Source organism: Streptomyces sp. NPDC127097 (assembly GCF_042724075.1).
Lineage (GTDB): Bacteria > Actinomycetota > Actinomycetes > Streptomycetales > Streptomycetaceae > Streptomyces.
Window position 1 is genome coordinate 115,344 of sequence record NZ_JBHXFI010000008.1, and the last position, 49,853, is coordinate 165,196.

Genomic DNA, 49,853 nt, shown 5'->3' on the forward strand with positions numbered 1-49,853 from the left:
AGGGCGCCGGTCACGCCGCCACGGGATACGCGCAGGCCACCGGCAAGGTCGGCGTCTGCATGGCGACCTCGGGCCCGGGTGCCACCAACCTCGTCACCCCGATCGCCGACGCCCACATGGACTCCGTCCCGCTGGTCGCGATCACCGGTCAGGTCGCGTCCAAGGCGATCGGCACGGACGCCTTCCAGGAGGCGGACATCTGCGGCATCACGATGCCGATCACCAAGCACAACTTCCTGGTCACCGACCCCACCGAGATCCCCCGGACGATCGCCGAGGCGTTCCACATCGCCGCCACCGGCCGCCCCGGCCCGGTCCTGGTCGACATCGCCAAGGACGCGCTCCAGGCGCAGACCACCTTCGCCTGGCCGCCGCACACCGAGCTCCCCGGCTACCGCCCGGTGACCAAGCCGCACGCCAAGCAGATCCGCGAGGCCGCCCGGCTGATCGTCGAGTCCAAGCGCCCGGTGCTCTACGTCGGCGGCGGCGTGATGAAGGCCGGCGCCACCGCCGAGCTCAAGGTGCTCGCCGAGCTGACCGGCGCCCCCGTCACCACCACGCTGATGGCGCTGGGCTCCTTCCCCGACAGCCACCCGCAGCATGTCGGCATGCCCGGGATGCACGGCGCGGTCACCGCGGTCACCGCGCTCCAGAAGTCGGACCTGCTGATCACCCTCGGCGCCCGTTTCGACGACCGGGTCACCGGCAAGCTGGACTCCTTCGCGCCGTACGCCAAGGTCGTGCACGCGGACATCGATCCGGCGGAGATCGGCAAGAACCGTGCCGCGGACGTCCCGATCGTCGGTGACGCCCGCGAGGTCATCGCCGACCTGATCGTCGCCGTCCAGGCCGAGCACGACGCCGGCCACCGGGGCGACTACACCGCCTGGTGGAAGGACCTCAACCGCTGGCGCGACACCTACCCGCTCGGCTACGACCTGCCGGAGGACGGCACCCTCTCCCCGCAGCAGGTCATCGAGCGGATCGGCAAGCTCGCCCCCGCCGACACCATCTACGCCGCGGGCGTCGGCCAGCACCAGATGTGGGCCGCCCACTTCATCGGCTACGAGCAGCCCTCCACCTGGCTGAACTCCGGTGGCGCCGGGACGATGGGCTACGCCGTCCCCGCCGCGATGGGCGCCAAGGCCGGGCAGCCGGACCGTACCGTCTGGGCGATCGACGGCGACGGCTGCTTCCAGATGACCAACCAGGAACTGGTCACCTGCGCGCTGAACAACATCCCGATCAAGGTCGCGATCATCAACAACGGCGCGCTGGGCATGGTCCGCCAGTGGCAGACCCTGTTCTACAACCAGCGCTACTCCAACACCGTGCTGCACAGCGGCCCCGAGTCCAACGGCCTGGTGACCGCGGGCAAGGCCAGCGGCGGCACCCGCGTCCCGGACTTCGTGAAGCTGTCCGAGGCCATGGGCTGTGTCGCGATGCGCTGTGAGGACCCGGCGGAGCTGGACGCGGTGATCGCCAAGGCCAACGCCATCAACGACCGCCCGGTCGTGATCGACTTCATCGTCCACGAGGACGCCCAGGTGTGGCCGATGGTCGCCGCCGGCACCTCCAACGACGAGGTCATGGCCGCCCGGGGCGTGCGTCCCGACTTCGGCGACAACGAAGACGACTGAGCCCAGGACGTCACGGACGCACGGAAGAAGAGAGAAGACCATGTCCAAGCACACGCTCTCCGTCCTGGTGGAGAACACCCCCGGCATCCTCGCCCGGATCGCCGCCCTGTTCTCCCGCCGCGGCTTCAACATCGACTCGCTCGCGGTCGGGGTCACCGAGCACCCCGACATCTCCCGCATTACCATCGTGGTCAGCGTCGAGTCGCTGCCGCTGGAGCAGGTCACCAAGCAGCTCAACAAGCTCGTCAACGTCCTGAAGATCGTCGAGCTGGAGCCCGGCTCCGCCATCCAGCGCGAGCTGGTCCTGGTCAAGGTCCGCGCCGACAACGAGACCCGCTCGCAGATCGTCGAGATCGTCCAGCTCTTCCGTGCCAAGACCGTGGACGTCTCGCCCGAGGCCGTGACGATCGAGGCCACCGGATCCAGTGAAAAGCTGGAGGCGATGCTCAAGATGCTGGAGCCGTACGGCATCAAGGAACTGGTGCAGTCCGGAACCATCGCCATAGGCCGTGGCGCCCGGTCCATCACCGACCGCTCGCTGCGCGCACTGGACCGTACGGCCTGATCGCCGTGGTCCGACCGGACCGCATGGCGAGACCCACCGCCCTTCCCCACCCCGCCCGACGTACTGTGTGGGCACCCGCTAGATCCAAGGAGATACCCGAAGTGGCCGAGCTGTTCTACGACGACGATGCCGACCTGTCCATCATCCAGAACCGCAAGGTCGCGGTCATCGGCTACGGAAGCCAGGGCCACGCCCACGCGCTGTCGCTGCGTGACTCGGGTGTCGATGTGCGGGTCGGTCTGCACGAGGGCTCCAAGTCCAAGGCCAAGGCCGAGGAGCAGGGTCTGCGCGTGGTGACTCCGGCCGAGGCGGCCGCCGAGGCCGACGTCATCATGATCCTGGTGCCGGACCCCATCCAGGCCAAGGTCTACGAGGAGTCCATCAAGGACCACCTGAAGGACGGCGACGCGCTGTTCTTCGGCCACGGTCTGAACATCCGCTACGGCTTCATCAAGCCGCCGTCCAACGTGGACGTCGCGCTCGTGGCCCCCAAGGGCCCGGGCCACCTGGTCCGCCGCCAGTACGAGGAAGGCCGCGGCGTGCCCTGCATCGCGGGCGTCGAGCAGGACGCCTCGGGCAAGGCGTTCGAGCTGGCGCTCTCCTACGCCAAGGGCATCGGCGGCACCCGCGCCGGCGTCATCAAGACCACCTTCACCGAGGAGACCGAGACCGACCTGTTCGGTGAGCAGGCCGTGCTCTGCGGTGGCGCCTCGGCGCTGGTCAAGGCCGGCTTCGAGACCCTGGTCGAGGCGGGCTACCAGCCCGAGATCGCGTACTTCGAGTGCCTCCACGAGCTGAAGCTGATCGTGGACCTCATGTACGAGGGCGGCCTGGAGAAGATGCGCTGGTCGGTCTCCGAGACCGCCGAGTGGGGCGACTACATCACCGGCCCGCGGATCATCAACGAGAACACCAAGGCCGAGATGAAGAAGGTGCTCGCCGAGATCCAGGACGGCACCTTCGCCAACAACTGGATGGCCGAGTACAACGCCGGTCTGCCGAAGTACAACGAGTACAAGAAGGCCGACGAGGACCACCTGCTGGAGACCACGGGCAAGAAGCTCCGCAAGCTCATGAGCTGGGTGGACGACGAGGCGTAAGCCCGGTGACAGGGGGTCGCGGCGATGCCGCGGCCCCCTCGTCCATGGCGCCCCGCGGCGCCTTGTCCGCCGCGTAGAAGCCCGCACGGGTGATCCTTCCGCAACGGCACAGGACGCGCCCCCCACCGCCACTACACTGCCAAGCACAAGCGCGTCAGGCTCACAGCGTCGTGCGTCTTCCACGCGGCATCCCCCCTTCACCGCCTTCGGCCGTCGGGACGGCCGTCCGCGAAGGACAAGTGAGGACTGAAGACCACGTGAGCTCGAAACCTGTCGTACTGATCGCCGAAGAGCTGTCGCCCGCCACCGTCGACGCCCTCGGCCCGGACTTCGACATCCGGCACTGCAACGGCGCGGACCGCGCCGAGCTGCTCCCCGCCATCGCCGACGTCGACGCCGTCCTCGTGCGCAGCGCGACGAAGATCGACGCCGAGGCCATCGCCGCCGCCAGGAAGCTGCGGGTCGTCGCCCGCGCGGGCGTGGGCCTGGACAACGTCGACGTCTCCGCCGCCACCAAGGCCGGCGTGATGGTCGTCAACGCCCCGACCTCCAACATCGTCACCGCCGCCGAGCTGGCCTGTGGTCTGCTGGTCGCCACGGCCCGCAACATCCCCCAGGCGAACACCGCCCTGAAGAACGGCGAGTGGAAGCGCAGCAAGTACACCGGCGTCGAGCTCAGCGAGAAGACCCTCGGTGTGGTCGGCCTCGGCCGGATCGGCGTGCTGGTCGCCCAGCGGATGTCGGCGTTCGGCATGAAGGTCGTCGCCTACGACCCCTACGTCCAGCCGGCCCGTGCCGCGCAGATGGGCGTCAAGCTGCTGACCCTCGACGAGCTGCTCCAGGTCTCCGACTTCATCACGGTGCACCTCCCCAAGACGCCGGAGACCGTCGGTCTCATCGGGGACGAGGCGCTGCACAAGGTCAAGCCGTCGGTCCGGATCGTCAACGCCGCGCGGGGCGGCATCGTCGACGAGGCGGCGCTGGCGACCGCGCTGAAGGAGGGCCGGGTGGCCGGCGCGGGCCTGGACGTCTACGCCGTCGAGCCCTGCACGGACTCCCCGCTCTTCGAGTTCGACCAGGTCGTCGCCACCCCGCACCTCGGTGCGTCGACGGGTGAGGCGCAGGAGAAGGCCGGTATCGCGGTCGCCAAGTCGGTGCGGCTGGCGCTGGCCGGCGAGCTGGTGCCGGACGCGGTCAACGTCCAGGGCGGTGTGATCGCCGAGGACGTCAAGCCCGGACTGCCGCTGGCCGAGCGGCTCGGCCGGATCTTCACCGCGCTGGCCGGCGAGGTCGCCATGCGCCTCGATGTCGAGGTGTACGGCGAGATCACCCAGCATGACGTCAAGGTGCTCGAACTCTCCGCGCTCAAGGGCGTGTTCGAGGACGTCGTCGACGAGACGGTGTCCTACGTCAACGCCCCGCTGTTCGCGCAGGAGCGCGGTGTGGAGGTGCGGCTGACGACCAGCAGCGAGTCGCCCGAGCACCGCAATGTGGTGACCGTGCGCGGCACCCTCGCGGGCGGCGACGAGGTGTCGATCTCCGGCACGCTGGCCGGCCACAAGAACATCCAGAAGATCGTCGCGGTCGGTGAGCACTCCATCGACCTGTCGCTCGCCGATCACATGGCGTTCCTGCGCTACAGCGACCGCCCCGGTGTCGTCGGCACCGTCGGCCGGATCCTGGGCGAGGCGGGCATCAACATCGGCAATATGCAGGTCTCGCGGGCGGATGTCGGTGGTGAGGCGCTGGTCGCGCTGACGGTCGACGACACCATTCCGCCGAACGTGCTCAGCGAGATCGCCGACGAGATCGGCGCGACCTCGGTGCGCGCGGTGAACCTCGGCGACTGACCGCCAGGTCTTCGCAGGTCAACGGGCCCGGGCCCCGCATTTCGCGGGGGCCGGGCCCGTTCGCGTGCCCGCATCGTACGGGCGCCGGCGTGGTCCGCGAGCGGGCGTCCGGCGCGGTCGCACCGCTCCGTCATTCACCCGAATGGCCGATCCGGGGGTGCCTGCGCGGGAGCCCTCGGCACCGTCGTGGGGCCGCCGGAGCCGTCGGCCGCCGGTCCGCCCGATTCGCAGCGGAGATGTTCGCGTCGCGCAATGGGAACTGCGCGTGCCCCCGCCGGTGCGTGCGGAAGGAGGGAGACGCCATGAATGCACCCCTGGGTGATGCCCCGCAGAGTCTGACCGGGTTGCATGTGGTCGATGCGGACGGCGCGAAGGTGGGAAAGGTCCAGCAGGTCTACCGGGACGATGCCACCAACGAGCCCGAGTGGATCACGGTGCGTACCGGGCTGTTCGGCATGAAGGAGACCTTCATCCCGCTCGCCGGGGCCCGGCGGACCGGCGACGAACTGCATGTTCCGCACGCCAAGGAGACCATCAAGCACGCGCCGCGGATCGACGCCGACGGCCATCTCGACCCCTCCGAAGAGGCCGAGCTGTACCGCCATTACGGGATGGCCCGGCCGGGCGCCGTTGATCCGGGCACCGCCGATCCTGGCACCGCCGATCCTGGCGCCGTCGGTCCGGGCACCGGAATCCCGGGCGGTCCCACGGCGCGGACCGGCCCCCGGGCGGCGGGGGAGGCCGCACCTGCCACCCCCATGCCCGGCGAGCGCGACAAGCCGGCCGTCGGGCCGATGGCGGGCGCGGGGGCCGGTGCCGGTACGCGGGCGGCCGACACCGGGGACACCGCGCGCGGCAAGGAGCAGGAGCAGCGGGAGATCGGCACCGAGGAGGGTGAGCGCGGCCGGCGCGAGGGGCCGGACCGGCCGCGGTGAGGGAGCGCCCCCAGGGCGCAGCCAGAGCGCACCCGGCGGGCGTATACGTACGTTTAAAACGGGTGTCTGGTACGAGCGTATGTGTGGCGATAGGCTGCCCCCATGGGACACCGTGAAGATCTTCTGGAGGGCGCCAAGCGCTGTCTCCTGGAGAAGGGATATGCGCGCACCACCGCCCGCGACATCGTGGCCGCGTCCGGCGCCAACCTCGCCTCCATCGGATACCACTACGGCTCCAAGGACGCCCTGATGCGCCAGGCGATCATCGCGTCCAGCGAGGAGTGGGGGGCCGGGGTCGCCCAGGTGCCGGCCGGTGACCAGGCGGTGCCGGCCGACGCCGAGCCGCTGGAGCGGTTCGCCGCGGTGTGGGACCTGTTCCTGCAACGGATCGCCACGGAGCGGGAGTTCATCGCCGCGCAGGTCGAGGTGCTGGGGCTGCTGCCGCGTGACGCGGCCCTGCGTGAGGCGATCGGCGAGGTGCTCCCAGAGGGCGGCGAGGGGCTCGTCGCGATCTTCGAAGGGGTGCCGGACACCGAGGTCGACCCGGAGGCGGCCCGCGTCGTCGGCTCCTTCTACCAGGCCCTGCTCACCGGCCTGATGGTCCAGTCGCTGCTCACGCCCGACCGCATGCCCACCGGCCAAGACCTGGCGGCCGCGCTGCGCCGGGTCACCGCGGGAGAGGTGCTCGGGAAGGGGAAGTGACCGCCGCCCGGCGCCCGTCCGGTGGAGATTTGCGGCGGCCTGTGCGGCGTGCTGTCCTGAAGTGAAGAGGTTGCGCAGTCGACGCCTGCGGGCGTGGTGAACCGTGCTTGAACGGCCGTCAGCAAAAGGCCGGCCGGTCAACCGGGTCGGCGCCCGTGGGTGCTGAACGGCGGATCCACCATCCACGGCACGCCAGTCCCTGCTCGCTGGATGCCGGTGACGAAGGACCTGCGCATGACCCAGAATCCCCACGATTCCGCGGAGACGCGAAGGACGGAGCGGTCGAAGAAGGCGGAGCGCTGGAAGAAGGCGGAGCCGCCGCCGGCCGGACCGCGCCCCGCACCGCGCTGGGCACAACGGGGACCGGCCTCCGCACGCGCCTACGCCCCCGCCTCGGCGCCCACCGTGTGCCCGGTCTGCCGGGGCCCGGTGGAGGGCGAGCTCACCTGCCAGTTCTGCGGGCAGGTCCTGGTGCTGCCGTCCGGCATCCGACTCTCCACCGTGGGGCTCCGCTTCGGCGGATACCTGCTGGAGAACCTGCTGATCGTCTGCACGCTGTACATCGGCTGGCTCATCTGGGCCTTTCTCGTCTTCCCGCGGGGGCAGACCCCGGCCAAGCAATTGCTGCACATGCGGGTCATCTACATTCCGGAGGCCCGCGCGGCCCGGTGGTGGCGGATGTTCTTCCGTGAATTCATCGCCAAGGGGATCATCGGCCTGCTCGCGGCCGTCACCCTGCTGATCCCTTACTTCTGGCTGCTGTGGGACCGCAACCGCCAGGAGCTGTGGGACAAGATGGCCACCACGCTGGTCGTCACCGACCGTGAGGACCGGCTCCGGCCGCCTCCTCAGCCGCCTGCCTCGCTCCCCGAGGGACGGAGCTGACGGTCCCGGACGGCGTGTTCTTCACAGCCGCGCCGCCTTGAGCGCCATGTGCAGCAGCAGCCGGTGCTCGCCGTCGCCCAGATCGAGGCCGGTCAGCTTCTCCACCCGGCCCAGGCGGTAGTAGAGCGTCTGCCGGTGGATGCCCAGGACCTGGGCGGTGCGGCTCGCCTGGCCGGCGCAGTCGAGGAACACCTCGGCGGTGCGCGCGAGTTCGGCGTGCGCGGGGGCCAGCAGCGGGCCGATGGCCGGGTCGGGCGCGGTGGCCGGGAGGGCGGTCAGCATGCGGTACGGGCCGATGGCGTCCCATTGGGTGATCGGGCCCAGCCGGGGCTCGGCGTGCGCCGCGCGGGCCGCGTCCAGCGCCTCCCGCCAGGTGGCCGGGAGATCGGTCAACTCCCGGGTGCCGGCGCCGATTCCGGCGGCGCCCGGCCGGGGTGGCGGAGGGTGCCCGGACCCGCCGCGCGGCGCCTTCCCCTCGGCCGGAGCGGCGCCCGCGCGCGGCGAGCGCAGCAGATGCTCGGCCACCGTATGGGCCGGGCCCGGCGCCCCGGACGCGCGCAGCCGTACCAGCGCGGCCAGGGCCGGCACCGGCACCGCGGGCTGCGGCCGGGCGGCGGACCCGGTGCGGCCGCCGCGACCCGCGCCGGGGCGTGCGGCGGGCTCCGTCTCGTCCGTCCCGGCGGCCGGGCCGTCCGCCGGGCCGCCGCCCGCCGGCAGCGCACAGGCCGCGAGCAGGCCGGGCAGGCTCGGCAGCGGTGCCGCGTCGGTGTCCGAGGTGTCCCAGGGCAGCACCGCGACCAGGGTGAGCGGCGCGCCCGGCGTGAAGCGCAGGCTGTCCCGCAGCGCATCGCGCAGCCCGGCCGCCGCGGCCGGCTGCCCGTCGGGCGCCGCGACCAGCAACTCCCGCAGCAGATCGCCGAGTTCGGCCCCGGCGCGGGCCTCGTCGGCCAGCAGTGCGCCGATCCGGGCGGCGGTCTCCATCGCCTGCGCGATCCGCGGGTCGGGCGGTGCGCCCCGGGTGCCCAGTTCGAGATCGGTCAGATGGCCGTCGTCCAGCAGCCAGACATAGCCGTGCACGATGCCCCGGTGGCGTACGGGCAGACAGATACGGCCCCGGAAGACCCCCGCGGCCGGGTCCGGCGGGATGCGCAGCGCGGTCTTGGCGCGGGCGATCCCGAACGCCTCGAACCAGGCCCGGACCGCCGCCGAGGAGCGGCGCTGAAGGATCGAGCGGGTACGGACCGGGTCCATCACCTCGTCGTCGTCGCCCTCGTGCGCGCCGAACGCAATCAGTCCGAAATCCCGGTCCTCCAGCGTCGCCGGTGCGCCGAGCGCCGCCGAGATCTCGTCCACGAGCTGCTGGTAGTCGCCCCGCATCGGCCGCCCGGCTCCTCTCCTGTCGTCTCACCACCGGTACCACCGGTGACTCGGACACCTCTCACACCACTGTCACCACTGACACGGTCTCCTCACCCTCATTCTCATACATCTGTCTGAGATCCCGGCCACGAAGGCGTGACAGCTGTCGATGGCCGGGAAGTGGCGCGATCCTTAAGTTTCAGGTGGCTCAATATTGCCGACGCGTTCGCCCGCCCGGTGTCCGCCCGGTACTTGTCACCCTGAATCGTGGAGGTGCCCATGCTGGGTCCCGTGCTTCTGGCCGCAGCGCGCAGTGACAGCATCCGCCGGATCGTGGCGGCCGCTCCGGTCACCCGGCCCGTGGTGGAGCGTTTCGTCGCCGGCGAGCGCCTGGCCGAGTCCATGGCGGCCGTGCGCACGCTGGCCGCGCGAGGTCTGGAGGTCACCCTCGACCACCTGGGCGAGGACATCACCGACCCGGCCGAGGCGCTGCGCAATCGCGATGCCTACCTCCAGCTGGCCGCGGCCCTCAAGGAGCACGGGCTCGGCGTCAAGGCCGAGATGTCGGTCAAGCTGTCCGCTTTCGGGCAGGCGCTGGCCGGCGGCCATGAGCTGGCCCTGAAGAACGTCACCCCGGTGGTCGAGGCCGCCGCCGAGGCCGGGACGACCGTGACCCTCGACATGGAGGATCACACCACGGTCGACTCCACCCTCGCGATCCTCGCCGACCTGCGGGAGCGGTTTCCCCAGACGGGCGCGGTGCTCCAGTCCTACCTCTTCCGTACGGAGGACGACTGCCACGCGCTCGCCGGGGAAGGCTCCCGGGTGCGGCTGGTCAAGGGCGCGTACAAGGAGCCCGCGGCCGTCGCCTTCCAGGACAAGCGGGAGGTCGACAAGGCGTATGTGCGGTGCCTGAAGATCCTGATGGCGGGGGAGGGCTACCCCATGATCGGGTCGCACGACCCGCGGATGGTGGCCATCGCCCAGGAGCTGGCACACCGCAACGGCCGCAAGCCGGCCGACTACGAATTCCAGATGCTGTACGGCATCCGCGAGGCCGAGCAGCAGCGGCTGGTCGCCGAAGGACACCGTATGCGGGTGTACATCCCCTATGGCACCGACTGGTACGGCTACTTCATGCGCCGGCTGGCCGAGCGTCCCGCGAACCTCGGGTTCTTCCTGAGGTCGCTGGCCACCCGCGGCTGACGGCCGTGGCAGGCGGCGGCCCGCCGTCGCCGGCGACCCGCGGCTGACCGGCCCCGCGAAAGGCCGGTGCGGGTGGATGCTGGAAGCCGGGGGACGTCCCCGGACGGCGCCGCCCGCAGCCGCCCACCCGAAGCGGCCGCGGCCGCACCACCGACGTACGAAAACCGACGAGCGAAATCGAAGGAGACACGGCCGCTATGGACGCTGTGACCCAGGTCCCCGTGCCGGTTAACGAGCCGGTCCACACCTACGCCCCCGGCAGCCCGGAGCGTTCCCGCCTGGAAGCCAAGCTCAAGGAGCTGGCCGACAACCCGATCGAGCTGCCGATGACCATCGGCGGCGAGCGCCGGATGGGCGGCGGCGCGCGCTTCGACGTCGTGCAGCCGCACAACCACGCCTCCCGGCTCGGTACGTACGCCAACGCCACCGTCAAGGACGCCCAGGACGCGGTCGACGCCGCGCTGGCCGCCGCCCCGGCCTGGCGTGCGCTGTCCTTCGACGACCGCGCCGCGATCATCCTCAAGGCCGCCGACCTGCTCTCCGGCCCCTGGCGCGAGACGATGGCCGCCGCCACCATGCTCGGCCAGTCCAAGACCGCCCAGCAGGCCGAGATCGACACCCCGTGTGAGCTCATCGACTTCTGGCGCTTCAATGTGCACTTCGCGCGCCAGATCCTCGCCGAGCAGCCCCCGGCGAACTCCCCGGGCGTCTGGAACCGCTCGGACCACCGCCCCCTCGAAGGCTTCGTCTACGCGATCACGCCGTTCAACTTCACCGCGATCGCCGGCAACCTCCCGACCGCGCCCGCGCTCATGGGCAACGTCGTGGTCTGGAAGCCGTCCCCGACGCAGACCTACGCCGCCGTGCTGCTGATGCAGCTGCTGGAGGAGGCCGGGCTGCCCAAGGGCGTCATCAACCTCGTCACCGGTGACGGCAAGGACCTCTCCGAGGTGGCGCTGACCCACCCCGAGCTGGCCGGTATCCACTTCACCGGTTCGACCAAGACCTTCCAGCACCTGTGGAAGACGGTCGGCAACAACATCGAGAACTACAAGACCTACCCGCGGCTGGTCGGCGAGACCGGCGGCAAGGACTTCATCGTCGCCCACCCCTCGGCCGACCGCGCCGTGCTGAAGACCGCCATGACCCGTGGCGCCTTCGAGTTCCAGGGCCAGAAGTGCTCCGCGGCCTCCCGCGCCTACGTCCCGGCCTCGCTGTGGAACAGCGGCCTCAAGGAGGAGTTCGCGGCCGAGGTCGACGCCCTGTCCATGGGCGACGTCAGCGACCTGTCGAACTTCATGGGCGCCGTCATCGACGAGCGCTCCTTCGCCAAGAACAAGGCGGCGATCGACCGCGCCAAGGCCGACCCGACCATCGAGGTCGTGGCCGGCGGCACCTATGACGACAGCGAGGGCTACTTCGTCCGCCCGACGGTCCTGGTCTCCACCGACCCGGAGAACGAGATCTTCAAGGACGAGTACTTCGGCCCGATCCTCGGTGTCTACGTCTACGACGACGCCGACTACGACGCGATGCTCACCCAGATGGAGTCCGCCTCGGCGTACGGCCTGACCGGTTGCGTCATCGCCCAGGACCGTGCCGAGGCCGCCCGCACCTGCGAGGTGCTGCGCTTCGCGGCCGGCAACTTCTACATCAACGACAAGCCGACCGGCGCCGTCGTCGGCCAGCAGCCCTTCGGCGGCGGCCGCGCCTCCGGCACCAACGACAAGGCCGGCGCCAAGCAGAACCTGATGCGCTGGACCTCCACCCGCTCCATCAAGGAGACCCTGGTCCCGCCGACGGACTACCGCTACCCGCACATGGGCTGACGTCCGTCCGGCCGCACGCCGACGGCCCGGCTCCCCTCTCCCCGGGGGCGCCGGGCCGTTCGGCGTTCTTCAGGCGTTGCGCGGCGGGCCGGTGATCGCCTCACCGATGACGAAGCCCTTGGCGGGGCCTTCGGGGATGGTTACTTCGGTGCCATAGCTCACGCGGTTCTCGCAGCTGTAGGTCGCTTCGTCCGGGCGAGGGTCGGTGAGCAAGGTGACGACGCCGTGATCGTCGTATGCGTCGATGAGTACGTACACGGGAATGCCTGCGCGGGCATAAGCACGGCGCTTTCGGAACCGGTCACGCTGCGTGCCGTCGTGACCGGGTGAGACGACCTCGACGATAAGCCCGACACAGCGGGCGTCGAGTCCGAGACCGTCCTCGGTGACGAACTCGTCGTCGTCCTCGGGGGAGACAAACGCGTCAGGGATCCACACCTTGCGGCCGTGGATGACGTTCATGTCGTTATTGACGGCGTACGGCCTCGACTCGCTGGCGAGGTACAAGATCAGCGCTTGGCGCAGCTGGTTGCTGACCTTGCCGTGGCTGAAACGTCCGGTGGGCGACACCTCGATGAACCCCTCAACGATCTCGGCGCGAAGGCCCTCTGGGAGTTCCATGGCTTTCCATGCCTGCCACAGGAGCTCGTCCAGGTCCGATCCGGACGTCATCTCGGGCGCCTCGTGTGCGAGAGCGGTCATGGTGCAGCACCTCCTCCTCAAGTGTGGGCGGGCTTGGCCTCGTGGCACAAGCGACACCGCCACGCTAGGGAGCACCCGCGCCGCCATGACCAGCAAATATCCGGGGATCACTCGTTCGAGCACACGAGCGCCGTCTCAGATAGTAGGAAGCCCAAGTAATTGTGCAGACATCACGGCCGAGCTGTCCTAGCGTTGTAGAAGCCGAACGTAACGCTCCATCGAGCGAGTGCGGATGCGGCCCGGTACGTGAGCGCAGGTGACCCCTGCCGTGCCGAGGCCCCCGCGTTTTCCGGCCGCTTCTGGATCGACGCATCCCATTTCTTCTCGGGGCTCTGGCATAGGAGACGTGAATCATGGCTGAGACCGCCGTCCGCAGGACCCGTCACTCCGCCCGTACGACCAGCGACGCCGACCGCAGGAATGCCGCGGCCGCCCTCCAGCGTGCCCTCGACCGCCGTGACAACGGCGGCTCCACCGGGCACTGAGCCGATGCGTGCGCGAACCGGGTCGGTCCTGTCGCGGCCGGCGTCGATGCCCTGCCGCTGCTGCTGGCGGATCCGGCTGTCCGTGGCCCGGTGGCTCTTTCTTTCCTGACGGTGCGGGGCCTCTCCTGAGCGTGCCGAGCCTGTAGGGGCCCGGGATTCCGGGCGCCCCTACAGGTGATCGCTGCCTACTGCGCGGCCGGACGCGTCACCTCGAAGTGGTCGATGCGCTCGCCGGACTCGGCGAGGGCGGTGACCTTCATCCGCGGGTGGCTGCCCGGTGTGACCTCGACGGCGATGAAGGAGTAGCCGGTGTAGCGGACCCGGGACCACTCCACGGTCTCCTTGGTCTTCTGCCGGCCCTTGGACCAGTGGTAGGTGTCCACGTGGTCGAGGTCCTTGACGTGCCCCTCGTAGCTGTCCGGCACCGGGAAGTCGTAGAGGGCCCGGCCCGCGCCGCCCGCGGTCACGTACACGATGCCCTCGCGGGTGGTGTCCACGCTCGCGCCGATCGGCATCTTCTTGGCGACCCGCCCGCTCTTGAGGGCGTCGGTCCGCTCGTAGACGTGGTTGTGGCCGTTGACGACCAGGTCCACCTGGTGCTTGTCGAACAGCGGCAGCCAGGCGTCGCGCACCGCACCGTCGGAGGCGTGCGAGTTGGTGGTGGAGAAGGCGCAGTGGTGGAAGAAGACCACGATGAAGTCGATGCCGTCGGCGGCGCGCAGCTCGGCCAGCCGGCGGTCGAGCCAGCGGGTCTGCCGGCCGTCGGTGTAGCCCTGGTTGGCGGGGATCTCGTAGGAGATGTCGTTGGCGTCCAGGGCGACGACGGCGGTGTTGCCGTAGGTGAACGAGTAGACACCGGGGGCGTTCTCGGCGTCCGGGCCGTTGCCGGGCAGCGACCAGCGGGCGTTCTGGCCGCCGTAGCCGTTGGGGGAGTACCAGGCTTCCATGTCGTGGTTGCCGGTGGTCACCATCCACGGCACGGACTTGGCCACCGACTCGGTCTGTGCGAGGAACTGGTCCCAGACCCGGGCGTCGTAGGCGTCGTGCTCGGAGCCGTCGCCGTCGGTGTCCGCGTAGCAGATGTCGCCCGCGTGCAGGTGGAAGGACGGGTTCTGACCCAGGATCAACTGGTCGTTGGCGAGGGCGTGGTAGCTCACGCCCTGGTCGCCGAAGGCGGTGAAGACGAACGCCTCGGGACGGGCCGGCGCGGTACGGAAGGTACCGACGGTGGAGAAGTGGCGCGGGTCGGCCGGGTCGAAGCCCTCGTGGCCGACGCCGTAGTAGTACGTCGTCCCCGGGCGCAGCCCGTCCAGCGCGGCGTGCAGGTAGTACTGCTGCACGGCCGGCAGCTTCGCGGACAGCGACGGGGTGTGCAGCGGACGGACCTCCGCCTCGATCTTGCGCCCCAGGTCCCACGGCTTCAGGCCCACCCGCAGATACGGCCGCTTGACCGCGAGCGGAACCTGCCAGCTCACCCGCATCTGGTGCCTGGGGTCGGCGCCGAAGGCCAGATGGCGGCCGAACGGGGCGACCAGCGAACCGTCCACGGCGGCCGTCGCGGGCGAGGACAGCAGGGTGGGCGAGACGCCCTGGGCCGAACCGGCCAGCAGCCCGGAGCCCGCGACCACGCCCGCGGTGGCGGCCGAGGTGCGCAGCAGACCTCTGCGGCTCAGTTTGGTACGGAGGTAGTCATGCTGCTCCGGCATGCTCATCCGGGCCGCCAGCCGCTCCGGGATGCCGACGCGAGGGGTGTGCGAGGGCTGGGGGACGGTCCCCCGGGGATTTCCAGTCATGCCCCGAATTTCCCAGCGTGACCCGACCGTTGAGGGGACGGCGGGTGAACGCCGGCTGTCCGCCTCCCCATGTGTCCGTATGGCGGACGTTACGTGTCAATCCATGGGACGGAGAGTAGGGTCCAGGCATGTCTCGCAGCATTCGCCTCGCAGTGATCCCCGGTGACGGCATCGGCCAGGAAGTCGTGGCCCAGGGCCTGAAGGTCCTGACCGCGGTCCTCCCGCAGGACGTCAAGCTGGAAACCCAGGAGTACGACCTCGGTGCCCGGCGCTGGCACGCGACCGGTGAGACCCTCCCCGACGCGGAGCTGGAGTCGCTCAAGCAGCACGACGCGATCCTGCTCGGCGCGATCGGCGACCCGTCCGTACCCTCCGGTGTGCTGGAGCGCGGTCTGCTGCTGAAGCTCCGCTTCGCCTTCGACCACTTCGTCAACCTGCGCCCGTCGAAGCTCTTCCCGAACACCTCCACCCCGCTCGCCGGCCGCCCCGACATCGACTTCGTGGTGGTGCGCGAGGGGACCGAGGGCCCGTACACCGGCAACGGCGGCTCGCTGCGCACCGGCACCCCCGCCGAGGTCGCCACCGAGGTCAGCGTCAACACCGCCTACGGCGTGGAGCGGGTGGTCCGTGACGCGTACGAGCGGGCCAACGCCCGCCCCCGCAAGAAGCTCACGCTGGTGCACAAGAACAATGTGCTGGTGTACGCGGGCCACATGTGGAAGAACATCTTCGACAAGGTCGGCCAGGAGTACCCCGAGGTCACCACCGACTACCTGCACGTCGACGCCGCGACGATCTTCTTCGTGACCCAGCCCGAGCGGTTCGACGTGATCGTCACCGACAACCTCTTCGGTGACATCCTCACCGACCTCGCCGCGGCCGTCACCGGCGGCATCGGCCTGGCCGCCTCCGGGAACATCAACCCGACCGGCGACTTCCCCTCGATGTTCGAGCCGGTGCACGGCTCCGCGCCGGACATCGCGGGCACCGGCAAGGCCGACCCGACGGCGACGATCCTCTCCGTCGCCCTGCTGCTGCGCCACCTCGGCTACGAGCAGCAGGCCGCCCGCATCGAGGAGGCGGTGGCCGCCGACCTGGAGGCCCGGGAGGGCTCCGCGCGGAGCACGGACGAGATCGGTGACGCGCTGGTCGCACGAGTAGCGGGCTGAGGCCCACCGCGCAGACACGCACCACGCACAGCGCCGGGCCGCCTCCAGGGGGCCCGGCGCTGTGCGCGTGGGCCCCGGCACGGCCGCCGCCCCGGTTCCGGCCGCACGGACCCACGGGCGATAATCGGACGTGGCATCCTTGCCCGCGAGGAAACTCGGACGTCCCAGTAACGACCGGTACGTTCAAGTGCCCTCGTAGGCGCGGCAGCCACCGCACCGGTGCCGCAAGGTGGGGGACCGAACCCCTTACCCCCGGCCGGAGGGCTGGGCCGGTGATGCTCCCCAGCACACGCTGGGAGGTACCCCCCGGTATCGCACACGCAGTGAAGGACATGCATCCATGACGACGCCCACGATCGAGCTCAAGCCCTCCTCGCACCCGCTGTCCGACGCGGAGCGGGAGCAGATCCTGGCCGCCCCCGGCTTCGGCCGCCACTTCACCGATCACATGGTGACGATCAAGTGGACGGAGGGCCGCGGCTGGCACGACGGACAGCTCGTGCCGTACGGGCCGCTCTCCCTCGACCCGGCGACCAATGTCCTGCACTACGCCCAGGAGATCTTCGAGGGCCTCAAGGCGTACCGCCGGCCCGACGGCTCCGTCGCCACCTTCCGTCCGGACGCCAACGCCCGGCGCTTCCAGGCGTCCGCGCGCCGGCTGGCGATGCCCGAGCTGCCCGTCGAGACCTTCATCGAAGCCTGTGACCTGCTCGTTCAGCAGGACAAGGACTGGGTGCCCGCGCACGGCGGCGAGGAGTCGCTCTACCTGCGCCCGTTCATGATCGCGACCGAGGTCGGCCTGGGTGTGAAGCCCGCCAACGAGTACCTCTTCGTCGTCATCGCCTCGCCCGCCGGTGCGTACTTCGCCGGCGGCGTCAAGCCGGTCTCCATCTGGCTGTCCGAGAACCGGGTGCGGGCCGTCCCCGGCGGTATGGGCGACGCCAAGACCGGCGGCAACTACGCCGCGTCGCTGCTCGCCCAGGCCGAGGCCGCCGCGCAGGGCTGTGACCAGGTCGCCTACCTCGACGCCGTGGAGCACAAGTGGGTCGAGGAGCTCGGCGGGATGAACCTGTACTTCGTCTACGGCGACAAGATCGTCACCCCCACTCTGACCGGCTCGCTGCTCGCCGGCGTCACCCGTGACTCCCTGCTCTCCGTCGCCCGCGTCCTGGGCTACGCGTCGGAGGAGGCCCGGGTCTCCATCGACCAGTGGAAGGCCGACACCGCGAACGGCACCCTCACCGAGGTCTTCGCCTGCGGTACGGCGGCCGTGATCACCCCGGTCGGCACGGTCAAGAGCGCCAGCGGCGAGTGGACCCAGTCCGACGGTGAGCCCGGCAAGGTCACGCTGAAGCTGCGCGAGGCGCTCCTCGACATCCAGCGCGGGGTCGCCGAGGACAAGCACGGCTGGATGCACGAGCTGGGCTGAGCCCGCCACCGCGTCCCCCGGACCTGATCGAGGCCGCCCCCGCGAGTGCGTCGGGGGCGGCCTCGGCCGGGTCCGGGCCGGCTCAGCCGACCTCCGCGGGGGCCTCCGCCGCCGGGGCCGGGGGAGTGGCCGGCCGGGCCCGCAGCGCCGCGACCGGGCGCGGGTCCCGCACGGTGAGGGCCAGGTACACGATCCCGCCCACGGCCGCCGCGAGCAGGAAGCTGAGGTCGATGCCGCCGGTCAGCGGCAGCAGCGGCCCCTGGTAGAGCGGGGTGTCCACGCCCATCAGGCCGACCACGGAGCCCAGCGCCCAGGCCAGCGTCGCCCGGACGTGCCAGCCCGCCCGGTACCAGTACACGCCGCCGCGGGTGCCGCGGTTGTAGACCTGGAGCGACTCCGGGTCGTAGGCGCCGCGGCAGCGGACGAAGCCGATCACGGTGATCACCGCCCAGGGCGTCCCGACGGCGGTCATCAGCAGCACGAACGAGGTCATCGCGTCCTGCGCCGCCCACAGGAAGTGGCCGGCGTAGACCAGCGTGGTCGCGAGCGCGGCGACGACATAGGTGGCCTGGGTACGGGTCGCCCGCGGCAGGATCGCGTCCAGATCGAGGCCCATGCTGTAGAGCATCAGACCGGAGTTGCCGACCGAGCCGGCCGAGGCGTTGAGCAGCAGCAGCGCCAGGTACCAGAAGGGCGCGCCGGCCACCAGCGGGCCCGCGTAGTCCGCCCCCGCACCGACCGCGAGCGCGGTGAACGTACCGAAGAGCTGCGGCACCAGGAGGCCGACCACCAGGCCCAGACAGGTGGCGCCGAAGACCTTGCGGCCGCTGTGCCGGCGCGGGGAGATGTAGCGGCTGTAGTCGCCCAGCAGCGTGATGAAGGCGATCGGGCCGCTCAGGCCCGCGGAGACGGCGGCCAGCAGCCAGGTCTGCCAGAAGCCGCCGAGCAGGTAGGAGCTGCCGGGCGGTGCGGCGGTGGTGAAGGTGTCCGCGTAGGCGACGATGCCGAGGGCCAGGAGGACGGTCAGTCCGATGGCGAGAACCTTGCTCAGCCGGAGCAGCACCCGGTAGCCGTAGACCGCGCCGACGGCGGTGGCGCCCGCCAGCAGGGCGTAGACCAGGGCGTACGTGGTGCCGCTGGACGGCAGCCCGGTCAGCCGGTGCAGCGCGCCCACCACCGCGTCGCCGCCGACCCACAGGGTCAGGGCGGTGTAGCCCAGCGACAGCAGCAGGCCGATGACCGAGCCGATCAGCCGGCCGCGCACACCGAAGTGGGCACCGCTGCTGGTGGACAGGTTGGTGGCGCTGCGCAGCGAGACCAGGGCGAGCGGGGCGGTCAGCAGGGTGCCGACGAGGGTGCCCGCCACCAGGGAGGTCACCGAGGGCCAGAAGCCGAGCCCGAAGGAGACCGGCAGCCAGCCGAAGATCACCACGCCCAGGGCGAGGTTCGACCCGAGCAGGATCGAGATCAGGTCGCGAGGGCCGCTGGTGCGTTCCTCGTCCGGGATGGTGTCGACTCCGCGTTGTTCGATCGGCATGAGGGCTCCCCTGAGAGGCCGGACAACAGTGTGCGAGCAGCGCTCCGGGCAGTGCTCCGGGCCGGCGGCGGTGCGCGTGCGGCGCGCTGCCCGCGCTGCGAGATCATTTAGAGCGGCGTTCCATTGCGCCGAATATTTAGAGCAGCGCTCAATGTGACGCATGGCTGTGTCCTCGGTCAATGCTTTCCCATTGACGATTTTCGTGGTTAGAGTGTTGCTCAAATCAAGCGGGAGGTGTGGACGGGATGCGGTTGACCCCGACGGAACGCGACCGGCTGCTGCTGTTCGGCGCGGCCGAGCTGGCGCGGACGCGCCGGGCCCGTGGGCTGAAGCTGAATGTGCCCGAGGCGACCGCGTTGATCGCGGACACAGTCTGCGAGGCGGCGCGGGACGGGCGCCGCCTCGCTCAAGCCATCGAGGCGGCACGCGGTGTGCTCGGCCCGGACGATGTGCTGCCGGGCGTGGCCGACGTGGTCACCGAGGTGCATGTGGAGGCCGTCTTCGACGACGGCTCCCGGCTCGCGGTGGTCAGCGACCCGATCGGCGCCCGCCCGCCGGCCGGCGCGAGCGACCAGGCCCCCGCGCCCGGCGCGGTGCTGCCCGGCCCGGCCGGCCCGGCGCCCGTGCCCGCGGTGGTGCTGACCGTGCGCAACACCGCGACGGTGCCCATCAGCGTCACCTCGCACTTCCACTTCTTCGAGGCCAACCCCCGGCTGAACTTCGACCGGGCCGCCGCGTACGGCATGCGGCTGTGCGTCCCGGCCGGCTCATCGGTGCGGTTCGACCCCGGCGGTGCCGAGGAGGTCGGTCTGGTCCCCATCGGCGGCGACCGGATCGCGATCGGCTTCGCCGGTCTCGTCGACGGCCCGCTGGACGCGCCGGGCGCCAAGACGGAAGCGCTGCGGCGGGCCGCCGCCTGCGGCTACCTGGGAGCGGAGGAACAGGCATGACCGGCAGCATCGATCCCCACGAGTACGCGTCGGTGCACGGCCCGCGGGCCGGCGACCGGGTCGTCCTCGGTGACTCGGGCCTGGTCGTCCGGGTCGAGTCCGACGCCCAGAAGCCCGGCGACGAGTTCCTGGCCGGCTTCGGCAAGACCGCCCGCGACGGGCTGCACCTCAAGGCCGCCGCGGTCCGCGAGACCTGCGACGTGGTGATCAGCAACGTCCTGGTCATCGACGCGGTCCAGGGCATCCGCAAGGTGTCCATCGGCATCCGCGAGGGCCGGATCCACGCGATAGGGCGGGCCGGCAACCCCGACACCCTCGACGGGGTCGATGTCGTCGTCGGCACGGGCACCTCGATCGTCTCCGGCGAAGGCATGATCGCCACCGCGGGCGCCGTCGACACCCATGTCCATCTGCTCTCACCGCGCGTCATGGAAGCCTCGCTGGCCTCCGGCGTGACCACGATCATCGGCCAGGAATTCGGACCGGTCTGGGGCGTCGGCGTCAACTCCCCCTGGGCGCTGGGGCACGCCTTCAGCGCCTTCGACGCCTGGCCGGTCAACATCGGCTTCCTCGGCCGAGGCTCGTCCTCGGGTGACGCCCCGCTGGTCGAGGCGCTCGCCGAGGGCGGCGCCTGCGGCTTCAAGGTGCACGAGGACATGGGTGCCCATGCCCGCGCCCTGGACACCGCGCTGCGGGTCGCCGAGGAGCACGACGTCCAGGTCGCGCTGCACAGCGACGGCCTGAACGAGTGCCTCACCGTCGAGGACACCCTGCGCGTCCTGGACGGCCGGACCATCCACGCCTTCCACATCGAGGGCTGCGGCGGCGGACACGTCCCCAACGTCCTGAAGATGGCCGGCGTCCCCAACGTCATCGGCTCCTCCACCAACCCCACCCTCCCCTTCGGGCGGGACGCGGTCGCCGAGCACTACGGCATGATCGTCTCGGTCCACGATCTGAAGACGGATCTGCCCGGTGACGCCGCCATGGCCCGCGACCGCATCCGGGCCGGGACGATGGGCGCCGAGGACGTGCTGCACGACCTCGGGGCGATCGGCATCACCTCCTCCGACGCGCAGGGCATGGGCCGGGCCGGCGAGACCGTGCGCCGGACCTTCGCCATGGCCGGCAAGATGAAGGCCGAGCTGGGGCCCCTCCTTCCCCGGAACGGGGAGTCCGGCGACGGCGCCCACGACGACAACGCCCGCGTCCTGCGCTACATCGCCAAGCTCACCATCAACCCCGCCATCGCCCACGGTCTCTCGCACGAGATCGGGTCGATCGAGGTCGGCAAGATGGCCGATGTCGTGCTGTGGAAGCCGCAGTACTTCGGCGCCAAGCCGCAGCTGGTGCTGAAGTCCGGATTCCCCGCCTACGGCGTCACCGGCGACCCGAACGCCGCCACCGACACCTGCGAACCCCTGGTGCTCGGCCCGCAGTTCGGGGCGTACGGCGCGACGCCCGCCGAGATCTCCGTCGCCTTCGTCGCGCGGGCCGCCGTCGAACAGGGCGGGGACGGTATGCCCACCCGCCGGCGCCGGGTCGCCGTCCGTGGCACCCGCGGCATCGGCCCCGGCAGCCTCGTCCACAACTCCCGGGTCGGGCAGGTGCAGGTCGACGGCGGCAGCGGACTGGTCACCCTGGACGGTGCGCCGATGCGCTCGGAACCGGCCGACACCGTGTCACTGTCCCGGCTCTACTTCCTGTGAGCGCGCCGTGTGGCCACGCCGTGTGGCCACGCCCCGGCACCCCGCCCCCTGCGACCACGCCCGGTGGCCACTCCCGGTGAGTGCGCCTCGCCGGCGGACCGGTGCGAACCCCTTGCCCGTCACACCGATACAGACCCTGAGGACCCCCGCATGAACACCCCTGTCGCCGACGGCTTCCGTATGCCCCCGGAGTGGGCCCGGCACGAGCGCACCTGGATGGCCTGGCCCGGCCCCAGCTTCACCTTCGGCGAGGAGGGCGGCGAGACGCTGGCCGAGGCCCGCCGTGCCTGGGCGGCCGTCGCCCGTGCGGTCCGCCGCTTCGAGCCGGTCACCGTCGTCGCCGGAACCGGCCAGTCGGAGGGCGCCCGCGCGCTGCTCGGTGCGGACATCAAGGTCGTCGAGCGCCCGCTCAACGACGCCTGGATGCGCGACATCGGCCCCACCTTCCTCACCGACGGCGCGGGCCGACTGGCCGCCGCCGACTGGGTGTTCAACGGCTGGGGCGCCCAGGAATGGGCCCGCTGGGACCACGACGAGAAGATCGCCGAGCAGGTCTGCGCGCTGGCCGGCGCCCGCCGCTACGCCACCCCCCTGGTCAACGAGGGCGGCGGCATCCACATCGACGGCGAGGGCACCGTGCTGCTCACCGAGACCGTCCAGCTCGACCCGGGCCGCAACCCCGGCCGTACCCAGGAGGAGGTCGAGGCCGAGATCCACGCCCACCTCGGCACCACCAAGGCGATCTGGCTGCCGCGCGGGCTGGCCGCCGACTACGGGCAGTTCGGCACCCGCGGCCATGTCGACATCGTCGCCGCCTTCGCCCGCCCCGGCACCGTGCTCGTGCACACCCAGCCCGACCCCGACCACCCCGACCACGCCATCTGCCAGGAGATCGGCAAGCTGCTGCGCGCCGCCACCGATGCCCGGGGGCGGCAGCTGGAGGTCATCGAGGTGCCCGCGCCGACCGTCATCGAGGAGGACGGTGAGCCGGTCGACTACTCCTACATCAATCACTACCTCTGCAACGACGGCGTGGTGCTGTGCGGCTTCGACGATCCGCGCGACGCGGAGGCGGCCGCGATCTTCCGCCGGCTCTTCCCCGGCCGGACGGTGACCCTCGTGGACGCCCGTACGATCTTCGCAGCGGGTGGCGGTATCCACTGCATCACCCAGCAGCAGCCGAAGGTCTGATCCGCAGACCTGCCCCAGCCGACCCGGAGGTCCCTGTGCCCGGTCCCGCGCGCCGCCCCAGGCGCCGGCTCAACCAGCCCCGCGAGCAGGTCCTGGCCGCGGCGATGGCGACCATCGCCGCCGAGGGCCTGGACCGGCTGACCATGGCCGGACTGGGCCGCGAGGTCGGCATGAGCAGCGGCCACATCCTCTACTACTTCGGTACGAAGGACGAGCTGCTGCTCCAGACCCTCCAGTGGAGCGAGGAGCAGCTCGGCGCCGAGCGCCGGGCCGCCCTCTCCCGCCGCGTCCCGGCCCGCGAACGGCTGGACGCCCTGGTCGACCTCTACCTCCCCGAAGGCCACCGCGACCCGCGCTGGACGCTGTGGCTGGAGGTGTGGAACCGCTCCCAGAACGCCGACGACGAGGCCCGCGAACGCCAGCTGGAACTGGAACTGGCCTGGCACCGCGACCTGGTGGCCCTGCTCGTCGAGGGCATCTCCAAGGGCGAGTTCCGCCCCGTCGACCCCGAACGCTTCGCCACCCGCACCCGCGCCCTCCTCGACGGCTTCGGCTCCCAGCTCGTCGTCGGCCTCCCGGGCACGGAGCGGGAGGAAGTGGGGGACCACGTACGGGAGTTCCTGGACGAATCGCTGTCCGTCCCCCGGGGCTGACCGCAGCGGGCCGGGCGCTGCGGTCGGCCCGTGGGCCCTACGCCCCCGGAAGGAAGTGCCGGCGGTACATCTCGACCGCCTGCTCCGGCGGGTAGTTGGGCAGCGCGCTGACCGCACCGTCCGTCTTGGAGATCACGATGTGCGAGCCGCCCGGATCACGGGGGTAGGCGGTGGGGTCCGTCCTGGGCGGGAAGACCGGGTACACCAGATAGCCGATGTCGAATTCGTGGACGTGCAGCGCCGGTTCGTCCCCGTCCGGCCAGACGCGGGGGAAATGGCCCAGCCCGATCTCCAGCGCCTCCTCGGCGCTGGTGGGGACCGGCCGTTGCCCTGCTTGCGGTTGCGGTTCGGACATCTCGCTTCTTTCTCTTCGCGCGCCCGGCCCGGGCCGCACAGGGCGGCCGGGGCGGTGGCGCCTCGCAGCTTCGAGGGCGACCCTATGCCGTAGGGGGAGGCGCGCTGCCGCGGCCGTGCCACGGGCCGGCGCCCGCGCCCGTGACCACAACGCACGTAAGTACCTGCGATCGTTGCCGCCCGCGCCCTTGCCGCGGGCCCCCGGGTCCGCGACCGTAACCGGCTATGGGACGAGAGCAATGGAAGAAGATCTGGGTCGGCTCGGCCGGCAACATGGTCGAGTGGTTCGACTGGTTCGTGTACGCCAGTTTCGCGGTCTACTTCGCGGATTCGTTCTTCCCCAAGGGGAATGACACCGCGAACCTCATGAACACCATGGGGATCTTCGCGGTGGGCTTCTTCATGCGCCCGGTGGGCGGATGGGTGCTCGGCCGGGTCGGCGACCGTAAGGGCCGCAAGGCCGCACTCACACTGACCGTCACACTGATGTCCGCCTCGGCGGTCCTGATCGCCGTCGCGCCCACCTACGGCGTCGCGGGCTACGGCGGAGTGGCCGTGCTGCTCATCGCGCGGATGCTCCAGGGGCTCTCGGTCGGCGGGGAGTACGCGGCCAGCGCGACCTACCTCACCGAGGCGTCCGCGCCCGGCCGCCGCGGCTTCGCCTCCAGCTTCCAGTACGTGTCCATGACCGCGGGCCAGCTGCTCGGCCTCGGCCTCCAGATCGTGCTCCAGCGCACCCTGTCCGAGGACGCCCTGCACAGCTGGGCCTGGCGGATCCCGTTCATCATCGGTGCGCTGGGCGCCGCCATCGTCTTCTACCTGCGCCGCAACATGCTGGAGACCGAGGTGTACGCCGAGGACGACAGCGCCCACGCCGACCCGGCCCGCGGCACCCTCAAGGCGCTGCTGGCCCACAAGCGCGAGGCGTTCCTGGTCATCGCGCTCACCATGGGCGGCACGGTCGCGTACTACACGTACACGACCTACCTCACCAAGTACCTCTCGGGCAGCGCCGGTCTGCCCAAGCCGACCGCCTCCCTGGTCAGCTTCTGCGCCCTGTTCATCTTCATGTGCATCCAGCCGCTCGCCGGAAAGCTGTCCGACCGGATCGGCCGCCGTCCGCTGCTGATCACCTTCGCGGTCGGCTCGACGTTCCTGACCGTGCCGATCATGACGCTGCTCAAGCACGCCGGCAGCTTCTGGCCCGCCCTCGGGCTCTCGCTGCTCGCCCTGGTCGTCGTCACCGGCTACACCTCGATCAACGCCTGTGTGAAGGCCGAACTGTTCCCGACCGGCATCCGTGCGCTGGGCGTGGCCCTGCCGTACGCCATCGCCAACGCGCTCTTCGGCGGTACCGCGGAGTATGTCGCCCTGTGGTTCAAGGACGGCGGCATCGAGTCCGGCTACTACTGGTACGTCGCCGGCTGCGCCGCGGTCTCGCTGATCGTCTACATCACCATGCGCGAGACCCGGTCCATCGACCTGCACCGGGTCGGCAAGCAGGACGAGGGCACGGGAGCCGAACGGGCGCGGGTGGGGGAGCCCGTCGCCGACTGAGGGTCGCCCGACCGGCCGGAACCGGCCTTCGCCGCCCGCGGCAGGGCCGGTTCCGGGATAGGCGCGCGGTGCGCCAACGGCTACGACCTCAACTACCGGGCTCCCGCCCTCCGCGACACCGCCGTCGGCGACGCGCTGTACACGTGGTTCGCGGGGGTGACCAGCCTCCAGGGCTTCACCGACCGCCACATGGCCCCCGTCACCGCGTCCTTCTAGCACACCAACCACCTCGCGTGCATCGAGAAGCTGGCGCCCCGGGACCGTGCCCGGGCCACCGCCGCGCTCCGGCGCTGGGCGGGCGTGGACGGCCGGACCGCACAGCAGCTGGACATTCTGCCCGCATCGTGAGACATCCCGCTCCGTCACCCGGGGTTGTGGCACACTGCGGATCGTGCTCTCGTTCGCCATGATTATTGGCAGCAGGCGCGCCGGTCCGCAGTGACCGCCCCGTACGAACCGAGTACGGCGTGGCCACCGTCGTCCCAGACCCGCGCGCAGACCTCTCGCACCCGCGAGAGGTTTTTTCGTTTCCGGCCCACATCTCACCGGAGGCGGAGCGCGAGGGAACATGGAGGGGCGGTGGAACCGGTTATTCCGGTAGACCGAGATCCCGACAGGAGCCAGACCAGCATGACGGACGCACCCCAAGCCCGCCCCGCCGACGCGGTGTCCGACGACTTCCACGTCTTCGACACCACGCTCCGCGACGGCGCGCAGCGCGAGGGCATCAATCTCACGGTCGCCGACAAGCTGACCATCGCCCGGCACCTCGAAGAATTCGGCGTCGGCTTCATCGAGGGGGGCTGGCCCGGCGCCAATCCGAGGGACACCGAGTTCTTCCAGCGGGCCCGCGAGGAGATCGACTTCCGGCACGCCCAGCTGGTCGCGTTCGGCGCCACCCGCAAGGCCGGGGTCCGCGTCGAGGACGATCCGCAGGTCGCCGCGCTGCTGGAGTCCGGGGCCCCGGTCATCACGCTGGTCGCCAAGTCCCATGTCGGGCATGTGGAGCTGGCGCTGCGCACCACCCCCGAGGAGAACCTCGCGATGGTGCGGGACACCGTCCGGTACCTGCGCGACCAGGGCCGCCGGGTCTTCCTCGACTGTGAGCACTTCTTCGACGGCTACGCCCTGGACGCGGTCTACGCCAAGCAGGTCGTCCGCACCGCGAGCGAGGCCGGCGCCGATGTCGTGGTGCTCTGCGACACCAACGGCGGGATGCTCCCGGCGCAGATCACCGCCGTGGTCCGGACCGTCCTCGCGGACACCGGGGCGCGGCTGGGCATCCACGCCCAGGACGACACCGGCTGTGCCGTCGCCAACACCCTGGCCGCCGTGGACGCCGGCGCCACCCACGTCCAGTGCACCGCCAACGGCTACGGCGAGCGGGTCGGCAACTCCAACCTCTTCCCGGTCGTCGCCGCCCTGGAGCTCAAGTACGGGCGCCAGGTGCTGCCCGAGGGCAAGCTCGCCGAGACCACCCGGATCTCGCACGCCATCGCCGAGGTCGTCAACCTCACCCCCTCCACCCACCAGCCCTATGTGGGTGTCTCCGCCTTCGCCCACAAGGCCGGACTGCACGCCTCCGCCATCAAGGTCGACCCGGATCTCTACCAGCACATCGACCCGGCACTGGTCGGCAACAGCATGCGGATGCTGGTCTCCGACATGGCAGGACGGGCGTCCATCGAGCTCAAGGGCAAGGAGCTGGGCATCGATCTGAGCGGCGACCGTGAGCTGGTCGGCCGGGTCGTCGAGCGGGTCAAGGAGCGGGAGCTGGCGGGCTACACGTACGAGGCCGCCGACGCGTCCTTCGAGCTGCTGCTGCGCGCGGAGCTCCAGCGGGCGGAGGGCGGCCGGCCGCGCAGTTACTTCACGGTGGAGTCCTGGCGGGCGATCGTCGAGGACCGCCCGGACGGTACGCACGCCAACGAGGCGACCGTGAAGCTGTGGGCGAAGGGCGAGCGGATCGTCACCACGGCCGAGGGCAACGGCCCGGTCAACGCGCTGGACCGGGCCCTGAAGGTGGGCCTGGAGCGGATCTATCCGCAGCTGGCCCACATGGAGCTGGTGGACTACAAGGTCCGCATCCTGGAGGGCGCCCTGGGCACCGGCTCGATCACCCGGGTCCTGGTCTCCACCAGCGACGGCCGGGGCGAGTGGTCCACGGTCGGTGTCGCGGAGAACGTGATCGCCGCGTCCTGGCAGGCGCTGGACGACGCCTATGCGTACGGGCTGCTGCGGGCCGGGGTCGAGCCGCAGGAGTGACCGCCCCGGCGACGCCGCGACCGCGGCCCCGCACGGCCCTCGGGGGAGAGGCCGGCGCGGGGCCGCGGTCGTAGGACGGAGCGGCGGGCTCAGGCGTCCGGGGCCGCCTTGACGGCCGAGATGTCGAAGGTGAGCTTGACCTTGTCGCTGACCATGACGCCGCCGGCCTCCAGCGCGGCGTTCCAGGTCAGGCCCCAGTCGGAGCGCAGGATCTCGGCGCTGCCCTCGAAGCCGACCCGCTCGGCGCCGTAGACATCGGTGGCCGAGCCGTGGAACTCCAGGTCGATGGTGAGCGGCTTGGTGACGTCCCGGAGGGTCAGATCGCCGGTGATGCGGTAGCGGTCACCGCCCACGCGCTCGGCGGCGGTGCTGCGGAAGGTCATCAGCGGGAAGGTCTCGGCGTCGAAGAAGTCGGCGCTGCGCAGATGGCCGTCGCGGTCCGCGATCCCGGTGTCGATGCTGGCGATCGTGACGTCGAGGGAGGCGGTGGAGCGGGCCGGCTCGGACCCGTCGAGGTGCAGCGAGCCCTCGTACACACCGAAGGCACCGCGGACGTTGGTGACCATGGCGTGCCGGACGGTGAAGCCGATGGTGCTGTGGGCCGGGTCGATGGTGTAGTCGCCGGTCAGCGCCGCGAGTCCGGGGTCCGCGTCGAGGACGGCAGCGGGGGCGGCGGGGGCGGTGTCGGCGGTGCGCTTGCGGTTGAACAGAGCCATGGCTCCTCCTCAAAGACGGTGTACTCGGTGTGCGTGAAGTATTGTTTAAGCTTCAACGAGATTCACCGTAACCCCATCTGGTTCAACATTCAACCTCTTGCCTCGAACGGGCTCCGCCGGCCGGGTGACGGCCGGCGTTCCGGCGCGGTCATTGCCGCTCGCCGACGGCCCGTGCTAGACCATCAGGAACTCCCAAGTGCGCAGCGCCACCCCCCAGTTGACGCCCTGGAGAGGACCGACCGTGTCGCCAGTCCCCGCCCTGCCCGTCTGGTCACGCAGAGGATTTCTCGCCGTCTCCACCGCGGGTGCGCTCGGCCTCGCGGCCGGCCCCGCGCACGCCGCCCCCGGGCCGGCCGCCCCGGCCGACGAGTTCACCGCCCTCCGCCGTCGCTGGTGCGCGCTCACCCTGGGCACCGGCTTCGACCCCACCGCCCCGCCCTACGCCGCCGCCCTCCAGGAGACCGGCGCCCTCGCGAGCACCTTCCAGGCACGGATGCGCCCGGCCGCCGGCTCCCTCTGGCCCGACTGCCGCTACGACCCGCCGTCCGGCATCACCCAGAGCTACGGCCGGCTGCACACCATGGCCCAGGCGTACGCCCAGCCCGGCACCGGCCGCACCGGCGACCCCGCCCTGGCCCAGGCCCTCGCCACCGGCCTCGGCCACCTCGAAGCCACCGTCTACAACACCGCCACCACCCGCTACGGCAACTGGTGGGAGTGGCAGATCGGCAGCCCCCGACTCCTCCTCGACACCCTCGCGATCCTCGACGAGCGGCTGCCCGACGGCGGCGGCCTCCCCGACGACCTGCGCACCCGCTGTCTGGCCGCCGTCGACCACTTCGTGCCCGACACCATGCTCGGCGACTACACCGGGACGAGCACCGGCGCCAACCGCGTCGACCTGTGCCGGGTGGTCGCGCTGCGCGGCGTCCTCGGCCGCGCCCCCGACAAGATCGCGCTGGCCCGCGACGCCCTCTCCCCGGTCTTCCCGTACGTCACCCGGGGCGACGGGCTCTACGCCGACGGCTCCTTCGTCCAGCACACCTGGGTCGCCTACTCCGGCACCTACGGCTATGTCCTGCTGGACGGCCTCGGCCGGCTGTTCGCGCTGCTCGGCGGCTCGTCCTGGCAGCTCACCGACCCGGCCCGGCAGATCATCTTCGACAGCGTCGAGCGGGCCTACGCCCCGCTGCTCCACAACGGCCTGATGATGGACATGGTCAACGGCCGCGCCATCAGCCGCGGCTATCTCCGCAGCGACGAACGGCACATCCTGCGCAGCGACCACTACCACGGCCATGCGCTGATCGCCGCCGTCGCGCTGCTCGCCCGGAGCGCGAGCGCCGCCGAGCGGGACCGCTGGCACGCCATGATCAAGGGCTGGATCGCCCGGGACCGTACGCTGCCCGTCCTCACCGACCGGCAGTACCCCGTCGCCGACCTCGCCCGGCTCGGCGAGATCGCCCGGAGCCCGGCGGCCCCCGCCCCCGAGCCCGTCGGCCACCGGCTGTTCCCCGCCATGGACCGCGCCGTGCACCGCCGCCCCGGCTGGGCCGCCGGGCTGGCCATGGCCTCCGACCGGATCGCGTACTACGAGAACGGCAACGGCGAGAACCCGCGCGGCTGGCACACCGGCGCCGGCATGCTCTCCTGGTGGGGCGCGGATTTCGGCGGCGACCAGTACACGGACGCCTTCTGGCCCACCGTCGACCCCTACCGGCTCCCCGGCACGACCGTCTCCGCCAAGCGGCTGGCCGACAACGAGGGCGGCGGCTGGGGCGAGCCCAAGCCCGCCGCGCGCTGGGTCGGCGGGACCACCGACGGCACCTTCGCCGCCCTCGGCCAGGACCTGCGCGGACTCGCCTCCACCCTCACCGGCAGGAAATCCTGGTTCGCGCTCGCGGACTGCCTCGTCTGCCTGGGCGCCGGCATCACCGCCCGCGACGGGGTGCCGGCCGAGACCGTCGTCGACAACCGCTGCCTGGGGGAGTCCGGCACCGCGACGCTCACCGTCGACGGCGTCCCGCAGCCCGGCACCCTCGGGGAGACCACCGCCTTCCGCCGCGCCCACTGGGCCCACCTCGCCGGCCACGGCGGCTACGTCTTCCCCGGCGGCGCCCCCCTGAAGGCGCTGCGCGAGGCCCGCACCGGCTCCTGGCACGACATCAACAGCACCTCCTCCACCGAGCCGTTCACCCGCCGCTATCTCACCCTCTGGCACGACCACGGCACCGACCCCACCGACGCCTGCTACGCCTACCTCCTGATGCCGGGCGCCACGCTCGGCACGCTCGCCGCCCGGGCCGCCGACCGGCGCTGGCTGACCGTGCTCGCCAATGACGCGGGGCGGCAGGCGATCGCCGTCGACCCGCTCGGCGTAACCGCCGCCAATTTCTGGCGGGCGGGCCGCGCGGGGCCGCTCGCCGCCGACGGCCCGGCGAGCGTGCTGGTACGGGAGCGGCGGCGCGGGTGGCCGGCGGGCCGCGGCGGCACCGCGCGGCTGTGCGCCGCCGCCCCCGAGCGCACCGGCGATACGCTGGAGATCACCTGGTCACGGCCGGTGCGCGGGGTGCTCGCCCACGACCCGGCGATCGAGGTCCTGGCCACCGGGCGGGCCCTGCGGCTGCGTGTCACCCCCGGCACGGGCTGTGCCACCCACACCTGCACCGTGCGGCTGGGCTGACCGGAATCCGGCCCGCCGGACCAGCCGGTCACCACAACATCGCTCCGCGTCTGTTTGTCGGGCCCATACAGACGCCATCCGGGCCCGCCACCCGAACGGACGCCGGGACGCGGGGCGCGTACAGCACGGTTCTGTACTGCCTGCCCACCAAATCGCATGCGACGTTGTACGAAACCGACATCGGTGCGCGGCGCCTCGCCCACGTACCGTCGATACATGACCACTGTCGAAGATGTGCCCGCCGGCGCCAACGACGCCCGCGGGCGCGTCGCCGAACTGCACGCCATCCGTGAGCAGGTTCGGCGAGGCCCCAGCGAGCGTGCCACCGAAGCGCAGCGTGCCAAGGGCAAGCTGACGGCCCGCGAGCGGATCGAGCTGCTGCTGGACGAGGGTTCGTTCAACGAGGTCGAGCCGCTGCGGCGGCACCGGGCGACGGGCTTCGGCCTGGAGGCGAAGAAGCCCTACACCGACGGCGTGATCACCGGCTGGGGCACCGTCCACGGCCGGACCGTCTTCACCTACGCGCACGACTTCCGGATCTTCGGCGGTGCGCTGGGCGAGGCCCACGCCACCAAGATCCACAAGATCATGGACATGGCCATCCAGGCCGGAGCGCCGCTGGTCTCGCTGAACGACGGCGCCGGCGCCCGCATCCAGGAGGGCGTCTCCGCGCTCGCCGGCTACGGCGGCATCTTCCAGCGCAACACCAAGGCGAGCGGGGTCATCCCGCAGATCTCGGTCATGCTCGGCCCGTGCGCGGGCGGCGCGGCCTACAGCCCCGCCCTGACGGACTTCGTCTTCATGGTCCGCGAGACCTCGCAGATGTTCATCACCGGCCCCGACGTGGTGCGCGCGGTGACCGGCGAGGAGATCACCCAGAACGGCCTGGGCGGCGCCGATGTGCACGCCGAGACCTCCGGTGTGGCGCACTTCGCGTACGACGACGAGGCCACCTGCCTGGAGGAGGTCCGCTACCTCCTCTCGCTGCTGCCGGCGAACAACCGCGAGAACCCGCCGACGGTGCCCTGCGAGGACCCCGCCGACCGCTCCGGTGACGCGCTGCTCGACCTGGTCCCGGCCGACGGCAACCGCCCGTACGACATGCGCAAGGTCATCGAGGAGATCGTCGACGACGGCGAGTACCTGGAGGTCCACGAGCGCTGGGCGACCAACATCATCTGCGCGCTGTCCCGGCTCGACGGCCGCGTGGTGGGCATCATCGCCAACCAGCCGCAGTCGCTGGCCGGGGTGCTGGACATCGAGGCGTCCGAGAAGTCCGCCCGCTTCGTCCAGATGTGCGACGCCTTCAACATCCCGATCGTCACCCTGCTCGACGTCCCCGGCTTCCTGCCCGGCGTCGACCAGGAGCACGGCGGCATCATCCGGCACGGCGCCAAGCTGCTCTACGCCTACTGCAACGCCACCGTCCCGCGGATCTCCCTCGTCCTGCGCAAGGCGTACGGCGGCGCCTACATCGTCATGGACTCGCAGTCCATCGGCGCGGACCTGACCTACGCCTGGCCCACCAACGAGATCGCGGTGATGGGCGCCGAGGGCGCCGCCAACGTCATCTTCCGCAAGCAGATCGCCGAGGCGGACGACTCCGAGGCCATGCGGGTGCGCATGGTCAAGGAGTACAAGTCCGAGCTGATGCACCCGTATTACGCGGCCGAGCGTGGCCTGGTCGACGACGTCATCGACCCCGCCGAGACCCGCCATGTGCTCATCCGCGCCCTGGAGATGCTGCGCACCAAGCATGCGGACCTGCCGGCCCGTAAGCACGGCAACCCGCCCCAGTAGCCACCCACCGCACCCGCCACCGGCACGACGCCCACCGCGACGACGGAGAAGACACCGTGAATCCTGCCCACCGCACCGATCCCATCCGCGTGGAGAAGGGCCAGGCCAGCGAGGAAGAGCTCGCCGCCCTGACCGCTGTCCTGCTGGCCCGCGCCGCGCATCAGCCGGCCGCGCCTGCGCGTCCTCGCGCGACGGCTGCCCGTTGGCGGCGGCTGGAGCGGCAGAGTGGTTTCCATGGGGCTACCAGCTGGCAGCGGTGACGCTTCGCTGATTGCGCCGACTTGGGGCCCCGTGTTTGCGGGGTCCCTTGTTTGTCTGCGGGTGCCGTTGTGGCTGGGCGCGCCGTTCCCCGCGCCCCCTGTGGGGGTGGCCGTGCCGTTGTTCGGTGCGGCGCCGTTGTGGCTCGCGCCGTTGCGGGTTGCGTGGTTGCCGCGGGGGTCGGAGGGGACGCACCGGGACCCGTCCTCGGCGCGGGCGACGCGGGTGCGTGGGATTGATTGCCCCGGTGTTTGCTCCGGTCCTGCGGGCGGGCCCCGGTACATCCCCTCCGACCGTTCCCCGTTGCCGACTGCCGGACGGTGGCACCGCGCCTTACGGCCCGGCTCGGCCCGCGCCCGTCCTCGGGGACCAGGTGCCTGCCAAGGGGGGCCGCTGGCTTGCCGTAACGGTCATCGGTACGGCGGGTCGGCCGCGTACGGACGGTGGTCGGAGGGGATGTCCGGTGCCCCGCCCGCAGGACTGGAGCGGACGCCGGGGTGCCTTGCCTCTGGGACCCGCGTCGCCCGCGCCGAGGACGGGGTACCGGGCGTCCCCTCCGACCCGCCACCCACCCGCCGTAGGCGCAACCGGCGCCCACCACAACGGTGTTCCGGTTTGGTATGGCGTGTCCGGATCAAGGCGTAGGTTCGCCCCAACCCTGGGGAGCAGAGCTGTTCAAGCGGTGCTCCCCATGCTGGCATGCGCTCGTCATCCCTTCTCCTGGTGTTCCCGCCTCGCGGGCCTAGGACGACCGGAAGGAAAAGCCCATGCTCAGCACGCTCAGTGCTGGTGCCGCAGTGGCATCGTTGCTCCTCGCCGGATCGGCATCCCCCACCACCACCGCCCGGTTCGGCGACGACCCGCCGTCCGGCAAGATCACCATTACCGTCGCCACGGTCAACGGTTCGGGGTGCAGACCCGGCAGCGCCGCGGTGGCCATCGCGCCCGACAACACGGCCTTCACCGTGACGTACAGCGAATACCTCGCCCAGGCGGGCAGCGGCAGCAAGCCCACCGACTCCCGCAAGAACTGCCAGATCGCGCTGAACGTGCACGTCCCGCAGGGCTTCACGTACGCCATCGCCCGGGCCGACTACCGCGGCTACGCCTCCCTGGCGCCGGGGGCCAAGGGGCTGGAGACGGCGGGGTACTACTTCCAGGGCCAGCAGCAGACGACCCGGAAGAGCCACAGCTTCACCGGGCCCTACGACTCCAACTGGCAGACGTCGGATGAGGCCGACATCGACGCGCTGGTGTACGCGCCCTGCGGCGAGGAGCGCTACTTCAACATCAACACCGAGATGAGGGTGGACGCCAAGTCGGCGGACCCCAAGTCCACCAGCTACATGGCCATGGACTCCACCGACGGCAGCATCAACACCCTGTACCACTTCGCATGGAAGCAGTGCCCCGCGCGCCGCTGACGCCGGGAAGCCGTCCCAGGGGGCCGTGGACCGGTGCGTCCGGGCCCCTGGGACGACGAAGGCCCCCGCACCTCAACGGTGTGGGGGCCTTTCGTCGTGGCGCGCGTGCGGGCACGGGGAGCCCGGACGCGTCCTGCTAGCGCAGCCGCGCCATCAGCGCGTGCTCCACGAGCGTGATGAGCGCGCTCTTGGCCTCGCTGCGGTGCCGCGCGTCGGTGGTGATGATCGGCGCGTCCGGGCCGATCTGAAGCGCCTCACGCACCTCGTCGGGCGTGTACGGCTGGTGGCCGTCGAAGCCGTTGAGGGCGATGACGAACGGCAGTCCGCTGTTCTCGAAGTAGTCGACCGCGGGGAAGCAGTCGGCGAGCCGGCGGGTGTCGACCAGCACCACGGCGCCGATCGCGCCGCGGACCAGGTCGTCCCACATGAACCAGAAGCGGTCCTGACCCGGCGTACCGAAGAGGTACAGGATCAGGTCCTGGTCCAGGGTGATCCGGCCGAAGTCCATCGCCACGGTCGTGGTCGTCTTGTCCGGCGCGTGCGTGAGGTCGTCGATCCCCGCCGAGGCGGAGGTCATCACGGCTTCGGTACGCAGCGGATTGATCTCTGAGACGGCCCCGACGAACGTGGTCTTGCCCACGCCGAAGCCGCCCGCCACCACGATTTTCGCGGAGGTGGTGGAGCGGGCTGCACCGCTAGAGCTTGCGAAGTCCACTGAGCACCCTTTCGAGCAGTGTCACATCTGGCTGTCCGCCGGCGGTCTCGTCCCCGCCGGGCTGATGGATGGCGACGAGTCCGGCCTCTGCCAGGTCGGCGACGAGGATCCGGGCGACGCCGAGGGGGATGGAGAGAAGCGCGGAGATCTCGGCTACTGACTTGATCTCACGGCAGAGGTGGCAGATGCGCTGGTGCTCCGGCAGCTGGCCTTGCAGCTTGGAGGGGTCGGCGGTCGTGCTGACCAGCGCCTCGATGGCGAGCTGGTAGCGCGGCCGGGTCCGGCCTCCGGTCATGGCGTACGGGCGCACCAGCGGGTTGTTCGCGCCGGTGGGGGCGGGCTCTGGCGCGCGCCGTTGCGGCTGCACCGGCTGGATGCGCGGTGCCTGGGGCTGGTCGTACACCGGCGGCTCGTACGGCTGGGAGTCGTACGGCCGGGGCTGCTGCTGGGGCCGCTGCGGCCGGCGGCTCGGCGCAGACGGGAAGTTGAAGCGGTTGTTATGGGTCTCGCCCACAGGTCCGGACTCCTGTCCGGAACCGTACGGGTATCCGCTCGGGGGCGTTGCCACGTCTCCTCCTCCAACTTGCCTGTCTGACGCCGGTCGCGCCACCGAACCCTATGGCGCGGTGGCGGGAAACGCACTGCCTGTCTTTTAGTTGAGAAGACTTCCCTGAAGTTCGGCGCGCAGATCCGGCGTCAGTACCGTGCCCGCGCGGTCGACCAGCAGGGCCATCTCGTAGCCGACCAGGCCGATGTCGCACTCGGGGTGCGCCAGCACGGCCAGCGACGATCCGTCGGAGACGGACATGATGAAGAGGAAGCCGCGCTCCATCTCCACCACGGTCTGGTTGACGCTACCGCCCTCGAAGATGCGGGACGCGCCGGAGGTCAGCGACGTCAGGCCGGAGGCCACCGCCGCCAATTGATCGGCTCTGTCACGAGGGAAGCCCTCGGACATGGCGAGGAGGAGACCGTCCGCGGAGACCACGACCGTGTGGGACACCCCAGGGGTGTTGTCCACGAAGTTGGTGATCAACCAGTTCAGATTCTGCGCCGCCTGGCTCATCGGGCTCACACTAACGCTCCTGATCGTAGGTGCTGCCGGGGCCGAAGCCCTGTTGGTCATTCTGGGGGACCCCGGAGGGGTCCGTGCCGACATTGCGTCCCTGCTGGACGCCGCGGCGCAGGTTACTCAGCCTGCCGCGGACGTCCTCCGGGGCGCGGGAGACCTGGGGGCCGCCCTGCGGGGTCTGCTCCGCTGCACCTTCGACCAGGTTGGCCTTGGGCACCCGCCGGGGGAGGCCGGAAGAGGTGACTCCGCCCGCCTTCGGCTCACGTAGCTGCTCCGCCCGCTCCCAGCGCTCGTCGTTGGAGCTGCGCCAGTCGGAGCCGTCCTGGCCGGTCTCCGGCGTGCTCCGCTGCTCTTGCACCTGCGGTGCTTGCTGGTCGCGGCCTCCGCGGCGCGGAAGGCCGGCGTCCGTCAGCGAGGGGGCATCGCTCGGTGTGGGGCCCGGACGCTGGAATGGTACGCGCTCAGCGGCGTCAGCGGGAGCGGCAGTTGCATTCCGGTCAGATTCCGCTTCGGCGCCGAAGTAGCCCTCGAATGCGGGACGTTCGGCCCATTCGTCCGGCTGTGCCGCCTCGTGGGAAACGTATGGCTGCTGGCCCGTGGTCTCTGCGAAGCCCGGCTCGCCGAACGCGTGGCCACCGTGCGACCGGTCGTCGTAGAGCGGTTGATCGGCTTCCGCATATGCCTGGGCCGGGAAGTCCTGGTACCCGCCGCCGGACGACACCTCGTCACGGAAGAGCGGACGCTCGTCCTGCGGGTACCCGGGCGCCTGCTCACCGGATGTCTGGGCCTCCAGTGCGGCCCGGCGCTCCTCGCGGATCAGCGAGCGGCCCACCATGTCCAGGTCACCGGAGTCCGGCCGGCCGTAGCGGCTGTCGTCGAAGCCCAGCTCGGCGGCGGTGCGCTGCTGGTTCTCGTACGTCGTGTGCTGCTGCTGCTCCGGCACGATCCGGGAGACCGTGAAGTCGTCGTCGAACTGCTCGTCTCCGCCACCACCGTGGGTGATCGCCTCGGGCAGCATGACCAGCGACGTGGTGCCCGCCTGCTCACCGGAGGGGCGCAGCTGCACCCGGATTCCGTGCCGGTCGGCCAGCCGGCCGACCACGAACAGGCCCATGCGCTGGGAGATCGCGGCATCCACGCTCGGCGGGTTCGCCAGCTTGTGGTTGATGTCCGCGAAGTCCTCGGGGGTGAGCCCGATGCCCTTGTCGTGGATCTCGATCATCACCCGGCCGTCGGGCAGCCGGGTCGCGGCCACCCGCACCTTGGTCTGCGGGGAGGAGAACGTGGTGGCGTTCTCCAGCAGCTCGGACAGCAGGTGCACGAGGTCGGTCACGGCGGTGCCGTGGATCTCGCTCTCGGGGACGCCGGTGAGGTCGATGCGCTCGTAGGACTCGACCTCACTGATCGCCGCTCGCAGGACGTCGACCAGCGGCACCGGCTGGTTCCAGCGGCGGCCGGGCTCCTCGCCCGCGAGGATGAGGAGGTTCTCGCCGTTGCGCCGCATACGGGTGGCGAGGTGGTCGAGCCGGAAGAGGTTCTCCAGCTGGTCCGGGTCCGCCTCGTTGTTCTCCAGGTCGGTGATCAGCTCCAACTGGCGCTCGATCAGGCCCTGGTTGCGGCTGGAGAGGTTGGTGAAGATCGCGTTGACGTTGCCCCGCAGCAGCGCCTGCTCGGCGGCGAGCCGGACGGCCTCGCGGTGCACCTGGTCGAAGGCGCGGGCGACCTCGCCGATCTCGTCGGTGGTGGAGATCGGGATGGGCTGGACGCGGGTGTCGACCCGGCCCGGGTCGGTCCGCGAGAGCTGGTCGACCAGCATCGGCAGCCGCTGCTCGGCGATGCCGAAGGCGGCGGTGCGCAGCTGGCGCATGTTGCGGCTCATCCGGCGGGCCATCAGGCCGGCCACGACGAACGCGATGATCAGGGCGGCGAGCACGATGCCGGAGTCGATGAAGGTCGACTGGCGGGCGTCGTTGGAGATCTGCGCCGCCTCGTTCACGGCCTTGTCCGACAGGTCCTTCTCGATGGACCGGTACATGTCGAACTTGCCGGTCGCGGCCGCGAAGTAGGTGTCGGAGGTGAGGCCCCGCGCGCCCAGCGTCTCCGGCGCCGCGCCGGTGGCGATCAGGGTACCCATCTGGTCGATCGCCGGCGGGGCGCGGAACGGCCGGCCGGCGGCCTGAGCCTGCTCCTTCGCCCGCGCGATCTTCTGCTGGGCGGCCTGCTTGAGCGCCGCGCCGTCCTTCTTGAGGCGCTCGACGTCCTCGGGCGTACCGCCGGAGGTGTACTCGCCGATGGCGATGCCCTCCAGGTAGCGGTACGACGCGAAGGCGGTCAGCTGAAGCTTGTGCTCCTTGCCGCCCTGCGGGGACGCCGGGTCGACCAGGAGGTGGGTGCCGATGGACCGCTGGAGCGACACGGCGGCCTTGGCCAGCGCGACGGCGTAGACGGTACGGCCGTAGGAGGTGATGTTGCCGGTGCCCAGGCCGAGTTCGTTGGCGAACTCCATCAGCGGGTGCTGGACCTCGACATAGCCCTCTTCGGTCTGCACACCGCGCAGCTTGGAGGTGTAGGCGGCCTGGCGCAGCTGCTGGAGCTTGGGCTCGGACTTCTCGAACGCGGCGAGGCGGCGCTTGAGGCCCGGCTTGTCCGGCATGGCCTTGGCGGCCTGGTGGAACTTCTCGGCGGCGGCGTCGGTGGCGTCCCGCGCCCCCTGCACGGCCGGGTCGTCCTTCTTGCCCTTCAGCAGCGGCGCCGCGGTGCGGTCCCGCTCGTCGAGCAGCGCGTTGCTGTAGGTGAGCGACGCACGGACCAGCTTCGCGGTGTTCTCCGCGTCCTGCGCTTCCTGCCAGGTGGCGAACGAACTGTCCACCCGCAGCCCGCCGAAGATCAGGGCGAGGATTACGGGGATCAACAGAATGGCGTTCAGGCGGGTCGCCACGCGCCAGTTGCGCGGGGAGTACTTTCCGCCACTGACCGGAGGCTTCGCGACCGAATTTTCGGGCGCGTCGGAAGCCGGTAGGCCACCTCTGGGCGGCGGTGTGAAGTTGCCCCGCCGCGATTCCTGCGGCTCGGGGCTCGCCTTGCTTCGCCTCACTCGACCAACAACCTCTCGGCGCCGGCACTGACTTGCTGTGCCGCTTCTTCTGGGCGTTCCTACTCCGGAGTTCAGCGAATTTCAGCACGTCAGGGCGGTGCGTTCCAAACACTGGGTAAAGCCGGAGGAGGCGCGAAAGGGCCCGAGATAAAAGGGGCGTTAAGGGCGAGCCGCGCCAAAATGCAGGAGAATTGTGAGCGCAGCGAAGCCGGACATGCGCGCGGGGTGTCGAAACCCTGCTGATTCACTGTCGAAACGTTATGAAGCAAATTTGTGGGCGTGTCGAAGGACACAGATCGACTCGGGATGCCGGAATCCGGTCCGGGGCAGGGGGCGCACCCCCGCCCCTGACAACTGCCGTGCGGCCCGCGCCGGACGGCGGCGGGCCGGTGGCGACGGCCTACTGGAGCCGGGCCATCAGCGCGTGCTCCACGAGCGTGATGAGCGCGCTCTTGGCCTCGTTGCGGTGCCGGGCATCGGTGGTGATGATCGGCGTACCCGGGCCGATCTGGAGCGCCTCGCGCACCTCGTCGGGCGTGTGGGGCTGGTACCCCTCGAAGCCGTTGAGGGCGATGACGAACGGCAGTCCGCTGTTCTCGAAGTAGTCGACGGCCGGAAAGCAGTCGGCGAGCCGGCGGGTGTCGACCAGGACCACCGCGCCGATCGCGCCGCGGACCAGGTCGTCCCACATGAACCAGAAGCGGTCCTGACCCGGCGTACCGAAGAGGTACAGGATCAGGTCCTGGTCCAGGGTGATCCGGCCGAAGTCCATCGCCACGGTCGTCGTGGTCTTGTCCTGGACGTGGCTGAGATCGTCGACGCCCGCCGAGGCGGAGGTCATCACGGCCTCGGTGCGCAGCGGGTTGATCTCTGAGACGGCCCCGACGAACGTGGTCTTGCCCACGCCGAAGCCACCCGCCACCACGATCTTGGCGGAGGTCGTGGCGCGGGCCGTAGTCCCGTCCGAACCGCTGTCAGAGCTTGCGAAGTCCACTGAGCACCCTCTCGAGCAAGGTCACGTCTGGCGTGCCACCGGCTTCACCGCTGCCGCCCGGCTGGTGGATCGCCACCATCCCGGCTTCCGCCAGGTCCGCGACCAGAATCCGCGCCACACCCAGCGGGATGTGCAGCAGTGCGGAGACCTCGGCGACCGATTTCACCTCACGGCACAGGTGGCAGATCCGCTGGTGCTCGGGCAGCAGCCCGGGCAGCTGAGAGGGGTCGGCGGTCGTGCTGACCAGCGCCTCGATGGCGAGCTGGTAGCGCGGCCGGGTCCGGCCTCCGGTCATGGCGTAGGGGCGCACCAGCGGCTGGTCACCTTCGTTCCCGTACGGCGCTTGGCTATAGGCGCCGTACGGGCCGGAAGTGGCAGGTGGCGGGGTCATGGGTCCTCCGGGCGGGACAACTGATGTTGGGCCGGTGGGGGGTGCGGCACATGGATGGTTGGTGCTGTACGGAGCGGCGCTGCGGGCGCCGTTCAGTGCAGCAGGCTGCCCTGAAGTTCGGCGCGCAGATCCGGTGTCAGCACCGTCCCCGCGCGGTCGACCAGCAGAGCCATTTCGTAGCCGACCAGGCCGATGTCGCACTCGGGGTGCGCCAGCACGGCCAGCGACGATCCGTCGGAGACGGACATGATGAAGAGGAAGCCACGCTCCATCTCCACCACGGTCTGGTTGACCGTCCCGCCCTCGAAGATGCGGGACGCGCCGGAGGTCAGCGACGTCAGGCCGGAGGCCACCGCCGCCAACTGATCGGCACGGTCTCGGGGGAAGCCCTCGGACATGGCGAGGAGCAGACCGTCCGCGGAGACCACCACCGTGTGCGACACCCCGGGGGTGTTGTCCACGAAGTTGGTGATCAACCAGTTCAGGTTCTGCGCCGCCTGGCTCATCGGACTCAACTAACGCTCCTGCTGGTGAGTGGGATCGACAACGCCGTGCGTGCCGGTGGACGACGTCCCGGCCTGCCGGCCTTGCTGAATTCCCCGACGGAGATTGGTCAGCCGCCCGCGCACATCACTGGGCGCACGCGAGACCTGGGGACCGCTCTGGGTCGACTGCTGCTGTTGCGCGGTGCCCGCGACGAGGTTCGCGCGCGGGACCCGGCGGGGCAGCCCGGAAGTGGTGACACCGCCCGCGGCGGGCTGGCGGATCTGCTCCGCCTGCCGCCACGTCTCGTCGTTCGGCGAGCTGCGCCACTGGCTGGTGGCCTCGGCCGGCGCCGCGCCGCGCGCACCGTTGACCGGTGCCTCGCCGCGCACGCCGTTGCGTGCCTCGCCGCGCTGCGCGCCGTCCTGTGCGGCCTCGCGGCGGGGCAGCCGCGGTGCCTCGGGCTCGGCGTCGCCCTGGGGCGGTACACCGGCAGCGGCGGCCGCCGGGTGGTTGAACCAGTTGGACTCGATGGTGTCGAAGATCGGCGTACGGCCGTCACCGGGACCGGCGTCCGCGTCACCGAGCACATCGGCGGACGGCGCACCGCTGTCCTGCGACTGCTGCACCGGGAACTGCCCGGTGCCCTGCGACTCGTCGGCGTACGCGGCCCGGTCGGCGTCCGGCCGCTGGTACTGGCCGGTCTCGAACTGGCCGGTCTCGAACTGCCCGGTCTCGTACTGGCCGGTGTCGCTGTCCGGCCGCTGGTACTGGCCGGTGTCGCTGTCGGGCCGCTGGTACTGGCCGGTGTCGCTGTCCGGGCGCCGGTACTGGCCCGTGTCGTAGCGACCGGTCTCGTACTGGCCCGTGTTGCCGTCCGGCACCGGGAACTGCCCGGTGTCGGCGGGGCCGTTGCCCGCACCCCGGCCGGCCGGACGCGCGCCCTGCGGGCGGGACCCGCGCGGGGAGCCGTCCGCGGCGGGCGGCGGACCGTTGAAGTCGGGACGGGCGAACGCCGCGGTGTCACCGGGGCCGCCGCTCGGCGCGGGCCGCTCGAAGCTGCCGGTGGTCTCCGGCTCCTCGTGGCCGCGCGGCCGCTCCTGCGTCTCGCGGGGCGCCAGCGGCCAGTCGTCGGAGCCGCCGCGGTCACGGCGCGCGCCCCAGCTCGTACCGCCGGGCTGCTGAGTGCCCTGGCCGCCGCCCTGACCGCCGGCGGGCGGACCGCTCGGCAGCTCGGCCGCGGCGCCACGGGCGGGCAGCTGCGGACGCTCCTCACGGCGCGGGGCGCCGGTCGGCGGGGCGACGGTGGGCGCCGGGCCGTTGTCCGCGCCGCGGGTGGGCAGCGAGGGACGCGAGCCGGTGGGACGGCCGGCGGCCGGGCGGGCGTCGCCGCCCTGCGCCGGGGCGCCGGGGGAGCCCGCACCGGGCGGGGCCGTACGGCCGGCGGGTGCCGAGGCACCGAAGGCGTTGGGCGCACCGCCGCCGGGGCCACCGCGGCCGGGCAGCGCGGGACGACCGCCGGCCGAGGGACCCGAACCGACCTGGCCGCGCGGCTGGAGCCCCGCGAGCCGGCTGGACGGCGTGCCGCCGTGGTCACCGCCGCCGCCCTTGGCGTTGCTGGGCGCCGGCTTCTTGCCGCCCTGGGCGACATCGACCGGCAGCATGACCAGCGCGGTGGTGCCGCCGGAGTCGGAGGGCCGCAGCTGGATACGGATGCCGTGCCGCAGCGACAGCCGGCCGACCACGAACAGACCCATCCGCCGGGAGACCGAGACGTCCACGGTCGGCGGGCTGGCCAGCCGCTCGTTGATCGCCGACAGGTCCTCGGGCGACAGGCCGATGCCGGTGTCGTGGATCTCGACCAGCACCCGGCCGTCGGGCAGCGCGTGACCGGTGACCTTGACCTTGGTCTGGGGGGAGGAGAACGAGGTGGCGTTCTCCAGCAGCTCGGCGAGGAGGTGCACGAGGTCGTTGACGACCCGGCCGGCGACCTCGGTCTGCGGTACGGCGTTGAGCTCGATCCGCTCGTACTGCTCCACCTCGGAGGCGGCGGCACGGAGCACGTCGACCAGCGGCACCGGCCGCGTCCACCGGCGCCCCGGCTCCTCACCGGCGAGGACCAGGAGGTTCTCACCGTTACGGCGCATGCGGGTGGCGAGGTGGTCGAGCTTGAAGAGCGAGGAGAGCTGGTCCGGGTCGGCCTCGCGGGACTCCAGTTCGGAGATCAGCGAGAGCTGACGCTGGATCAGGCCCTGGGAACGGCGCGAGAGGTTGGTGAACATCGCGTTGACGTTGCCCCGCAGCAGCGCCTGCTCGGAGGCGAGACGGACCGCCTCGCGGTGCACGTCGTCGAAGGCCGCGGCCACCCGGCCGATCTCGTCCCGGCTGTGCACACCGACGGACTCGACGGAGGTGTCCACGTCCTGCGGGTCGGACTCGGACAGCTGCTTGACCAGCTCGGGCAGCCGGTCCTGGGCGACCCGCTGCGCGGTGTCCTGGAGCCGGCGTAGCGAGCGGACCATGGACCGCGCCACGACGAACGCGCCGACCAGCGAGACGCCGAGGACGAGCAGGATCAGCGCACCGCTGACGATCGCGGACTGGGTGGCCTCGTTGCGCAGCTCGCGGGACTTCTGCTCCATCTCCGAGAGCAGCGTGGTCTCGATCCGCGACATCTCGTCGATCTTGACGGTATCGGAGTCGTACCAGTCGAGGTAGCGGTAGTCCTGGCTGCGGATGCCGGAACCGCTGGCGAAGGAGCGGTGCGCGAAGGCCACCGCTGCCTTGATCTCGTCGTTGTTGCCGTCCAGACCGCGGGTGAGCGCGCCGGCGCTGTTCTCCCCGTTGCTGGTGTAGATCTGCGAGAAGCGGTCGCGGGCCGCCTTCTCGTTGTTCTCGGCGTTACGGCCGGCCAGCCGGTCGTTGGAGGACAGCTGCGGGCCGCCCTCGTGGGCGAGGCCGGCGCTGACCAGGGCGCGCTGGATCGACGCGTACTCCTTGGCCGACGAGAACGCGGCCAGCGCACGGGTACTGCGGATCATCTCCGGGTTGCTGGTCGCCTGCGCCATGTCCTGGGAGAGCGACAGCAGCGAGTTGATCAGCTGGTTGTAGCTGGTGACCGTGCGGGTCGAGTTGTCCGCGTCCTTGTAGGCGTTGTTGCGGATCTCGTTGAGGGTGTTGAGCTGGCGGGTGATCTCCAGGACGGTCGCCCGGACACCGGTCATCGTGGCGTCCTGGCCCCGGATGTCATCGGTGGCCTGGTTGAACGACAGCCGGGCGCGGTCGGTCGCCTCGCGGGGCGCGACGACGTTGGCGTCGTCCTTGGCGTTCCCGCTGCCGGCCAGCGGACCGGCCGACTTGTCCCGCTCCACCTGCAACGCGTCGGCGAGCTCGGTCGCCTGCCGGGTCATCTCGGTGAGCAGCTGCATCTTGTCGAGCTGGTCGATGTTCTCCAGCGACGTGCCGATGCGCATGCCGCCGAGCGTGGTCGCGGCGACCACGGGAAGCGCGAGCAGGGAGACCAGTCGGGTGCTGATGCGCCAGTTGCGCAGCGCTATTCGTGACCCGGGGCCACTGGGACCCTTCGACGCCTTGGGCTTACCGCTGTCCGCGGCGTCATTGCCCGGCGCCTGGCCGCCCCCGTCGACGGGCAGTGTGCTGCCCCCGGCGGAACCGTTGCCCTGGGCGCGCTGGGGCGAGGAGGCGCGGTCGGTTCCGCCGCGCAGCTCCGGGTCCGCCGCAGCGCTGCCATCCCTCTTGAAACGTCCCTGCACTAGCGTCGCAACCTCTGGACCAGGCGTCCCACCTCGGCGGGACGGTGTCGAGTCGTATGGGGACCGCTAAGTCCCCCCATGGCGGTCGTGATGACCGGCGGGCTGTCCTCTCGATCGGAGCGGACGGCACCGCCGCGCGGCGCTTCGTTGCGCCCTGCGCGCCGGCTCAAACATGCGGCGGTCCGTGGAATTCCAGCACAGTGCAGGATCTCCAACAAGAGCGGAGTCCCGCACTGTGACTTGGGTGACGCAATGTACGGAAGGCGTCACGACGTGTCGAATATTGCACCGTCGATAACGGACTTTTATCCGCGAGTCGGCCGCCCCTTCCGGCTGTCCCAGGTGCGGTGATCGGGAGCGGAACGTGCACTTCAATCCGCCATTGTCCGATTCGCCCAGGGTTGTTGATCAGGGGAAATGCGGCATTTGTCACACACTTCGTGAGCAAACTCACAGGAAGATCATTGAGTCCCCCGGCACATCGCAGGGAATAGCGCGCTTAGCCTGACGCTTTACACAGTTGCCGAGAATGACAAGGCAGCTTTCCGCAAGCCCTTATCCCCACTCCGATGACGCGAGGCATGCAGCAGTGAAGACGACGATGATGTTCCGCAACATAGCCAACCCGCGGCGCACCACCCTGGCCCACCTCACCGACGCCGAGGAGCTCGGCACCGAGGCCCCGGAGCACACCGTCGACCTGCCGGCCCAGACCGCCAACCCCCGCCGTACGGTCCTGATGACCGCCCCCGAGCAGGGCGTCCCGGCGTAATCAGCGGCGGACCGGCAGCAGCCCCGCGATAGCCTGGAGTGTCAACTCCGGTCAGTGATCAATGAGGGGCAACGGCAACCCGTGCGCATCGCAAGATTCTCCATCGACGGCAACGTCGGCTTCGGCGTCCTCGAAGACGGCGAACTCGACGTCATCAAGGGGCATCCCTTCGCGGAATTCGAGCGCTCGGGCCAAAAGGTCCCCCTCGACAAGGTCCGGCTGCTGCCGCCGGTCCTCCCCAACAAGGTCGTCGCGATCGGCCGCAACTACGCCGAACACGCCGCCGAGCTGGGCAACACCGTCCCGGACGTCCCGGTCACCTTCTTCAAGCCGTCCACGTCCGTGATCGGCCCCGGTGATCCCATCGCGTACCCCTCCTTCTCCCAGGAGGTGCACCACGAGGCGGAGCTCGCCGTCGTCATCGGCCGGATGTGCCGTGAGGTGCCCCGCGAGCGCGTCAAGGACGTGATCCTCGGCTACACCTGCGCCAACGACGTCACCGCCCGCGATGTGCAGCAGCGCGAGTCGCAGTGGGCGCGGGCCAAGGGCTTCGACAGCTCCTGCCCGCTCGGCCCCTGGGTCGAGACCGGGCTGGACCCGGCCGACATCGCCGCGGGCCTCGCCGTCCAGTGCACGGTCAACGGCGAACAGCGCCAGCTCGGCCGCACCAGCGACATGGTCCGCCCGGTGGAGGACCTGATCGTCCACATCACCGAGGCCATGACCCTGCTCCCCGGCGACGTCATCCTCACGGGCACCCCGGCCGGGGTCGGCCCCCTCAACGTCGGCGACGAGGTCGCCGTCACCATCGAAGGCATCGGCACTCTCACCAACAAGGTGATCAAGCGTGGCTAACGCGACCCCCGTCCGCGTCCGTTTCTGTCCCTCCCCGACCGGTAACCCCCATGTCGGCCTGATCCGTACCGCCCTGTTCAACTGGGCCTACGCACGGCACAACAAGGGCACCCTGGTCTTCCGGATCGAGGACACCGACGCGGCCCGCGACTCCGAAGAGTCCTACAACCAGCTGCTGGAGTCGTTCCACTGGCTCGGCTTCGACTGGGACGAGGGCCCCGAGGTCGGCGGCCCGCACGCGCCGTACCGCCAGTCGCAGCGCATGGACCTCTACAAGGACCTCGCCGACAAGCTCCTCGCCGCCGGCCACGCCTACCACTGCTACTGCACCACCGAAGAGCTCGACGAGCGCCGCGACGCCGCCCGCAAGGCCGGCAAGCCCTCCGGCTACGACGGCACCTGCCGCGAGCTCAGCGCCGAGCAGAAGGCCGCGTACGACGCCGAGGGCCGCACCTCCATCGTCCGCTTCCGGATGCCCGACGCGCCGATCACCTTCACCGACCTGGTGCGCGGCGAGCTGACCTTCACCCCGGAGAACGTTCCGGACTACGGCATCGTCCGCGCCAACGGCGCCCCGCTGTACACCCTGGTCAACCCGGTCGACGACGCCCTGATGGGGATCACCCACGTCCTGCGCGGCGAGGACCTGCTCTCCTCCACCCCCCGCCAGATCGCCCTCTACAAGGCCCTGATCGAGCTGGGCGTGGCCAAGGAGATCCCGGCCTTCGGCCACCTCCCGTACGTCATGGGCGAGGGCAACAAGAAGCTCTCCAAGCGCGACCCGCAGGCCAACCTCAACCTCTACCGCGAGCGCGGCTTCCTCCCCGAGGGCCTGCTCAACTACCTTGCGCTGCTCGGCTGGTCCTTCTCCGCCGACCAGGACCTCTTCTCGGTGCAGGAGCTGATCGAGAAGTTCGACATCGCGGACGTCAACGCCAACCCGGCCCGCTTCGACCTGAAGAAGGCCGAGGCGATCAACGCCGACCACATCCGGCGCCTGGACCTGGAGTCCTTCATCACGGCCTGCGAGCCCTGGCTGACCGCCCCGTACGCCAACTGGGCCCCCGAGGACTTCGACGAGGCCGCCTGGCGCGCCATCGCCCCGCACGCCCAGACCCGCCTCACGGTCCTCTCCGACATCACGGCCAATGTCGACTTCCTCTTCCGCAAGGAGCCGGTCGAGGACGAGGCGTCCTGGACCAAGGCCATGGGCAAGGGCGACCCGGCCGCCCTGCTCACCACCGCCCGCGCCAAGCTGGACGCCGCCGACTGGACCGCCGGCCCCGAGCCCCTCAAGGAGGCCGTCCTGGCCGCCGGTGAGGAGCACGGCCTGAAGCTCGGCAAGGCGCAGGCCCCGGTCCGGGTGGCCGTCACCGGCCGCACGGTCGGCCTGCCGCTCTTCGAGTCCCTGGAGGTCCTGGGCAAGGAACGCACCCTCCAGCGCATCGACGCGGCCCTGGCCAAGCTGGCCGGCTGACCGCCCCCGCGCCCCTCGGGCCCGGATGCCGTACGGCGTCCGGGCCCCTGGCCTATCCGCTGCCCTTAGATTGGCGGTATGCCCGTGCATGCCGTCCTGTGGGACCTCGACGACACCCTCTTCGACTACACCGGGTCGGACCGGGCCGGCGTCCTGCGGCATCTGCGCACCGAGGGCCTCCTCGACGCGTACGGCGGCGAAGCGGCGGCCCTGGAGCGCTGGCGGACGGCCATGGAGACCGAATTCGCCCGCTTCCTCGCCGGTGAGGTGGGCTTTCTCGACCACCGCAGAGGCCGGGCCCGGACCTTCCTGGGGACCCCGCTCTCCGACACCGAGGCGGACGCCTGGTTCGGCCGGTACCTCGCGCACTACGAAGCGTCCTGGACGCTCTTCCCGGACTCCGCGCCCGCCCTGGCGGCCCTGGCCCCCCTGGTACGGCAGGCGGTGCTGTCCAACGCCACCACCGCCAACCAGGAGCGCAAGCTGGCCGCCCTGGGGATCCGTACCCGCTTCGAGGCGGTGTTCTGCTCCGACGCGCTGGGGTGCGCCAAGCCCGCCGCGGAGGCGTTCACGGGCGCCTGTCAGGCGCTCGGCCTAACCCCCGGCGAGGTCCTCTACATAGGCGACAAGCTCGACATCGACGCGCTCGGCGCCCGGGACGCCGGGCTCACGGCCGTATGGCTGGACCGTGCGGGCACCGGTGAGGAGCCGCCCGAGGGGGTGCGCCGGATCGCGAGCCTGGGGGAGCTCCCCGAGCTGTTGCGCGGAGTTATCGGTTTTGGTGCGCCGTCCACGATCAGGTAATGTTCTTCCTGCGCCGCCCGAGAGGGCCGAGAGGCCCGGCCGGGAGGCGCAGTCAAAATAAAACCCCCTACGGGGGGTTGCGCTTTGATGGCCTATGGTGTAATTGGCAGCACGACTGATTCTGGTTCAGTTAGTCTAGGTTCGAGTCCTGGTAGGCCAGCTCGCAGAGCTTATCTGCAAAGCCCCCGTTGTGTAGCGGCCTAGCACGCTGCCCTCTCAAGGCAGTAGCGCCGGTTCGAATCCGGTCGGGGGTACAGATCCTTCCCAGGGAGACAGTCCGGGTCGCACCCACTGCCTCTCATGCAGGATCGCTAGGGCCCCCGTTGTGTAGCGGCCTAGCACGCCGCCCTCTCAAGGCGGTAGCGCCGGTTCGAATCCGGTCGGGGGTACTGGTCTAAACCACCATGGGCTATGGTGTAATTGGCAGCACGAGTGATTCTGGTTCATTTAGTCTAGGTTCGAGTCCTGGTAGCCCAGCGCGGAGCATCCTCGTGAAGCTCCCAACTGCAAGAAGACTTGCCCCCGTTGTGTAGCGGCCTAGCACGCCGCCCTCTCAAGGCGGTAGCGCCGGTTCGAATCCGGTCGGGGGTACAGGAAGAGAAGGCCCCCCGCATCATGCGGGGGGGCGTGTCGTGTGAACTGCTGTGTCTTATTAACAAAAGAAGCTGCCGACGATT

Annotated in this window: 40 protein-coding genes and 5 tRNA genes (1 of these 45 only partly in view); 31 read left to right on the forward strand and 14 right to left on the reverse strand. The window is 70.8% G+C overall.

Going from position 1 to position 49,853, the window contains the following annotated elements:
• The 7 genes from ACFWJW_RS09665 to ACFWJW_RS09695 form a co-directional block, all read left to right on the forward strand.
• On the forward strand, positions 1-1,640 hold the 3' portion of the coding sequence (locus ACFWJW_RS09665) for an acetolactate synthase large subunit (RefSeq protein ID WP_387237222.1). 232 nt of this gene lie to the left of the window's left edge; only the last 1,640 of its 1,872 coding nucleotides appear in the window; its start codon lies beyond the left edge, outside the window; it ends in the stop codon at positions 1,638-1,640.
• A gap of 40 nt (positions 1,641-1,680) precedes the next feature.
• Entirely contained in the window at positions 1,681-2,205 is a 525-nt protein-coding gene (gene ilvN, locus ACFWJW_RS09670; protein WP_018087233.1) for an acetolactate synthase small subunit, read from the forward strand.
• A 101-nt stretch (positions 2,206-2,306) separates the two neighbouring features.
• Positions 2,307-3,305 (forward strand): ketol-acid reductoisomerase, encoded by a 999-nt coding sequence (gene ilvC, locus ACFWJW_RS09675; protein WP_262041771.1) that lies wholly within the window; start codon positions 2,307-2,309, stop codon positions 3,303-3,305.
• Between the two features lie 257 nt (positions 3,306-3,562).
• Positions 3,563-5,155, forward strand: coding sequence for a phosphoglycerate dehydrogenase (gene serA, locus ACFWJW_RS09680; protein ID WP_387237226.1), 1,593 nt, complete (start codon positions 3,563-3,565; stop codon positions 5,153-5,155).
• A gap of 302 nt (positions 5,156-5,457) precedes the next feature.
• Positions 5,458-6,090 carry a PRC-barrel domain-containing protein gene (locus tag ACFWJW_RS09685; protein ID WP_387237229.1) on the forward strand — a complete coding sequence of 211 codons (633 nt, stop codon included), beginning with the start codon at positions 5,458-5,460 and terminating at the stop codon, positions 6,088-6,090.
• 102 nt (positions 6,091-6,192) lie between these two features.
• Positions 6,193-6,792 carry a TetR/AcrR family transcriptional regulator gene (locus ACFWJW_RS09690; protein WP_387237232.1) on the forward strand — a complete coding sequence of 200 codons (600 nt, stop codon included), beginning with the start codon at positions 6,193-6,195 and terminating at the stop codon, positions 6,790-6,792.
• 234 nt (positions 6,793-7,026) lie between these two features.
• On the forward strand, positions 7,027-7,677 hold the full coding sequence (locus ACFWJW_RS09695; RefSeq protein ID WP_387237235.1) for an RDD family protein: 651 nt from the start codon (positions 7,027-7,029) through the stop codon (positions 7,675-7,677).
• Between the two features lie 21 nt (positions 7,678-7,698).
• On the opposite strand, the gene ACFWJW_RS09700 is transcribed toward ACFWJW_RS09695, so the two are convergent.
• The gene (locus ACFWJW_RS09700) at positions 7,699-9,054 is read right to left on the reverse strand and encodes a PucR family transcriptional regulator (protein ID WP_387237238.1); all 1,356 of its coding nucleotides are present in this window, start codon (positions 9,052-9,054) and stop codon (positions 7,699-7,701) included.
• A 261-nt stretch (positions 9,055-9,315) separates the two neighbouring features.
• Here ACFWJW_RS09700 and ACFWJW_RS09705 point away from each other — a divergent pair, with 261 nt between their 5' ends.
• Both ACFWJW_RS09705 and pruA read left to right on the forward strand, forming a co-directional pair.
• Entirely contained in the window at positions 9,316-10,242 is a 927-nt protein-coding gene (locus ACFWJW_RS09705; protein ID WP_042149160.1) for a proline dehydrogenase family protein, read from the forward strand.
• Positions 10,243-10,439: 197 nt separating this feature from the next.
• Positions 10,440-12,071, forward strand: coding sequence for an L-glutamate gamma-semialdehyde dehydrogenase (gene pruA / locus ACFWJW_RS09710; RefSeq protein ID WP_387237241.1), 1,632 nt, complete (start codon positions 10,440-10,442; stop codon positions 12,069-12,071).
• A 69-nt stretch (positions 12,072-12,140) separates the two neighbouring features.
• Here the strand turns inward: pruA and ACFWJW_RS09715 are convergent, their stop codons facing one another.
• Entirely contained in the window at positions 12,141-12,773 is a 633-nt protein-coding gene (locus ACFWJW_RS09715; protein WP_387237244.1) for a Uma2 family endonuclease, read from the reverse strand.
• A 353-nt stretch (positions 12,774-13,126) separates the two neighbouring features.
• Between ACFWJW_RS09715 and ACFWJW_RS09720 the strand changes: the two genes are divergently transcribed.
• On the forward strand, positions 13,127-13,258 hold the full coding sequence (locus ACFWJW_RS09720; protein WP_088800221.1) for a hypothetical protein: 132 nt from the start codon (positions 13,127-13,129) through the stop codon (positions 13,256-13,258).
• A 185-nt stretch (positions 13,259-13,443) separates the two neighbouring features.
• Here the strand turns inward: ACFWJW_RS09720 and ACFWJW_RS09725 are convergent, their stop codons facing one another.
• Complete coding sequence (locus ACFWJW_RS09725; RefSeq protein ID WP_387237248.1) at positions 13,444-15,051, reverse strand: fibronectin type III domain-containing protein; 1,608 nt, start codon at positions 15,049-15,051, stop codon at positions 13,444-13,446.
• A 128-nt stretch (positions 15,052-15,179) separates the two neighbouring features.
• On the opposite strand from ACFWJW_RS09725, the gene ACFWJW_RS09730 reads away from it, so the two are divergent.
• Entirely contained in the window at positions 15,180-16,220 is a 1,041-nt protein-coding gene (locus ACFWJW_RS09730; RefSeq protein WP_387237251.1) for a 3-isopropylmalate dehydrogenase, read from the forward strand.
• Between the two features lie 340 nt (positions 16,221-16,560).
• Positions 16,561-17,649 carry a branched-chain amino acid aminotransferase gene (locus ACFWJW_RS09735; protein WP_387237254.1) on the forward strand — a complete coding sequence of 363 codons (1,089 nt, stop codon included), beginning with the start codon at positions 16,561-16,563 and terminating at the stop codon, positions 17,647-17,649.
• An 82-nt stretch (positions 17,650-17,731) separates the two neighbouring features.
• Here ACFWJW_RS09735 and ACFWJW_RS09740 read toward each other — a convergent pair whose 3' ends face one another.
• Positions 17,732-19,186: a cytosine permease gene (locus ACFWJW_RS09740; RefSeq protein ID WP_387237257.1), complete on the reverse strand. Its 1,455-nt coding sequence runs from the start codon at positions 19,184-19,186 to the stop codon at positions 17,732-17,734.
• Between the two features lie 245 nt (positions 19,187-19,431).
• Here ACFWJW_RS09740 and ureA point away from each other — a divergent pair, with 245 nt between their 5' ends.
• From ureA to ACFWJW_RS09760, 4 genes are all read left to right on the forward strand, one after another.
• Entirely contained in the window at positions 19,432-20,136 is a 705-nt protein-coding gene (gene ureA / locus ACFWJW_RS09745) for an urease subunit gamma (RefSeq protein ID WP_387237260.1), read from the forward strand.
• Entirely contained in the window at positions 20,133-21,845 is a 1,713-nt protein-coding gene (locus ACFWJW_RS09750; protein WP_387237263.1) for an urease subunit alpha, read from the forward strand. Before ureA ends, ACFWJW_RS09750 begins: the two co-directional genes overlap by 4 nt.
• A 150-nt stretch (positions 21,846-21,995) precedes the next feature.
• Positions 21,996-23,036: an agmatine/peptidylarginine deiminase gene (locus ACFWJW_RS09755; RefSeq protein WP_387237266.1), complete on the forward strand. Its 1,041-nt coding sequence runs from the start codon at positions 21,996-21,998 to the stop codon at positions 23,034-23,036.
• Between the two features lie 35 nt (positions 23,037-23,071).
• Entirely contained in the window at positions 23,072-23,689 is a 618-nt protein-coding gene (locus tag ACFWJW_RS09760; RefSeq protein WP_387237269.1) for a TetR/AcrR family transcriptional regulator, read from the forward strand.
• Positions 23,690-23,726: 37 nt separating this feature from the next.
• On the opposite strand, the gene ACFWJW_RS09765 is transcribed toward ACFWJW_RS09760, so the two are convergent.
• Complete coding sequence (locus tag ACFWJW_RS09765; protein ID WP_387237272.1) at positions 23,727-24,044, reverse strand: hypothetical protein; 318 nt, start codon at positions 24,042-24,044, stop codon at positions 23,727-23,729.
• Positions 24,045-24,268: 224 nt separating this feature from the next.
• Here ACFWJW_RS09765 and ACFWJW_RS09770 point away from each other — a divergent pair, with 224 nt between their 5' ends.
• Together ACFWJW_RS09770 and cimA are read left to right on the forward strand one after the other, a co-directional pair.
• Positions 24,269-25,600, forward strand: coding sequence for an MFS transporter (locus ACFWJW_RS09770; RefSeq protein ID WP_387237275.1), 1,332 nt, complete (start codon positions 24,269-24,271; stop codon positions 25,598-25,600).
• A 630-nt stretch (positions 25,601-26,230) separates the two neighbouring features.
• Entirely contained in the window at positions 26,231-27,865 is a 1,635-nt protein-coding gene (gene cimA, locus ACFWJW_RS09775) for a citramalate synthase (protein ID WP_387237278.1), read from the forward strand.
• 89 nt (positions 27,866-27,954) lie between these two features.
• On the opposite strand, the gene ACFWJW_RS09780 is transcribed toward cimA, so the two are convergent.
• Entirely contained in the window at positions 27,955-28,581 is a 627-nt protein-coding gene (locus ACFWJW_RS09780; protein ID WP_387237281.1) for a YceI family protein, read from the reverse strand.
• 241 nt (positions 28,582-28,822) lie between these two features.
• Between ACFWJW_RS09780 and ACFWJW_RS09785 the strand changes: the two genes are divergently transcribed.
• The 4 genes from ACFWJW_RS09785 to ACFWJW_RS09800 all read left to right on the forward strand — a co-directional run bounded on the left by ACFWJW_RS09785 (position 28,823) and on the right by ACFWJW_RS09800 (position 34,746).
• Positions 28,823-31,264 (forward strand): polysaccharide lyase 8 family protein, encoded by a 2,442-nt coding sequence (locus ACFWJW_RS09785; RefSeq protein ID WP_387237284.1) that lies wholly within the window; start codon positions 28,823-28,825, stop codon positions 31,262-31,264.
• Positions 31,265-31,480: 216 nt separating this feature from the next.
• The gene (locus ACFWJW_RS09790) at positions 31,481-33,064 is read left to right on the forward strand and encodes an acyl-CoA carboxylase subunit beta (protein ID WP_042149202.1); all 1,584 of its coding nucleotides are present in this window, start codon (positions 31,481-31,483) and stop codon (positions 33,062-33,064) included.
• A 56-nt stretch (positions 33,065-33,120) separates the two neighbouring features.
• Complete coding sequence (locus ACFWJW_RS09795) at positions 33,121-33,324, forward strand: acyl-CoA carboxylase epsilon subunit (RefSeq protein WP_387237287.1); 204 nt, start codon at positions 33,121-33,123, stop codon at positions 33,322-33,324.
• A gap of 765 nt (positions 33,325-34,089) precedes the next feature.
• Positions 34,090-34,746, forward strand: a complete 657-nt coding sequence (locus ACFWJW_RS09800; RefSeq protein WP_387237290.1) for a DUF4360 domain-containing protein — start codon at positions 34,090-34,092, stop codon at positions 34,744-34,746.
• Between the two features lie 136 nt (positions 34,747-34,882).
• On the opposite strand, the gene ACFWJW_RS09805 is transcribed toward ACFWJW_RS09800, so the two are convergent.
• From ACFWJW_RS09805 to ACFWJW_RS09840, 8 genes are all read right to left on the reverse strand, one after another.
• Positions 34,883-35,461, reverse strand: coding sequence for an ATP/GTP-binding protein (locus tag ACFWJW_RS09805; protein ID WP_073447656.1), 579 nt, complete (start codon positions 35,459-35,461; stop codon positions 34,883-34,885).
• A complete protein-coding gene (locus ACFWJW_RS09810) occupies positions 35,442-36,029 on the reverse strand; it encodes a DUF742 domain-containing protein (RefSeq protein WP_387237293.1) in 588 nt (195 codons plus the stop codon). Before ACFWJW_RS09810 ends, ACFWJW_RS09805 begins: the two co-directional genes overlap by 20 nt.
• Positions 36,030-36,113: 84 nt before the next feature.
• Positions 36,114-36,527 carry a roadblock/LC7 domain-containing protein gene (locus tag ACFWJW_RS09815; protein ID WP_018087204.1) on the reverse strand — a complete coding sequence of 138 codons (414 nt, stop codon included), beginning with the start codon at positions 36,525-36,527 and terminating at the stop codon, positions 36,114-36,116.
• Positions 36,528-36,537: 10 nt separating this feature from the next.
• Complete coding sequence (locus ACFWJW_RS09820) at positions 36,538-39,627, reverse strand: nitrate- and nitrite sensing domain-containing protein (protein ID WP_387237296.1); 3,090 nt, start codon at positions 39,625-39,627, stop codon at positions 36,538-36,540.
• 400 nt (positions 39,628-40,027) lie between these two features.
• Positions 40,028-40,621 carry an ATP/GTP-binding protein gene (locus tag ACFWJW_RS09825; protein WP_085925178.1) on the reverse strand — a complete coding sequence of 198 codons (594 nt, stop codon included), beginning with the start codon at positions 40,619-40,621 and terminating at the stop codon, positions 40,028-40,030.
• A complete protein-coding gene (locus ACFWJW_RS09830; RefSeq protein ID WP_042149221.1) occupies positions 40,602-41,012 on the reverse strand; it encodes a DUF742 domain-containing protein in 411 nt (136 codons plus the stop codon). The genes ACFWJW_RS09825 and ACFWJW_RS09830 overlap by 20 nt, the downstream gene beginning before the upstream one ends.
• A 92-nt stretch (positions 41,013-41,104) precedes the next feature.
• Entirely contained in the window at positions 41,105-41,518 is a 414-nt protein-coding gene (locus ACFWJW_RS09835) for a roadblock/LC7 domain-containing protein (RefSeq protein WP_018087200.1), read from the reverse strand.
• 9 nt (positions 41,519-41,527) lie between these two features.
• Positions 41,528-45,268: a nitrate- and nitrite sensing domain-containing protein gene (locus ACFWJW_RS09840; RefSeq protein ID WP_387237300.1), complete on the reverse strand. Its 3,741-nt coding sequence runs from the start codon at positions 45,266-45,268 to the stop codon at positions 41,528-41,530.
• 589 nt (positions 45,269-45,857) lie between these two features.
• On the opposite strand from ACFWJW_RS09840, the gene ACFWJW_RS09845 reads away from it, so the two are divergent.
• From ACFWJW_RS09845 to ACFWJW_RS09885, 9 genes are all read left to right on the forward strand, one after another.
• Positions 45,858-46,040 (forward strand): hypothetical protein, encoded by a 183-nt coding sequence (locus ACFWJW_RS09845; RefSeq protein WP_328548176.1) that lies wholly within the window; start codon positions 45,858-45,860, stop codon positions 46,038-46,040.
• Between the two features lie 81 nt (positions 46,041-46,121).
• Positions 46,122-46,895, forward strand: a complete 774-nt coding sequence (locus tag ACFWJW_RS09850) for a fumarylacetoacetate hydrolase family protein (protein ID WP_387237303.1) — start codon at positions 46,122-46,124, stop codon at positions 46,893-46,895.
• Positions 46,888-48,372, forward strand: a complete 1,485-nt coding sequence (gene gltX, locus ACFWJW_RS09855; protein WP_387237305.1) for a glutamate--tRNA ligase — start codon at positions 46,888-46,890, stop codon at positions 48,370-48,372. The genes ACFWJW_RS09850 and gltX overlap by 8 nt, the downstream gene beginning before the upstream one ends.
• A gap of 78 nt (positions 48,373-48,450) precedes the next feature.
• Entirely contained in the window at positions 48,451-49,176 is a 726-nt protein-coding gene (locus ACFWJW_RS09860) for an HAD family hydrolase (protein ID WP_387237307.1), read from the forward strand.
• Between the two features lie 88 nt (positions 49,177-49,264).
• Positions 49,265-49,336: transfer RNA gene (locus tag ACFWJW_RS09865), tRNA-Gln, on the forward strand.
• 21 nt (positions 49,337-49,357) lie between these two features.
• A tRNA-Glu gene (locus ACFWJW_RS09870) sits at positions 49,358-49,430 on the forward strand.
• A 62-nt stretch (positions 49,431-49,492) separates the two neighbouring features.
• A tRNA-Glu gene (locus ACFWJW_RS09875) sits at positions 49,493-49,565 on the forward strand.
• Positions 49,566-49,581: 16 nt separating this feature from the next.
• Positions 49,582-49,653, forward strand: a tRNA-Gln gene (locus ACFWJW_RS09880).
• A 41-nt stretch (positions 49,654-49,694) separates the two neighbouring features.
• Positions 49,695-49,767, forward strand: a tRNA-Glu gene (locus ACFWJW_RS09885).
• Positions 49,768-49,853 lie beyond the last annotated feature (86 nt).

Bases quoted from the DNA above. Each gene is read 5' to 3' on its own strand.
- ACFWJW_RS09715 (WP_387237244.1), bottom strand. From the start codon at position 12,773: ATGACCGCTCTCGCACACGAGGCGCCCGAGATGACGTCCGGATCGGAC.
- ACFWJW_RS09750 (WP_387237263.1), top strand. From the start codon at position 20,133: ATGACCGGCAGCATCGATCCCCACGAGTACGCGTCGGTGCACGGCCCG.
- ACFWJW_RS09790 (WP_042149202.1), top strand. From the start codon at position 31,481: ATGACCACTGTCGAAGATGTGCCCGCCGGCGCCAACGACGCCCGCGGG.
- ACFWJW_RS09690 (WP_387237232.1), top strand. From the start codon at position 6,193: ATGGGACACCGTGAAGATCTTCTGGAGGGCGCCAAGCGCTGTCTCCTG.
- ilvN (WP_018087233.1), top strand. From the start codon at position 1,681: ATGTCCAAGCACACGCTCTCCGTCCTGGTGGAGAACACCCCCGGCATC.
- ACFWJW_RS09700 (WP_387237238.1), bottom strand. From the start codon at position 9,054: ATGCGGGGCGACTACCAGCAGCTCGTGGACGAGATCTCGGCGGCGCTC.
- ACFWJW_RS09735 (WP_387237254.1), top strand. From the start codon at position 16,561: ATGACGACGCCCACGATCGAGCTCAAGCCCTCCTCGCACCCGCTGTCC.
- ACFWJW_RS09835 (WP_018087200.1), bottom strand. From the start codon at position 41,518: ATGAGCCAGGCGGCGCAGAACCTGAACTGGTTGATCACCAACTTCGTG.
- pruA (WP_387237241.1), top strand. From the start codon at position 10,440: ATGGACGCTGTGACCCAGGTCCCCGTGCCGGTTAACGAGCCGGTCCAC.
- ureA (WP_387237260.1), top strand. From the start codon at position 19,432: ATGCGGTTGACCCCGACGGAACGCGACCGGCTGCTGCTGTTCGGCGCG.
- ACFWJW_RS09725 (WP_387237248.1), bottom strand. From the start codon at position 15,051: ATGACTGGAAATCCCCGGGGGACCGTCCCCCAGCCCTCGCACACCCCT.
- ACFWJW_RS09755 (WP_387237266.1), top strand. From the start codon at position 21,996: ATGAACACCCCTGTCGCCGACGGCTTCCGTATGCCCCCGGAGTGGGCC.
- ACFWJW_RS09765 (WP_387237272.1), bottom strand. From the start codon at position 24,044: ATGTCCGAACCGCAACCGCAAGCAGGGCAACGGCCGGTCCCCACCAGC.
- ACFWJW_RS09860 (WP_387237307.1), top strand. From the start codon at position 48,451: ATGCCCGTGCATGCCGTCCTGTGGGACCTCGACGACACCCTCTTCGAC.
- ACFWJW_RS09740 (WP_387237257.1), bottom strand. From the start codon at position 19,186: ATGCCGATCGAACAACGCGGAGTCGACACCATCCCGGACGAGGAACGC.
- ACFWJW_RS09685 (WP_387237229.1), top strand. From the start codon at position 5,458: ATGAATGCACCCCTGGGTGATGCCCCGCAGAGTCTGACCGGGTTGCAT.
- ACFWJW_RS09780 (WP_387237281.1), bottom strand. From the start codon at position 28,581: ATGGCTCTGTTCAACCGCAAGCGCACCGCCGACACCGCCCCCGCCGCC.
- ACFWJW_RS09695 (WP_387237235.1), top strand. From the start codon at position 7,027: ATGACCCAGAATCCCCACGATTCCGCGGAGACGCGAAGGACGGAGCGG.
- cimA (WP_387237278.1), top strand. From the start codon at position 26,231: ATGACGGACGCACCCCAAGCCCGCCCCGCCGACGCGGTGTCCGACGAC.
- ACFWJW_RS09815 (WP_018087204.1), bottom strand. From the start codon at position 36,527: ATGAGCCAGGCGGCGCAGAATCTGAACTGGTTGATCACCAACTTCGTG.
- ACFWJW_RS09770 (WP_387237275.1), top strand. From the start codon at position 24,269: ATGGGACGAGAGCAATGGAAGAAGATCTGGGTCGGCTCGGCCGGCAAC.
- ACFWJW_RS09800 (WP_387237290.1), top strand. From the start codon at position 34,090: ATGCTCAGCACGCTCAGTGCTGGTGCCGCAGTGGCATCGTTGCTCCTC.
- ACFWJW_RS09705 (WP_042149160.1), top strand. From the start codon at position 9,316: ATGCTGGGTCCCGTGCTTCTGGCCGCAGCGCGCAGTGACAGCATCCGC.
- ACFWJW_RS09830 (WP_042149221.1), bottom strand. From the start codon at position 41,012: ATGACCCCGCCACCTGCCACTTCCGGCCCGTACGGCGCCTATAGCCAA.
- ACFWJW_RS09720 (WP_088800221.1), top strand. From the start codon at position 13,127: ATGGCTGAGACCGCCGTCCGCAGGACCCGTCACTCCGCCCGTACGACC.
- ACFWJW_RS09730 (WP_387237251.1), top strand. From the start codon at position 15,180: ATGTCTCGCAGCATTCGCCTCGCAGTGATCCCCGGTGACGGCATCGGC.